Source organism: Methanomicrobiales archaeon HGW-Methanomicrobiales-1, assembly GCA_002839675.1.
Lineage (GTDB): Archaea > Halobacteriota > Methanomicrobia > Methanomicrobiales > Methanospirillaceae > Methanoregula.
In genome coordinates this window covers 391,843-449,357 of sequence record PGYM01000002.1, presented here as the reverse complement: position 1 = coordinate 449,357, position 57,515 = coordinate 391,843, and the positions used below count along the sequence as shown (strand labels likewise).

At 53.2% G+C, this 57,515-nt stretch carries 58 protein-coding genes and 1 tRNA gene (2 of these 59 only partly in view); 31 read left to right on the top strand and 28 right to left on the bottom strand.

Translation table 11 applies throughout. The features are described from left to right. The 5 genes from CVV30_08610 to CVV30_08590 form a co-directional block, all read left to right on the top strand. A protein-coding gene (locus tag CVV30_08610) for a hypothetical protein (protein PKL69603.1) crosses the window boundary here: on the top strand, nt 1-140 show its final stretch. 1,252 nt of this gene lie to the left of the window's left edge; the window shows 140 of its 1,392 coding nt (coding positions 1,253-1,392); its start codon lies off the left edge, out of view; the stop codon is at nt 138-140. A gap of 1,238 nt (nt 141-1,378) precedes the next feature. Continuing rightward, nucleotides 1,379-3,052: a hypothetical protein gene (locus CVV30_08605; GenBank protein PKL69602.1), complete on the top strand. Its 1,674-nt coding sequence runs from the start codon at nt 1,379-1,381 to the stop codon at nt 3,050-3,052. A gap of 371 nt (nt 3,053-3,423) precedes the next feature. Then, complete coding sequence (locus tag CVV30_08600) at nt 3,424-4,593, top strand: hypothetical protein (GenBank protein PKL69601.1); 1,170 nt, start codon at nt 3,424-3,426, stop codon at nt 4,591-4,593. A 282-nt stretch (nt 4,594-4,875) separates the two neighbouring features. Further along, nucleotides 4,876-5,427: a histidine kinase gene (locus CVV30_08595; GenBank protein ID PKL69784.1), complete on the top strand. Its 552-nt coding sequence runs from the start codon at nt 4,876-4,878 to the stop codon at nt 5,425-5,427. Between the two features lie 481 nt (nt 5,428-5,908). Then, nucleotides 5,909-6,340 carry a DUF4440 domain-containing protein gene (locus tag CVV30_08590; protein ID PKL69600.1) on the top strand — a complete coding sequence of 144 codons (432 nt, stop codon included), beginning with the start codon at nt 5,909-5,911 and terminating at the stop codon, nt 6,338-6,340. Nucleotides 6,341-6,443: 103 nt separating this feature from the next. Here the strand turns inward: CVV30_08590 and CVV30_08585 are convergent, their stop codons facing one another. The 3 genes from CVV30_08585 to CVV30_08575 form a co-directional block, all read right to left on the bottom strand. Beyond that, the gene (locus tag CVV30_08585) at nt 6,444-7,043 is read right to left on the bottom strand and encodes a hypothetical protein (GenBank protein ID PKL69599.1); all 600 of its coding nucleotides are present in this window, start codon (nt 7,041-7,043) and stop codon (nt 6,444-6,446) included. Between the two features lie 263 nt (nt 7,044-7,306). Next, nucleotides 7,307-8,023 carry a hypothetical protein gene (locus CVV30_08580; GenBank protein PKL69598.1) on the bottom strand — a complete coding sequence of 239 codons (717 nt, stop codon included), beginning with the start codon at nt 8,021-8,023 and terminating at the stop codon, nt 7,307-7,309. Between the two features lie 303 nt (nt 8,024-8,326). Then, the gene (locus tag CVV30_08575) at nt 8,327-9,133 is read right to left on the bottom strand and encodes a sulfite exporter TauE/SafE family protein (GenBank protein PKL69597.1); all 807 of its coding nucleotides are present in this window, start codon (nt 9,131-9,133) and stop codon (nt 8,327-8,329) included. A gap of 68 nt (nt 9,134-9,201) precedes the next feature. Between CVV30_08575 and CVV30_08570 the strand changes: the two genes are divergently transcribed. After that, nucleotides 9,202-9,774 carry a cysteine hydrolase gene (locus CVV30_08570; GenBank protein PKL69596.1) on the top strand — a complete coding sequence of 191 codons (573 nt, stop codon included), beginning with the start codon at nt 9,202-9,204 and terminating at the stop codon, nt 9,772-9,774. Nucleotides 9,775-9,907: 133 nt separating this feature from the next. On the opposite strand, the gene CVV30_08565 is transcribed toward CVV30_08570, so the two are convergent. Both CVV30_08565 and CVV30_08560 read right to left on the bottom strand, forming a co-directional pair. Continuing rightward, nucleotides 9,908-10,612, bottom strand: coding sequence for a hypothetical protein (locus CVV30_08565; GenBank protein ID PKL69595.1), 705 nt, complete (start codon nt 10,610-10,612; stop codon nt 9,908-9,910). Between the two features lie 221 nt (nt 10,613-10,833). Then, complete coding sequence (locus tag CVV30_08560) at nt 10,834-11,142, bottom strand: hypothetical protein (protein PKL69594.1); 309 nt, start codon at nt 11,140-11,142, stop codon at nt 10,834-10,836. A gap of 264 nt (nt 11,143-11,406) precedes the next feature. Between CVV30_08560 and CVV30_08555 the strand changes: the two genes are divergently transcribed. The 3 genes from CVV30_08555 (at nt 11,407) to CVV30_08545 (ending at nt 15,073) form a co-directional block, all read left to right on the top strand. Next, complete coding sequence (locus tag CVV30_08555; protein ID PKL69593.1) at nt 11,407-12,948, top strand: acyl-CoA synthetase; 1,542 nt, start codon at nt 11,407-11,409, stop codon at nt 12,946-12,948. A gap of 93 nt (nt 12,949-13,041) precedes the next feature. After that, entirely contained in the window at nt 13,042-13,665 is a 624-nt protein-coding gene (locus tag CVV30_08550; protein PKL69592.1) for a hypothetical protein, read from the top strand. A 172-nt stretch (nt 13,666-13,837) separates the two neighbouring features. Continuing rightward, nucleotides 13,838-15,073, top strand: coding sequence for a hypothetical protein (locus CVV30_08545; GenBank protein ID PKL69591.1), 1,236 nt, complete (start codon nt 13,838-13,840; stop codon nt 15,071-15,073). Nucleotides 15,074-15,115: 42 nt separating this feature from the next. Here the strand turns inward: CVV30_08545 and CVV30_08540 are convergent, their stop codons facing one another. From CVV30_08540 to CVV30_08520, 5 genes are all read right to left on the bottom strand, one after another. Further along, complete coding sequence (locus tag CVV30_08540; protein PKL69590.1) at nt 15,116-15,610, bottom strand: hypothetical protein; 495 nt, start codon at nt 15,608-15,610, stop codon at nt 15,116-15,118. A 109-nt stretch (nt 15,611-15,719) separates the two neighbouring features. Next, entirely contained in the window at nt 15,720-16,418 is a 699-nt protein-coding gene (locus tag CVV30_08535; protein PKL69589.1) for a GMP synthase, read from the bottom strand. Between the two features lie 226 nt (nt 16,419-16,644). Then, nucleotides 16,645-17,532 (bottom strand): alpha/beta hydrolase, encoded by an 888-nt coding sequence (locus tag CVV30_08530; protein PKL69588.1) that lies wholly within the window; start codon nt 17,530-17,532, stop codon nt 16,645-16,647. A gap of 126 nt (nt 17,533-17,658) precedes the next feature. Next, nucleotides 17,659-18,564, bottom strand: coding sequence for a methionine synthase (locus CVV30_08525; GenBank protein PKL69587.1), 906 nt, complete (start codon nt 18,562-18,564; stop codon nt 17,659-17,661). Between the two features lie 72 nt (nt 18,565-18,636). After that, entirely contained in the window at nt 18,637-19,929 is a 1,293-nt protein-coding gene (locus CVV30_08520) for an aspartate--tRNA(Asn) ligase (GenBank protein PKL69586.1), read from the bottom strand. A 118-nt stretch (nt 19,930-20,047) separates the two neighbouring features. Between CVV30_08520 and CVV30_08515 the strand changes: the two genes are divergently transcribed. Continuing rightward, entirely contained in the window at nt 20,048-20,554 is a 507-nt protein-coding gene (locus CVV30_08515; GenBank protein PKL69585.1) for a hypothetical protein, read from the top strand. Between the two features lie 55 nt (nt 20,555-20,609). Here CVV30_08515 and CVV30_08510 read toward each other — a convergent pair whose 3' ends face one another. The 5 genes from CVV30_08510 to CVV30_08490 form a co-directional block, all read right to left on the bottom strand. Then, nucleotides 20,610-22,523, bottom strand: coding sequence for a hypothetical protein (locus CVV30_08510; GenBank protein PKL69783.1), 1,914 nt, complete (start codon nt 22,521-22,523; stop codon nt 20,610-20,612). A gap of 367 nt (nt 22,524-22,890) precedes the next feature. Continuing rightward, a complete protein-coding gene (locus tag CVV30_08505; protein PKL69584.1) occupies nt 22,891-23,892 on the bottom strand; it encodes a Holliday junction branch migration DNA helicase RuvB in 1,002 nt (333 codons plus the stop codon). Between the two features lie 7 nt (nt 23,893-23,899). Next, on the bottom strand, nt 23,900-24,496 hold the full coding sequence (locus CVV30_08500) for a Holliday junction branch migration protein RuvA (protein PKL69583.1): 597 nt from the start codon (nt 24,494-24,496) through the stop codon (nt 23,900-23,902). A gap of 4 nt (nt 24,497-24,500) precedes the next feature. Further along, on the bottom strand, nt 24,501-24,971 hold the full coding sequence (locus CVV30_08495) for a crossover junction endodeoxyribonuclease RuvC (protein PKL69582.1): 471 nt from the start codon (nt 24,969-24,971) through the stop codon (nt 24,501-24,503). A 76-nt stretch (nt 24,972-25,047) separates the two neighbouring features. Continuing rightward, a complete protein-coding gene (locus tag CVV30_08490) occupies nt 25,048-26,154 on the bottom strand; it encodes a hypothetical protein (GenBank protein PKL69581.1) in 1,107 nt (368 codons plus the stop codon). A gap of 165 nt (nt 26,155-26,319) precedes the next feature. Here CVV30_08490 and CVV30_08485 point away from each other — a divergent pair, with 165 nt between their 5' ends. Beyond that, the gene (locus CVV30_08485; protein PKL69580.1) at nt 26,320-26,910 is read left to right on the top strand and encodes a hypothetical protein; all 591 of its coding nucleotides are present in this window, start codon (nt 26,320-26,322) and stop codon (nt 26,908-26,910) included. Between the two features lie 41 nt (nt 26,911-26,951). On the opposite strand, the gene CVV30_08480 is transcribed toward CVV30_08485, so the two are convergent. Beyond that, entirely contained in the window at nt 26,952-27,602 is a 651-nt protein-coding gene (locus CVV30_08480) for a hypothetical protein (protein PKL69579.1), read from the bottom strand. A 164-nt stretch (nt 27,603-27,766) separates the two neighbouring features. After that, nucleotides 27,767-28,138 carry a cupin domain-containing protein gene (locus CVV30_08475; GenBank protein ID PKL69578.1) on the bottom strand — a complete coding sequence of 124 codons (372 nt, stop codon included), beginning with the start codon at nt 28,136-28,138 and terminating at the stop codon, nt 27,767-27,769. A gap of 193 nt (nt 28,139-28,331) precedes the next feature. Here CVV30_08475 and CVV30_08470 point away from each other — a divergent pair, with 193 nt between their 5' ends. Continuing rightward, a complete protein-coding gene (locus CVV30_08470; protein ID PKL69577.1) occupies nt 28,332-29,000 on the top strand; it encodes an iron-sulfur protein in 669 nt (222 codons plus the stop codon). A gap of 69 nt (nt 29,001-29,069) precedes the next feature. Here the strand turns inward: CVV30_08470 and CVV30_08465 are convergent, their stop codons facing one another. The 5 genes from CVV30_08465 to CVV30_08445 form a co-directional block, all read right to left on the bottom strand. Then, nucleotides 29,070-29,504: a nucleoside deaminase gene (locus CVV30_08465; GenBank protein PKL69576.1), complete on the bottom strand. Its 435-nt coding sequence runs from the start codon at nt 29,502-29,504 to the stop codon at nt 29,070-29,072. A 55-nt stretch (nt 29,505-29,559) separates the two neighbouring features. Continuing rightward, nucleotides 29,560-29,997 (bottom strand): hypothetical protein, encoded by a 438-nt coding sequence (locus tag CVV30_08460; GenBank protein PKL69575.1) that lies wholly within the window; start codon nt 29,995-29,997, stop codon nt 29,560-29,562. 186 nt (nt 29,998-30,183) lie between these two features. After that, nucleotides 30,184-31,374 (bottom strand): PBS lyase, encoded by a 1,191-nt coding sequence (locus CVV30_08455; GenBank protein ID PKL69574.1) that lies wholly within the window; start codon nt 31,372-31,374, stop codon nt 30,184-30,186. A 227-nt stretch (nt 31,375-31,601) separates the two neighbouring features. Next, nucleotides 31,602-32,540 (bottom strand): hypothetical protein, encoded by a 939-nt coding sequence (locus CVV30_08450; protein ID PKL69573.1) that lies wholly within the window; start codon nt 32,538-32,540, stop codon nt 31,602-31,604. Between the two features lie 120 nt (nt 32,541-32,660). Continuing rightward, nucleotides 32,661-33,563 carry a 2-phospho-L-lactate transferase gene (locus CVV30_08445; protein ID PKL69572.1) on the bottom strand — a complete coding sequence of 301 codons (903 nt, stop codon included), beginning with the start codon at nt 33,561-33,563 and terminating at the stop codon, nt 32,661-32,663. A 39-nt stretch (nt 33,564-33,602) separates the two neighbouring features. Between CVV30_08445 and CVV30_08440 the strand changes: the two genes are divergently transcribed. The 6 genes from CVV30_08440 to CVV30_08415 all read left to right on the top strand — a co-directional run bounded on the left by CVV30_08440 (nt 33,603) and on the right by CVV30_08415 (nt 38,858). Further along, entirely contained in the window at nt 33,603-34,808 is a 1,206-nt protein-coding gene (locus CVV30_08440; GenBank protein PKL69571.1) for a phosphohydrolase, read from the top strand. 73 nt (nt 34,809-34,881) lie between these two features. Next, nucleotides 34,882-35,355 carry a hypothetical protein gene (locus CVV30_08435; protein ID PKL69570.1) on the top strand — a complete coding sequence of 158 codons (474 nt, stop codon included), beginning with the start codon at nt 34,882-34,884 and terminating at the stop codon, nt 35,353-35,355. A gap of 18 nt (nt 35,356-35,373) precedes the next feature. Further along, nucleotides 35,374-35,820: a hypothetical protein gene (locus CVV30_08430; GenBank protein PKL69569.1), complete on the top strand. Its 447-nt coding sequence runs from the start codon at nt 35,374-35,376 to the stop codon at nt 35,818-35,820. 86 nt (nt 35,821-35,906) lie between these two features. Continuing rightward, nucleotides 35,907-36,461, top strand: coding sequence for an aromatic acid decarboxylase (locus CVV30_08425; GenBank protein ID PKL69568.1), 555 nt, complete (start codon nt 35,907-35,909; stop codon nt 36,459-36,461). Next, complete coding sequence (locus CVV30_08420) at nt 36,454-37,689, top strand: UbiD family decarboxylase (protein PKL69782.1); 1,236 nt, start codon at nt 36,454-36,456, stop codon at nt 37,687-37,689. The genes CVV30_08425 and CVV30_08420 overlap by 8 nt, the downstream gene beginning before the upstream one ends. A 5-nt stretch (nt 37,690-37,694) precedes the next feature. Then, nucleotides 37,695-38,858, top strand: coding sequence for a hypothetical protein (locus tag CVV30_08415; GenBank protein ID PKL69567.1), 1,164 nt, complete (start codon nt 37,695-37,697; stop codon nt 38,856-38,858). Nucleotides 38,859-38,916: 58 nt separating this feature from the next. Here the strand turns inward: CVV30_08415 and CVV30_08410 are convergent, their stop codons facing one another. Beyond that, complete coding sequence (locus tag CVV30_08410; GenBank protein PKL69566.1) at nt 38,917-39,210, bottom strand: hypothetical protein; 294 nt, start codon at nt 39,208-39,210, stop codon at nt 38,917-38,919. 221 nt (nt 39,211-39,431) lie between these two features. On the opposite strand from CVV30_08410, the gene CVV30_08405 reads away from it, so the two are divergent. The 8 genes from CVV30_08405 to CVV30_08370 all read left to right on the top strand — a co-directional run bounded on the left by CVV30_08405 (nt 39,432) and on the right by CVV30_08370 (nt 45,993). After that, complete coding sequence (locus tag CVV30_08405; protein PKL69565.1) at nt 39,432-39,752, top strand: hypothetical protein; 321 nt, start codon at nt 39,432-39,434, stop codon at nt 39,750-39,752. Nucleotides 39,753-39,863: 111 nt separating this feature from the next. Next, nucleotides 39,864-40,082 carry an ATPase gene (locus CVV30_08400; GenBank protein ID PKL69564.1) on the top strand — a complete coding sequence of 73 codons (219 nt, stop codon included), beginning with the start codon at nt 39,864-39,866 and terminating at the stop codon, nt 40,080-40,082. A gap of 127 nt (nt 40,083-40,209) precedes the next feature. After that, nucleotides 40,210-40,809, top strand: a complete 600-nt coding sequence (locus tag CVV30_08395) for a hypothetical protein (GenBank protein ID PKL69563.1) — start codon at nt 40,210-40,212, stop codon at nt 40,807-40,809. Nucleotide 40,810: 1 nt separating this feature from the next. Then, nucleotides 40,811-41,860 carry an ATP synthase A1 subunit C gene (ahaC, locus tag CVV30_08390; protein PKL69562.1) on the top strand — a complete coding sequence of 350 codons (1,050 nt, stop codon included), beginning with the start codon at nt 40,811-40,813 and terminating at the stop codon, nt 41,858-41,860. Beyond that, entirely contained in the window at nt 41,853-42,173 is a 321-nt protein-coding gene (locus CVV30_08385) for a V-type ATP synthase subunit F (GenBank protein ID PKL69561.1), read from the top strand. Before ahaC ends, CVV30_08385 begins: the two co-directional genes overlap by 8 nt. Nucleotides 42,174-42,177: 4 nt before the next feature. Continuing rightward, nucleotides 42,178-43,917 carry a V-type ATP synthase subunit A gene (locus CVV30_08380; protein PKL69560.1) on the top strand — a complete coding sequence of 580 codons (1,740 nt, stop codon included), beginning with the start codon at nt 42,178-42,180 and terminating at the stop codon, nt 43,915-43,917. Then, nucleotides 43,914-45,320 (top strand): V-type ATP synthase subunit B, encoded by a 1,407-nt coding sequence (locus CVV30_08375; GenBank protein ID PKL69559.1) that lies wholly within the window; start codon nt 43,914-43,916, stop codon nt 45,318-45,320. Before CVV30_08380 ends, CVV30_08375 begins: the two co-directional genes overlap by 4 nt. A 1-nt stretch (nt 45,321) precedes the next feature. Further along, nucleotides 45,322-45,993 carry a V-type ATP synthase subunit D gene (locus CVV30_08370; protein PKL69558.1) on the top strand — a complete coding sequence of 224 codons (672 nt, stop codon included), beginning with the start codon at nt 45,322-45,324 and terminating at the stop codon, nt 45,991-45,993. Nucleotides 45,994-46,158: 165 nt separating this feature from the next. Here CVV30_08370 and CVV30_08365 read toward each other — a convergent pair whose 3' ends face one another. The 5 genes from CVV30_08365 to CVV30_08345 form a co-directional block, all read right to left on the bottom strand. Beyond that, on the bottom strand, nt 46,159-46,500 hold the full coding sequence (locus CVV30_08365) for an anti-sigma factor antagonist (protein PKL69557.1): 342 nt from the start codon (nt 46,498-46,500) through the stop codon (nt 46,159-46,161). 363 nt (nt 46,501-46,863) lie between these two features. Further along, nucleotides 46,864-48,792: an ATPase gene (locus CVV30_08360; protein ID PKL69556.1), complete on the bottom strand. Its 1,929-nt coding sequence runs from the start codon at nt 48,790-48,792 to the stop codon at nt 46,864-46,866. A gap of 23 nt (nt 48,793-48,815) precedes the next feature. Continuing rightward, nucleotides 48,816-49,130, bottom strand: coding sequence for a hypothetical protein (locus CVV30_08355; protein PKL69555.1), 315 nt, complete (start codon nt 49,128-49,130; stop codon nt 48,816-48,818). A gap of 13 nt (nt 49,131-49,143) precedes the next feature. Further along, nucleotides 49,144-49,344, bottom strand: a complete 201-nt coding sequence (locus tag CVV30_08350; protein PKL69554.1) for a hypothetical protein — start codon at nt 49,342-49,344, stop codon at nt 49,144-49,146. A gap of 191 nt (nt 49,345-49,535) precedes the next feature. Further along, a complete protein-coding gene (locus CVV30_08345) occupies nt 49,536-50,660 on the bottom strand; it encodes a cation transporter (GenBank protein ID PKL69553.1) in 1,125 nt (374 codons plus the stop codon). Nucleotides 50,661-50,889: 229 nt separating this feature from the next. Here CVV30_08345 and CVV30_08340 point away from each other — a divergent pair, with 229 nt between their 5' ends. The 5 genes from CVV30_08340 to CVV30_08320 all read left to right on the top strand — a co-directional run. Then, nucleotides 50,890-51,936, top strand: a complete 1,047-nt coding sequence (locus CVV30_08340) for a hypothetical protein (protein ID PKL69552.1) — start codon at nt 50,890-50,892, stop codon at nt 51,934-51,936. A gap of 7 nt (nt 51,937-51,943) precedes the next feature. Further along, nucleotides 51,944-52,498 (top strand): PBS lyase, encoded by a 555-nt coding sequence (locus CVV30_08335; GenBank protein PKL69551.1) that lies wholly within the window; start codon nt 51,944-51,946, stop codon nt 52,496-52,498. Between the two features lie 109 nt (nt 52,499-52,607). Then, nucleotides 52,608-56,525: a DNA polymerase II large subunit gene (polC, locus tag CVV30_08330; GenBank protein ID PKL69550.1), complete on the top strand. Its 3,918-nt coding sequence runs from the start codon at nt 52,608-52,610 to the stop codon at nt 56,523-56,525. Nucleotides 56,526-56,571: 46 nt separating this feature from the next. After that, nucleotides 56,572-56,656: transfer RNA gene (locus tag CVV30_08325), tRNA-Leu, on the top strand. A 217-nt stretch (nt 56,657-56,873) separates the two neighbouring features. After that, nucleotides 56,874-57,515 carry the 5' portion of a lysine transporter LysE gene (locus CVV30_08320; GenBank protein ID PKL69549.1) on the top strand. It continues 36 nt past the right edge of the window, so only the first 642 of its 678 coding nucleotides appear in the window; it begins with the start codon at nt 56,874-56,876; its stop codon lies beyond the right edge, outside the window.

Below are 57,515 nucleotides of genomic sequence, written 5' to 3'. Positions count from 1 at the left end.
CTCATATGGCTGGATGTGCCGAACGCACCGCCCGCCAGGACCTCAGCAAATTGGTTGAGTGGAATGCCGTCGAGACAAGAAAAGAGGGAAAGATTACCCGGTACCTGTTGCTTCCTGCGTTCCGTTATTTCCCTATTTAGTATTTGAGATGAATCTCGGTAAAAATCGTGAATCTTTGAGATTTGACCGAATAATCAGACATTCTCTTTTCTTTTTCTATTGGATTACCATCGCGGCATGATCGCGGCACATCGCGGCATAATAAGAAACAGCCTGTCCCTGGCTTGTGTGTGATAAATTTAGTTTTTTTGCAAACGGTGGCAGAATATTTGAGATCGTTCCGGTACAGTTCCGGCACATCGCGGCACGAGTCCGGTGTGCTTACTCTCTGTTACAACCAGACGATCGTATCTATGAAATACTTCGAGGAGACACAGAAAAAGGTTCACCTTACGTTGAACAGGAACCTGAGGCCGGGGACTCTCGTATTGAACGATTTTCAGAGATCCTGAGTAAACGTTAGTGGCTTAAATTCCCTTCACCTTACATCCCTCCGACGTGACCGCATTATCAGCCAACAGTGCCCCTTTCCATCGCCTTTTTCGCCCCCCATGACCTGAAATGGGGTGGCAGAAAATGCGATCAACCGGAGCCCGCTAAAGAGCACGGGGAAATCGCTTGCAAATCAGTTATTTTTGAGAAATAATCGGTTAAAACAGAGTTTTTCCGGGTGGTGGACACTTGGAGCACTTTATTGTGAAAAGTGGATCCGGAAATGGGCAAACGGAGCCCGTAACGGGCCCGGAATAGATCATCCCGGGATCGGGTAACCCCCGGGAGTCCAAGTGGATTTGGTCAGATGAGAACCTCCAAAATGGGGGTCTAGGGGTTGCTACCCTTGGGCTGCCTCCCCCTCTGGGGGAGAGAGGGGGTCACGCTCGCTACGTTATCAGAGCGGATTGATCCGGAAATTTTTTTCAAACACAATCATGATTGCGGCAAATTTTTTCTTGTAAGGTCCGGTTAAAATTTTTCTTTCAAAGCCCGCCCGGATTTTTTCAAACGCGATCCGGTAAAAAATAAAATCAAAGCCTGCTGAAAATTAAAAAAAACATTTTTCCCGGAAAAATTTTGCCGGCGGAGACCAGTGCGGTAAAAAAAATTTCAGCGAGACCAATATCGACCGGCAGAACCCGGCCCTGCTCACCGCGGATGGAATTGCCGGACGATTGGGCGGATGCAAAGCGATCCGGTTTGACAGCCCCTCAGAACCAGTCTTCCCGCCCCAAAAGAATAAGTGATTCCGCAGGATATTACACAATAACTCAGAACCTTCCTGGCAGTCGCACTTCCTGAGGAAGCGGAGCTGATCCCCTCAATGATTTTGCCAGCTGACAGAAAAAACCGGAACCTGCCGTATCTGAAGAGGGAACTCTGCATTCTGGCAATCCTGTTCCTGGTTGCCGCACTCTGCTGCCCTGCCGCTGCAACCCGTGACGTAAAAGTGGGCCTCACGGAGCTCAAGCCCAGCCTGTATACCGATGACCAGGGAAAGCCGGTCGGATTTTTTGTGGATCTTATCACCGATGTCGCTGCGCAGGAGGGCTGGAATGTCATCTGGGTCCCCGGAACGCTCTCCGAGAGCTGGAATCGCTTGTTGACAGGGGAGATCGATCTCCTGCCGGGAGTGGTCAGTACCCCAGAGCGGGTAACCCAGATCGATTTCAGCCGCGAGTCGGCACTTTCTGTATGGTCCCTGGTATATGCACGCCCCGGGTCTGGCATCAGTACGATCCTTGACCTTGAGGGAAAACGGATAGCAATGACCCGGGGAGCCCAGAGCGGGATTGCCTTTAAGGATTATGCGCAGAAGTTCGGCGTCAATGCCACGTACATTGAAAAGGATACCCCGGTAGAGATCTTTGCTGCAACAGCCTCGGGGCAAGCAGATGCCCTTGTTGTATACAATACAGCGGGTCATGATAATGCTGTGACCTACGGCCTTGCTGCAACTCCCGTGATGTTCAATCCAACCCCGTTTGGTTTTGCAGTAAAGAAAGGAACGAACAAAGACCTTCTTTCTGCCATTGACCCGTACATTGCAAAAGGAAAGGACGATCCCTCGTCAACATACAGCCGGGCAATGCAGACGTGGTTTGGGGTCAAGACCGGCTCGTTCATCCCCATCTGGCTGGTTCTGGGCCTCGCAGCGGTCGTAGTCGTCGCCCTCCTCTTTTTCGGGATAAATTTATTCCTGCGGCGGGAAGTCCGGTGCAAGACTGCGGAGTTGTCACGGCAGAACGAAGAACTCCGTGCTGCATACGGGCAGCTCTCCGCAACCGGCCAGGAGCTCAGGACAAAATACCAGGAGCTTGGCAGGAGCGATCAGGCGCTCATACAGGCAAGATCCAAACTCAGCCTGCTGAACACGGTTACGTTCCAGGATATCGAGAGCGGGATCTTCTCTCTCTCCGGCTTCATCGAGATTGCAAAAGAGCAAACAGAGCAAGATGCCATACAGGCCAGCCTGAAAAAGTGTCAAGGGATACTCCTGTCCCTATCAGAATCGCTTGCATTTGCAAAGAAATACCAGAATCTCGGGATTCAGCAGCACAAGTGGCAGAACGTGAATTATATCCTGCTCACCGCGATCTCCCATCTTGATTTTTCCCGGATCCGGCGGAATGTTGATTTATCGAATCTCGAGATCTATGCAGACCCCCTTCTTGAGGATGTCTTTGTAACGCTGATGGAAAATGTCCTCCAGTGGGGGGCCGGCGCCACGGAAGTAAACATCCGGTACCGGGAAAACCCGGACAGTGTCACCATCATCATCGAGAACAATGGCCCCGGTATCCCGGCCGATCAGAAAGAGAAGATCTTTTCCCGGCAAAACCGGCAGAAAGGGGAGGGCAACAGCCTCTTTCTTGCCCGGGAGATCCTTTCAGTCACCAACATCACCATTGTGGAAAATGGCGAGCCCGGAAAAGGCGCCCGATTCGAAATATCGGTACCAAAAGGGACATACCGGTTTGCAGATGCAGACGGGTAGATGATACGCGACAACGTGGTGCTCCTCTTGGGCCGCCTCCCCCACTGGGGGAGAGAGGGGGTCACGCTCGATTGTGCTGCAGAGTGGATCGATTGATCCGGAAATTTTTCAAAAACAATTATGATCGCGGCGAAATTTTTTCGTTCAGGATCTGGTAAATTTTTTTTCAATCAAAGTCCAGTGGCCTGTATCTCAAAAAACCGGCAGGGTTCCTGCCTGCGGGACGGATCGATTCACCCAAATATATTCAATTACTCAATACTTTTATCGGACAAAATCAGATCCGGGGGTGCAGAACGATTATTCAGGATATTTTCGTCATCAGGAATTCAGGGAGGATCCTGCTCGGGATTCTCATTCTCATCGTACTGGTGCAGGGTGTTTTTGCAGAAGAGTCCTGCACATTTATCCGGATGTGGGGATCCAATACAACAGCCAATGGTATTGCCGCTGATGCTTCCGACAATATCTACGTGACCGACACGGGCAACAACAGGATCCTGGAATACACCTCCGAAGGGTCATTGATAACCTTCTGGGATCTCAGGGAATCCGAATACAGACAGGCCAAGGTCCCCTATGGGATCGCCGTTGATTCAGCCCAAAATGTGTATATTACCGACCGTATGAACAACACGGTCATCAAGTTCACATACCGCGGGAGTGAGGTATGGGGTAGTGAGGGGACCGGTGACGGGCAATTTTCCCATCCCACCGGTATCGCCGTGGACTCTTCCGGCAATGTGTATGTTGCAGATACCGGCAATAACAGGATACAAAAATTCACTCCCACCGGAACATATGTCATGAAATGGGGATCGTATGGGTTCACCGACGGGGTGTTTAATGCACCGACGGGTATCGCCGTTGATTCATACGGCCTTGTGTATGTTGCTGATACGGGCAACAAACGGATACAAAAATTCCATCCCTCCGGTGCGTTTCTCGCAAAATGGGGTACTTCAGGAACCGGCGACGGACAAATCCTGACCCCGACCGGCATCACCGTTGATTCCTGGGGCAATGTCTACGTGGCCGATCTCACCTCCCGGATCCAGAAGTTCACCACGCTCGGGGAATATATGTCAACATGCAATACCGGCGGAAATACCAATGATGTCGCCGTCGATTCGTCCGGAAATATATACGCCCTCTGGCAGTCAGACCCTCTTTGGAAGATCGGGAAGTATGGGACCCCGTCTTCAATCCCCCCGCAAACCCCAAAACAATCCCACACATTTTCCATAACCGAAGAGACCCGGCAGACAAACATTGCAGCCACAACCACATCGCAGAATAGTGCAATACCGGCAAAATCCCCGACACCAATAACCAATTTTACGACAGCACCCACTACATCCCCTGCGACAATTATCTCTCCGGCCCTGACAATAAATTCCGATTACGATGCAAAGATCGCAGCACAAGGCTATCAGAATGGAGGTGAAGTCCGGGAGACCGATATACAAAAGATGATTCTTGACCGGATCTCCAAATTTTACCGGGATGTCTTTGGGATAGAGATCAATTTTTCCGCGTGAGTGGCTCTCCAGACCTTTTTTAAAACTTGTTAATTTTTAATTTTTCACGAAGAAAATTTTCCAGAAACGTTTTTCAAGGAAACCAGAATGTAAATTGCCCTGCACTTTTTTCCATCTTTTTTCCATTATAGTCCTGGATTTTTTTTACTGGCGTTAATCTGATAATTGTTGTATGTATGCCGTGAGCACATCCTGGTACTTTTTGAAAAAAATAATTATCCCCACGGCAAATACCTGTACGCGATCATTTTTGTTTTATGCAAAGAAAACCAAATCACTCTAATGAAAAAAATATTATTTTCATTCCTGTGTATCTTTTTTATCAGCCTGTTTTTGGTAACCGCAGGCTGTACACAGGATCAGGCCGGCGTTTCTTCCCCGGCACCGGCCAGTACAGGAATCGTCCCGCAGGTGACCTACACCTCCAATGAAACGCTCGTAGCCTTTGTCGACAGCGCAGTTGCCTATGAAAAAGCACAGGGCCGGGAGAAAGCCCTTGCAGAATTCAATAATAAAAATGGCTCGTTCATCCAGGGGGAACTCTACATCTATGCCTATGCCTTCAACGGCACGACCCTTGCCCACCCGGTCAACCCCGAGTCGGTGGGAAAACTCCGTGAGGGAGCCAATGGGGTTTTTGTCAGGGAAATGGGTGCCGTGATCCGGAATGGCAGTGGTTATTACCGGTTCGTGTACGTCAATCCCCTCCACAACAACACGCTCGAATCAAAACTCGGGTATGGTGTACCGATAGATGACGACTGGTGGCTTGGATCCGGCGTCTATGAAGGGCCGATGAATCCGGCACCAGCGGTCGTGGGAACCACTCAATAATTTTCATCTTTTATGGTTACCCGGGCCCGGCATTCCCGGACGAACGGAAAGTCAGGACGGCTTTCCGGAAGTTTTTCGGAGAATCACCGGTCAGCTTTTCGTTCATTCGAAGTTTTTACCGGCCGGTATATCGATACAGGAATATTTTAAGAAGGAAAAAAGCTAATTAAGGTGACTATATGCCAACAAGTAAGAAGCAATTGGTGAAGCTGAACCAGGCAAAGAAGGTCAAGGCAGAAGAGCTCTCGAAGGCAGCGGCCGGGGGCAGCGCGGAAGCCAAGAAGAAGCTCAAGAAACTCGAGAAAAAGCTCAAGTGAGCGGCCTTTAAGCTGCCTCGCTCTTTTTTTTGGGTTTCACCCAGATTCCGGTCATTTTTTCAATCCGATGAGATCCGGTTGAAAAATAACAATACAAATAGATCCGGCAGAGCACCGGAGGGTCTCTAAAAAAAAATATCTTCACATCATACCGTATCACTACTATGACATTCACCGAAGAGCAGAAGGCAGAGGTCAGCGAGACTCTTGGCAGGTATTGTGCGGCATACCAGAGAAAGGATCTCAAAGCCCTGCTGGCGTTATTCTCCCCGGATATCAGCGGGTATGGTGCCGGGCCGGATGAGCATTTCAGGAACCGGAAAGAGTACGCACCGCTGGTAAAACGTGACCTGATGCAGGCAACATCGATCTTCCTTGAATTTTCGGATCTGGAAATTACTGGCGATGGCCGGACCGCGTGGGTAATGAGCGGCTGCAATTGTACGTTCGGGACTGTGGGCAACGACAAGCAGACGATGAGGGTAAGGATGACACTGGGACTGAGAAATACCGGGAGTCGCTGGCTGATTACGCAGCTTCACCTCTCTGTGCCCAACACCGGACAGGCTCCGGGGCAATCGTTTTCCGGCGAATAACTGCCCGGTACCCGGCTGATGTCGGGGAAAACCGCTTCCTCCGGAAGATCCTGAGATATTCTGAATTTTAATTATTATTTTTTAAAAATTCCTGAAAAAAAAATTACTTGATTTTTGCTGCTGCAATACCCGCCAGTTGTTTGACGGTTTCATAATCTGTTGCAGTTCCATTGGTCATGAACTGCTGGTATACGTCCTTTTTGGTAAATGAAACTGAGTACATCTGTGACATATCACTTGTATTGGTAACTTTCATTGCAGCGCTGGAATCCCCGATGGCTGGCAGGGATAATTCTTCAAAGGATAGATTTGCATCGTTTTCTTCGACTGTCCAGTTTTTCCAGCCGCTTACCGTATCGGGAACAATGAGCGTGATATTTTCAGCGGTATACACAGAGATGTACTGTTCAATGACCGTTCCGGGAATTGCATTTGGATCATTGTTCAGGAAGACGGCATAATATCCTTTTTTCCAGCCGTGGTCGAGTGACCACTCACTCATGTCAGAAACATTTCTTTCACCTTTTTCCAGCAGGGTGAAATTCACCGGGATCTCTGAAGGCTGTAATATTATTTCCGAGGGCTCGATCGTTGATGTTTTTGATGCAGCCGGGGCCTGCGAGGTACATCCTGCAATACCCAGGGAGATAATGACGAAACAGGTCATTAAAAAGATCATGAAAGACAGGGACTGTTTTTTCATGTCTATGTGTACCCCCGTATAACGCGATTAATGTTTGTCAGGGATGTATGCCCGGAGATTTCCCTTTATTCCCTTCTTTGTGAAATAAAATTACCGTCTGCCCGGATTTTTTCAAGCAGGATCCGGTTGAAAATTCAAATTCAAAATGTCTTGGATGCGCTGGTACAGGCTCATCATCCATCGATGGATGTCAATAGGAAAGTGAAGAACGAGAAGTAAATCAAAAAATTGGAATTTATTATTATGGATTTCGCTATGTAGATCTAGTATAGTTTAGGATTAAAAATGTTCAAAGACACTTTTACTTTTATTTCTCTTGGATGTTCAGGATCTAATAAACGATAGTGAGAGTAATATTCTTGCCGAAAGTTTGAGAAATAATTAAAAAAGGCCTCTTTATGCATTTTTACGACATTATCGTAGTCTATTTTTCGGCTCTCATCTTGTAAAATCAAAGCATTTATCTGACCAAGTAACATCCTTTCAAAATCTTGTAATTTTGAATTGAAATCTTCAGATAATCGATATAGATGATTAATCTCATTAATTCTCGTGGATTTTTTCGGGTATACTGGTGCAACTTGTAAAATAAAATAGCGAATATTGTCAACCAACAAGTATTGATAATAATTTGATTCTGAAAAAGCAGCTTCCACCTTCGCAAATGCTGCCCATTCATTTAAATCTCGATTTTTTCTCTTCCTTTCAACAATTTCGCTGATGCGTTTTAATTGTTCATTAATTTCTTGATCGTTGAGTTTTTTAAAATTATTAGTAATTTCAAATAAGCATCTATCCATATTTTCATTCAATTGAATCGCAATTTGTTGTTTTGCAGTATATTTGTAGATTAAAAAACTTGATAAAAGACCTGCCAATACTCCTAGTATTAAACTCCCAAAAATATTGGTTAAAATGCTCCAAGGACATGTATTGAAAAACGATGGGACTGCATCACAAATCGCTGATGCATTAGGCATAATGAATTAAACCATCCATAGACTTTAAACATATTTGTATAATTTTTAATTTGTTTCCTTTCAATGGAGTCAATTTTTTTTAAAATCATAAAAAAATTCCCATCAAGACCCACTCAAAATTTTTGAATTAAGCTCCGGTTGAAAAAAATAAAATTAAAGTTTGATGCATTTTTTGAATCAAAGTCTGCTGAAAAATTTTGCGTCTGGATCCGGCTAAAAATAATGATTCAAATTCCGGTTGAAATGATCCTGCTCGAACGCTACCCGGGCAATTTACCGCAAAAGATCCTGAAAGGGTATCTCTCACCCTTCCACCAGCATCAGAATCCCGATAACGATCAGCAGACCCGCAAACACGATCTGCAAATGCCGGCCGGAGAACCTGTGGGCGCATCGCACTCCGAACCGGGCGAGCGGGATAGTGGTTGCAGCAAGGATCGCAAAGGTCACGAGATCCACGTAGCCAATCGAGTATGGCGAGAGCCCGGCAACTCCCCAGCCGTTGATGATATACGCAGTCACGGCACCGGCGGATGAAAAGATGAGGCAGGCCGATGAGGTGCCGACTGCCTTGTGCATCGGGTAACCGAGGAGTATCACGAGCACCGGCACCAGCAGGACGCCCCCGCCAATCCCGGCCAGGCCGGAGATGATGCCGATGAAAAACCCGATGGCGATATAGATCCCGGTTGATCCGCCGGGCTCGCAGGCCGGACAGCTGTGGATGTGCCAGACCATGCGGACAGCCATGAAGATGATCAGGAGGGCAAAGAATGTCCGGAGCACGATGCCCGGCAGGTGGGCAGCAAGCGTGCCCCCGGCAAGACCCCCGAAGATGGCAGCACAGCCCATGGTGACGGCGGCTTTCCAGTTCACTGCCCCGCGACTGTTGTGGGCGAGTGCCCCGCTGATCATGGTCGGGATCATCACCGCAAGCGAGGTGCCGAACGCAAGCCGGGTGGCAAGCGTGCTGTCCATGCCGCCCGAGAGGGAGAGCCAGTACTGGACCGGCGTCATTAAAAACCCGCCGCCGACCCCGAAGAGCCCGGAGGCAGTCCCGGCAGTGATACCGGTGACGATGAGAATGGCGAAATGCAGGATGGAGTCCATGAGCGCTTCTCTGAAATCTGCTACAGAGTTATTATGTTCCGGGTATCAATAGTCTAACGGGAACAATCATGGGACGACCAGCCCTGCTCATCATCGATATGCAGAACGATTTCGTTCTGGAGGATAAACCGCTCAAAGTTGCGGGTGCCTCTGCCGTAATACCAAAAATACAGTCTGTGCTCGCCGAGTTCCGGAACAAAAAGCTGCCGGTCTTTCATATCCTGCGGGTGCACCGGCCGGACGGCTCGGACGTGGAGATCACCCGGCAGGATCTCTTCCGGAAACAGCCGTTTGCCGTTGCCGGCACCCACGGGGCCGCAGTCATCGACGAACTCGCACCCCGGCCGGGAGAGCATGTCCTCACCAAGACCCGGATGAGTGCGTTCATCGGCACGGAACTCGACCTGATGCTCAGGAATCTCGGCGTTAGTTCGCTCGTGGTCTGCGGCATCCAGACCCCGAACTGCATCCGGACAACGGTCTTTGACGGCATTGCGCACAATTACCCGGTGGTGCTGGTCGGCGATGCAACCGGGGCGGCCTCCAACGAAGTACACCTGACCAATGTCCGGGACATGCAGAACATTGGTGTCCGGATTGTCAAGACGGTGGATGTGGCGGGACTGCTGGATAGCCGGTAATTGTTTTAAGTCCGGTACATCCGTCAGCCGCACGAACCGATGTTCAGGAAAAAATTTACGGTTTTAAAAAATTATCTGCGGGGTTAAGATACTCCAGCCGGTCCTGTCAGGAACCCGGCCTGGAAAAATCTTATTATTTTCTGCGTAACATTGCCATAACGCACACCAGCCCGGCTAACAATCCTGCGATAAGCAGCGGCTCCGGCCCGGGAGAATAGGTCACCTTTTTCGTGGGGGTCTCCTGGACCATTGGTACCATTGTAACCTCGATATTTTCCGCAGGGGTTGCATCGATGGTCGGCGTACTTGTGGTGACAGTAGGCTCCGGTGTCGGCACCAGGACCTGTATCTTTTTATTAATCAGTGTACCGGAAACCGGGGTGGCGCTTGAGGTGAGCTGTTGCAACTTTACGACACTGATGTCCCGGGACTGGTCCGTTGCCGGCGTTGTGCCGGTCAGCTCCACGTTGATATCGAACCGCTTGCTTGAGTAACTCAGCGTCCAGCTGTCCAGCCGTACCTGTGCAGACTGGCGGACCGGGATCTCTTCGATAACCGAGGGCTGATCCTCCAGGGTCTCGATCTTCTTCACTACCCAGTGCGGGTTTGTGAGATCCGTGTACATGGTAAGCGTGTTGCCCTGGTCGAAGGTCGAGCCGGTTGCCCACGAGTCAAAGTGAATACTGTAGGCCGCCGTCACGGGCGTGCCCGGGGGCAGTTCTGACCCGGACGGGGTCGTTGACCAGCTCTGGAGGGTCCAGCCGGATACACCCGGTACGGCAACGAGCAGGAGAGTTGTCAGGATTACGAACCAGAACAGCAGCGCGTGCGAGCTCATATCATTCCAACGTCAGGAACGCCGATAAAGGTAATCCTGTGAAATATTCTCGCAAACGATCCCGGTTCATCCTTGCAGGATTGAGAGTCGGGTATGATCTGTTCCCGATAGGGGGCTCTCACCGTTCTTAAGGAAAAACGATGCGGTGCATATATGCAGTGAATGAAAATGTCTGAAAAAAAAGATCCAGATTTTCGGATACGCCGGTATCCAAAGTCCCGTTATTCGCAATAGATATCGCTGGCCCATTCCTCGATGACCCGTTTCGGTGGCTTGCCCCGGCCGCCTCCCCGGGACTGCCGGGACGGGGCAGCGCTCCGGTCCTGCTCGGTCTCTTCATCCTCGAGACTGAGATCTTTTGATTCCTGTGGTTTTTCAGCCGGCTTCTCAGCCGGTCGCGGGGCCTGGTTCCGGTAGTTGTGGTGCCTGCGGCTGCCCTGGTGCCGGGGAGCATCCCGCCGCGGCTGCTGGGGATTTTGCGGATTTTGCGCGGGTTGGGATGGTTGAGTATTGGGGGTATCTTCAGCCATATGTGTCAGGACAAATAATACGGGGTTGGTTACAGAAATAGTTTGCCCCGATTTTTCCGGCAAGGCCGTGCACGAGAAATTTTTTCATCTTTTTGCAGCCGATAAACCGCCGGAGATAAAAAAACCGTGACGCCTCAAAACAAACTCAAGTGAGCAATTCGGGCGGGACTCGCGCTGGACAAACCGCAATGCAGATTGTTGAATAATGCACACCTAAATACATCAACGTCTAAAATTGTATCACCGGAATCCGTTCGTCCAGCCATGTCCAATATAACCACCCTGCTTGATTCAAAGAGCGTTCCCGAAGCCAAGGCTGCGCTCATCTGCCCCTCCCGCAACGAGACCTACAGCTATGGAAAACTCCGGCACGAGATGAACCGGATCGGTCTGGGTCTCCTGAACCTTGGGGTGAAAAAAGGCGACCGGGTCTGCCTCTACCTTGACAGCTCGCCCGAGTACCTGATCAGCTACTTTGCGATCTGGCGGATCGGGGCAGTTGCCGTTCCTACCAATATTGTGTACCGGGGCGAGGAACTGTTGCACACGATCAATAATGCCGGCGCCGTTGCGGTGATAACCGATGGCCAGGGTATTGGGGTTATTGCCGGGATACGGGCGCAGTCTCCCACTGTTGCGCATATCATCTGCACGTCGGGTTCCTGCACGGGATCGGTTGCATGGTCTTCCTTTCCCGATGCCCCGGCCAATATGCGTGCGATCAACAGCGTGCCTGAAGATCTCTGCCATATCCAGTACACTGCCGGCACCACCGGCAAACCCAAAGGCGCGATGCTCTCGCACGGCAACTGGATGATGGCACTCGATGCCGAGCGCGACGCACTTCGCATGCGCCCTGAGGATGTGTATCTCGGTATTTACCCGATGGGCCACGTCGGGTTCTCGTGGGGGCTTGCCATACTCCGCTCCGGTGGCACCTATGTGATGATGGAACGTTTCGATCTCGACCAGTACCTCACGCTCTCCGAGCAGTACCGGGTCACCGTGCTGGCGGGCATGCCCCCGGTCATTCACTCGCTCAATACCGCTCCGCCGGGCACGGAAGAACGTCTCGGGTCTGCCCGGGTGATCATATCCGGGGGCGGCCAGCTCCTCCCTTCAGTCTGGGAAGTTTTTGACAAACGGTATCACATCCCGGTTGCCAACTCGTACGGGCTCTCCGAGACGATCGTCATAGGATCGGGCACGACTACGCTTCCCGAGTACCCGCACCTGACCAAAAAATACCAGAGTGTTGGCGTTGCTGTCGGGTATGCGGAAGTTAAGATCGTTGATACGGAAAACCCGGAGACGGAGATGGCTCCTGCCGAAACCGGCGAGGTTGCGCTTCGCGGCCCGTCGGTCGCGCAGGGCTACTGGCAGATGCCGGAGGCAACGGCCGAAGTGTTCCGGCACGACGGCTGGTTCCTGACCGGGGATATCGGGTACATTGATGAAGACGGTATCCTGATCATCACGGACCGGAAAAAAGACATGATCATCATGTCGGGCTGGAAGATCTACCCGACCGAAGTCGAGAACGTGATCATCCGCCACCCGGCCGTTGCCGATGTGGCCGTGTTCGGTATTCCCGAGGAACGCAAAGGCGAAGTGCCGGTCGCTGCGATCGTCCTGAAACCCGGCATGGCACTCACGGAAGCCGATCTGGAAACCTATTGCCGGGAACACCTTGCCGGTTACAAGATTCCAAGAAAACTGGTCCTCGTTGATGCACTGCCCCGCGTCCATGGCTGGAAACTGCTGCGCAGGGACCTCCGGGAAAAGTTCCGCGAATCGGGCTCGTAATGCAATTTGGCGGGATATTCTGCGACAAAATCCCGCGCACCCCCACAAACCTTTTAATCTCGCTGTAAATAATATTAGAATTAAGTATTTTTTATGGACGTAAAAAGCCGCATCCAGGACATTCCCTTCAGCGGGAAGGTCAAGAAGCGGACCACCGGTATCGTGGGGCTCAACCTGCTCCTTGACGGTGGTTTTCCTGAGGGGACCCTCATCATGATCTACGGGACGCCGCTTGCCGGTGTCGATCTGGCATCCAAGCAGTTCTGGCAGGCAGAAGGCGGAGAAGAGGGAACGTACCTGATGAATGAAGGGGATATTGAGGTGGGGATGATCGACGCTACGGATCTCCACCCGGAGATGTACATCCCCCAGATGGCAGGAGGCAGGATCATTGTCGATTCGCTCTCGACCATCATCATCAAGTACGGGATTGAAGAAGCCCTCAAATTTTTGAAAAAGACCCGTGAAGAGATGAGGAAACGCGGCGCAAACATGTTGTTTGTAGTGTATACCGATATCCACCCGCAGATGGAAATGACGAGGATCATGCGGGCTGCCGATCTCGTCATCGAGTTCAAGACCGATATTCACCAGGCCGAGATCGAGCGAACGCTCGCGGTTCATAAAATAAAAGATGCGGCCGCTCCCCAGCGGCTCCTGCCGTTCATCATCACCGATAAGGGCATCGAAGCCTCGACCACCTCGCGGGTCGTGTAATTCCCTGCCGGCGGATCCGATCCCGCCGGATTTTTTCTTTTTCCAGCCCGGCACGTCAGGTATTATACTGGTTCCGGGTTGCTGATGATGCAGGTTCAGCCACCACGGGGAAATTTATTCAAAATAAAAACATATATTCGCGGTTAAGGACGATATTTATAGTCGACAAAAAATGCTCCACACTCCCATACCGACTTCAAATATCACGCAAATGGAGAGATATACCCCCGAGCAGTTGCTCAGCATATTCGAGGCCTGCTTAAAGACGGGATCCATGAAGCCCGAGCACGGTCTGTTGTATGAAGCCTGGGCAACCCTCTTTAACAAGTTGTACCTGACGCCGGAAGAGCTGATAGACTCGATGGAGAAGGGGGAACACCAGCTTGGCGATGACAATGAGCAGATGCTCAGCGAATTTATCAAAGCTGACTGCGCCAGCAGGGGCGTTTTCGTCCTGAACGTTATAAAAAAAGGCGGGATGATGGACCGGGCTGCGCTCGTTATGATCGCAGACCTTGCAGATATTGCCGGATTTGAGTATGAACGATCAACCGGGCTCCACATGCTCGTTACTGCCTGCGACAAGCGGGTCCGACCAGCGCTGATAAAAAAGGCCGGAAAAGTTCTGCTCTCCAGTGTCTATGATTACCGGGATATCCCTCCCCTGTTTGTTCTCCTCGGCCTGGGTGATCTGAGTGTGCCTGACCTTGACGCTATAGAAATGGTGTTCTCAAAAGAGGACCTCCGGCAGGTCATGACACGAAAACGAATGGGGAGAAACGCTCTCGAAGTATTCTCTGAGTTCTCCCCCGGGGTGCGGCAGTATGGCTCCAAGGACCGGAACGTGTTCAATTTCAACCCTGCCATAAAGACGACCAGTATGGATGAGGCTGACGGTGCACAGGGCGATGCTCCTGTTAAGTTAAAAAGCGTTTCAGCTCCGGCGGCAAAAGCAACCGCCGGTAAAAAAGCGAAGCCGGATACCGTGAGTACACCCGGCTCTCCGACCCGGAACACCTCATCAAAGCCCGTCTCTTACCCGGTCACCAAAAAAGAGAAAGTCATGATCGTTGATGATGACGAGATTATCCGGAATCTTATGCAGCTGCGGCTGAAAATGCTTGGCTATGAGACCTGTGCCATGGCAGAATCCGGCGAAGAGGCGGTGAAACTCTCGGAGCAGACAAACCCCGATCTCGTGTTCATGGACATCATGATGCCCGGAAAACTGGATGGGATTAGTGCGGCCCGGATAATTAAAGCCAATTCAAATGCCCAGATCATTTTTTTCTCGGGGAACAGCGACCAGGATATCCTTGACCGGGCAAAGGAAGTCGAGCCCGCGGGATTTATTGTCAAGCCCTTCACGGATACGGATCTCCGTGTCACCCTTAATTTTATAAAATAAAAAAACGGATTTTTTTATAAATTCTGAAACCCGGATCCCGGATTACATCGCCTTCGGGAACGGGTAATCGTTGTCAATGACCGTGTACTGGTCGCCAGAGGTCATGGTCACTACCACGATCACGCGATCGGTTTTGGTTGTGCCCATCAGGGTTACACTGGCCCCTATCCCCGGAGCGTCCTGCAGGCCCTGTTCGGTGACGCAGTCCGAGCGGATGACGGTAACTGCCATCCTCTGGATCATGCCAAGGCCCAGGCCGCCATTGAATCTCGTGGTGATGGTCGGGTTCTCGCTAATCGTGTTCCGGTTAACCGTGATGCTGACCGACTCGTCCTCCGGCACCTGCTGCGTGGGGCCGGGAGTGAGCGAGCAGGTTTGTGCGGTGGGTGAGACCGGTACTTGCAGGGTCGTGGCGACCGGCAGCGGCGTTGCAGGTACCGGGACGGGAGCGGGGGCAGGGGCCGGCTGTGTACATCCCATGGCAAGAACGCAGAGGATGAGGGTGAGCGGTATGAGGAGGCGGAGGATATTCTTCATGCAGAGAATGTCAGCGGTCACGGATTAAAACTTCTGCCCCCCCTCATCACTGCCAACCTTACACGCAGTCGAACCAGTCTGGATCAGGTGACGCATTTTTCTTTGAGGATCAGCGGGTTTTCCGCACATTCCCGTACAGGAATTCTCCTGCCACCTGCCGGCACAGCCGGTTGCTCTCAGCAAGGTACCGTTCCGTATCGTGCCCGATCTTTTGCCGGAGGAATGTTCTCTCATTTTTTATCCAGTCCCGGATCAGGTCTCCGGTCATCTCGAGATGGAACTGGAGCCCGAGTGCCGAACCGAGCCGGAAGCCCTGGTGGGGTACCTGGTCGCCCCGGCACTGGAGTCTTGCCCGTACTGGCAGGTGGAAGGTCTCGCCATGCATCTGGAAGACGCGGAATGTATCCGGGAACGATGAAAAAACGCTGGTGGCATCGGGGGTCGTGTGGACCGGGTACCAACCGGTCTCGTTCACGAACCGGTACACGGTGGCACCATGGGCCGACGCGATCAGCTGGGCGCCGAGGCAGAGGCCGAGCACCGGCACCCGCTTCTTTACCGCCCGCCGGATCAGCTCTTTTTCTGCTTTGAGCCACGGGAGTTCCTGCTCATCGTTCACGCTCATCGGGCCGCCCAGGAAGATGAGGTGCGTAGCGCCATCCATGCTGACGCGATCTCCTTCCCAGAGCCGGGTGTATTCGAACGGGACATTATGTTCCGTGAAGATCTGTTCAAAAAAGCCGAGCGGTTCTGAGGGGGTGTGCTGGAATGCCCTGACCCGGATTGGATGTTCCTGTTCTCCCGTCATAGCTTTATCTGGATAACTATTGTTTACCCGGGATATTTCGGGCTTGTGGTCTTGGATGTAATGACTCCCTTTTAAGGTGGTACGATTCGTTGTAAGTGACAGGGAATATGCGGTTACTGATGGGGACCGTACCTGAAATCAGAACGTCAGGTCGGATGGTAAAAACCCGGGTTCAGGATAAAACCCTGTGGGGGGTATACAGGTGAATAGTTAAAAAAAAAAGGATTTACTGGGTTCCAAGCGGCGACTCATTCATGCCGAGGAAATAGAGAGCGTTCTCCCCGTACTGGACAGGTGCGTAATGGGAGCCGACATGCGGGAGACCCTTGAACCGCACGAGCCAAGAGCCGTTGATCTGCCCGGCCATCCGGACTGAGACCGGGTCAGGAGTCAGCACATCACTAGTGCCTACCACGAGCATGACATCCTTGTGGATTCCGGAAAGGCCATCCCAGGTCCCGTTCCAGGCAAGATTTGCCTGAGCCTCGTTTCGGACGCCCGCAGTCTGGTTGGGATCGTAAGCATCAGCTTTAAGGACGGCAAGCAGGTTCTTGCATTCAGGAATCCGTGCATCGTAGGTGTTGGAGTCCAGGATCAGTTTTCGTACGCGTTCCGGGTGATCGATGACCAGCTGCTGGGCAGTTGAGGATCCCATGGATGCCCCGTAGACATGCATGCTGTCATAACCGAGGGCCTTGATCAGCCCGGCTGCATCGTCTGCATACAGGGGAATCGTGTGCGTTACGTTACTGTCACTGCTGTATCCCATCCCCCGGTGGTCATAGGCGTAGACATGGTATTTCGAGGAAAGGATGCCGAGGAAGGTCTCGTTCCACGAATCTTTCAGGGGTGTTGCATTAGCCGCTGTTCCGCCGAACCCCTCTATAAGCAGGATCGGTTCGCCGGATGATCCAAATTCCCAGTAAGCCAGCCTGATGCCGTTGACCTCTTTGTACTGGACAGGTGTTGCATTGATCGAAACAGGACTCGGTTGCAGTATTACCTGACCTGCTGCGGGTGCCGGGCAGGTACCGGAATTATTCGTACACCCTGCCACCGCGAGAAAGCAGATAGTAAAGACAATCGCCAGAATTGCTATGAATTTCTTGTTCATGGAAGATCCTCTTAAAACCGATCGATCAGGAAGAAAAACCGGCTTGTCAGTTATTTTGGCGAAGCCTGAAAATAATTCTTTGCAAACGATAGAGTAAATAAAAAAACGAAAAAAATTGAAAAAAATCTACAGCGCGATCCGCACTTCCTTTGCCGCATCGCACATATTCTTGAGTTTCCAGTAGGCCGACTCCCGGCTTCGCATCCGCATCCCGCAGTCGGGATCGATGAGCATCGTCTTGGGCCCGAAGATCTCTACGCCTTTTTCGATCCGTTTGCGGATCTCGGGAACGGTCTCGACCTGCTCGATGGATGAGTCCACACAGCCAAAGCCGATCATCCGCCCGCCAAGGTCCCGCCGGGAGAGGAGGTCGATGTTGGCCGCGTTGTTGGCAAACTCGAAGTCAAACACGTTCACGTTGAACTTGAGGATCTCGTCGATTACATTACCGAGACCCCCGCAGACATGCATGCAGGTCGGGATGCGGACCGCTTTTGTGATCGCCTCGATCGCCTGCTTACCCACGCTCAGGTCCGCGATGCCGGTCGAGAAGATCGGTTCATCGATCTGGAGCAGGGTGATGCCGGCCGCTTCAAGGCTGCGGGCTTCGACAATAAGGGCGGAAGCGAGATCGAGTGCAAGCTCTTCTTTGTTCCGGTACATCGGCGTGCTGATGTGCAGGCCGTGGGCGAGCGTGGACGGCCCGGTGATGATGCCCTTGACTTTCGGGGATTTTGACACGGCATATTTTGTGTCAGCAACCGTTATCGCCCCATCGGCAGGCTGCACCTTCCCGATCACCTGCTGTTCCCGGATGCCGGGCAATTTTGCGGTGAATGCCCCTATCATATCGCCCCGCACCTGCCCGTCCGAGATGATATCGATGCCGGCATTCATCTGGTCGGCAACCGCAGTCTCGACTGCGGAGTGGAGCGGATCAAAGAGGCTTTTCAAACCCCCGCCTTTGACCACCGGGTAGCTGCCAACTACGGTTGTCGCCAGCACTTTATTGATGAAATACTCCTTTGCCATAACTGGTCCGGTGCTCCTTTTTTGTTGTACTTACGGTTGACCCGGATGCAAAAATAGTAATTGGTCAGGGAATTATGGCACGAGCCGGTGCATATCGCGGGGGAAGAGAACGGCTTCCCGGACATTGGACAGCCCCAGCATCGTCATCACGAGCCGGTCTGCGCCCAGTCCCCAGCCTGCGTGGGGGGGCATGCCGTACCGGAACGGCTTGAGATAGAAGTCAAAGCTCTCAGGGTTGAGGCCCTTCTTTGCGATCTGCTGCACGAGCTGGTCGTGGTTGTGGACCCTCTGGGCACCGCTGGAGAGTTCCATCCTCGGGTGCATGAGATCGAACGCCTTGCAGATGGTGGGATCGTTCTCGTAGGGCATCGCATAGTACGGCCGGATCTCGGTGGGCCAGTCCACGATAAAGTAGTGACCACCCATCTCGGCACCGATCGCCCGCTCGGCAGCGCTGCCGATGTCGTCGCCATACTTGATCGGGTCTTCGATCTTTTTCTTTGCGATCTCGATCGCTTCGCTGTAGGGTAGGCGGGGGAACGGGCCCTTGGGCACCGCAAAGTCCGTGATATCCATGTTCGCGAGATGGTCGGAGCAGGTCTTGTCCACGTATTCGTAGGTTTTTATCAGGACATCTTCGAGGATGCGCATCACTTCGATGTGATCCGCGTACGAGACTTCGATATCGATGCTCGTTGCCTCGTTGAGGTGCTTGGTGGTGTTGTGCTCCTCGGCCCGGAAGATCGGCCCGATCTCGTACACCTTCTCAAGGCCGGCAGCCATCATCATCTGTTTGAAGAGCTGCGGGCTCTGGTTGAGGTAGGCTTCCTTATCGAAGTACGCGATCGGGAAGAGTTCGGTGCCACCTTCGGTTGCAGCGGCCACGATCTTGGGGGTCGTGATCGAGATGAACCCTTCTTTGTGGAAGTAATCATTGATCGCGTGCATGGCGGCGCTGCGGATCGCAAAGACGGCGGCAACGCGGGGTCGCCGCACGTCAAGGAAGCGGCCATCGAGCCGGGTGTCGAGTTCTGCCAGGACCTTCTCCGAGACATCGAGCGGCAGCGGGGACTCGGCAAGGCTGATGATCTCAAATGTCTCCGGCACGAGCTCGCGCCCGCCGGGTGCTTTGTCCACGGCCTTGACCTGACCGCTGATCCGTACTACGGATTCGCGGGAAACAGCTTTTGCCGCGGCAAGGACTGCTTCGCTCACTTTCTTCTTCGGAATGGTCACCTGCAGGATGCCGGTCCGGTCGCGGATCAAAAAGAAGGCAAGGCCGCCGAGGTCCCTGACCTCATGGACAAACCCGCAGACTTCCGCGTGCCCGGTTTCCGGTGTGACTGACTGTATGGGTATACGCATCAAAATCCTATAACAATGGGCCGGGAGGGATTATGGACTTTATGGGAATTTCCCCAACCCAAACGAAAAACCCGCCATCTTTATATTTCGTCCCCTCGTTTATACGATAGGAGATAAAATGACAAATAATGCTGAAAAATCCAACCCTTCAGATATTGGCGGTTGGAGCACCGGGACGAAGGTTCTCGTTGGAATCATTGCTGTTGTGGCTGTTGTTTCCATCCTCGCCGTAATCACCCTGACAGTCGCGGTCATCGATTCGCAGACCGGAACTTCATTCCCCTATAGCACCAGCTACCGGGTTTCTCTGCCCGACGGGCAGCCGGTCGCTATCGGGACCACCTCGATTCTTGTTCTCACGATGCCGGATGGTGTCGATGTCTCTGTTGACGGGACCAAAGAGACGCTGACGGTTGGCCAGGAACGCGTCATCAACCCGCGTTATGCCCGGATCACTGCGCTTGGCATACCGCTCATGGATACCGATTTCCAGATCACGCTCAAGTATCTCGGACCTTCGGGAAGTAATGCCCTCTTTGATATGACGGTCAGGACTTCGAAGCAGGTTCCTGAGATGGTCATCAGCAAGCTGATCCCACCCAGCATGGGTGCCCAGCCCATCTGATAAAAAAAATTTTAAAAAAACTAAAAAAAAATTCCTGATTTTTTTATATCTTCTATCAGACACCTTTCATCACGGGATAGAGAATTTCATCCTTCCCGTCCAGATGAATCGTTGCAACCGTTGTATTGATCTGGTTTAACGGGTTGGCGAGGATCTTTCCTGACGACAGCGTGTAGAGCGTATCGCCGATGTAGAGCGAGCGTTTCACTTCATCCCGGGAGCTGCCATAGTAATAGTATCCCCCGCCACCCGTTCCGTGTTCGACCGTGCCCCGCAGGGTAAAGCCGGTCTCGGGAGTAACCCCGAATACATACGCCCCGAACCAGACCTGTGCCTGGTCGCCGCGAAGTTTGTCGCTCTGACTGGTGTCTATCTTCACGACCCGGGCCGGGATCACGAGGAGGTTCTTTGCCTTGTCAAAGAGGAACGCCTTGTGGTCCGACAGGGCTGCGGAATCCGAACCGGCATCGCCAATCTCGACTTTACCCACCAGCTTCGGGTGCTCAACATCGCTCACGTCAAAGAGGGCGAGCTTGATTCCCTGTGCCGAGACACCGCCCCAGTCGTTCGTTGCCGTTTCTTTTCCAAGACCGATCACATAGTTCTTGTCATAGGGATGGAGGTAATCGGAGTAGCCGGGGATCTTGAGCTTGCCGAGGATCTTCGGGCTTGTTGGCGTGGAAAGGTCGATGACAAAGAACGGGTCAATGCGTTTGAACGTGACCATATAGAGCCGGTCACCCATGAACCGGGTTGAGTAGATTTTCTCCTGCTCGGCGATGTGAGTCAGTTCACCGATCGTCTTCATCGCACTGTCGAGCACAAAGACATTGTTGTACTCGTACTGGCCCCGGGTTGTCCAGACATCGGACGTGGTGGCGACCCGCAGGTTACCGCCATACTCATCCATGGCGAACTGGTTCTTGAGATATCCCGGCACCTCACCATTTGCAAGGTACGTGATCGCACCGTTATCGATCCCGATCTTGTGGATGACTGTTGTTGTCTGTTCGATCTCTTTGTTGCGGATCGCTTCCTGCTCTCCGCTCTTCAATTCTGCGATGGCTGCCTGTTTGTCTGCCTCGTTCATGGTGTTGAAATCCTCGACAATAGAGGACACTGATACCGGTGCTGCAACGCCCGTGGATGCCCTGGAACCCTGCACTACGCCGATTGCCGGTCCCACCATGCCCCGCACCGGGTAGATGTTATGGTACTTCTGGTAGCTCACGTACATTGCATCGGGCGAAACGTAGAGGATGTTGCCGCTGCCGACCAGGTACGTCTTTGCATCTTTTGTGGCGCCGGTGCCCGCGTCAAACGAGGTGACAGTAGTAAAATCGTACTGGCGTTCGGGATTGTCGAAATAGTAAACGTCCGGTGAAATGACAACCTTTGCATTTTCCCACACTGCTGGGACTATTATTCGATCATTGTACGGATATACCGATTCGCGGGAGAGCAGGTACACGGTGTCGCCGATCATCCGGGCGTCGGTGTAGTCGCCATCAATGGTATAGTCTTTGAGCAGCTGCGGGTCCTTACGGTCGCTGATATCGTAAAAGACCGCATGAGTGACCGGCGCCGAACGGTAGTACGGGTACCGCGATATCATGGCCATCTTCGCTGCGGTATCTGGTGCCTGCACCACATCGTTTTCTGTGATATCAGAAGTTCCGGTTGTTAAGAGCACGAGCCGGTCACCGGTTATGAAAATCTCGCGGGGGGTGTCTTCGAGTTCGGTTTTTGAAATGATGGAAGCCGATGATGCCGGGTATGCATCCACGATCGTCAGCGTGCTGCCCGAGATCACGTAGATGTACCGGGCATCGTTCTTGACAAAGTCCGGTTCATCGACACCGGCGACCTGCACATTGGTCTGCGAGTGATCGGCAGATCCAATTTCCCCGGCAGCCGGGACAGCCGCTGTGAGGGCTGCACCCTTTGCTGAAGACTCCTGTGCAGCCATTGCCGGGACAGTTCCCACGCGATCCATTGCCCATCCCCCTTCGGTTGCATAGTACGAATCCTGTGCGAGCTGGGTGTTGTTCTTAATGTACTCCTGGATCTCTTCTGCGGAGCTGAATTTTTTAATATCCCCGGCCGGTGCTGTTGCCGTTGAGCTCATGCACCCGCTTACGATGACTGCGGTGAGCACGAGGAGGAGAGCAGCGAGAGCGACCAGGGTGTATTTCTTCCACGCCATAGTTGATCAGGTTTCTTTTCACCGGAAAAGATGATGAATCTGGCGTTGACTTCGAAAAAATTCGAAGATATCGGTAACCGGTTGCAGAATTGTCTGAAAATGCCGGTATTTCCAGCGGGATCCTTTGCTATCAGAACAGCGTTTTCTGGGGATTTTTCAGGTGCCGTTGCGCAGCCGGCGTAGTCTGCCTGCCCTGCGATGTCCTTTTTAAAAAACCGATCTGGATGAGGTACGGTTCGTATACCTCTTCGATCGTCCGTGTCTCTTCTCCTACCGATATGGCAATGGTCTTTGCCCCGACCGGCCCTCCATTGAAATCCTCGGCAATGACTGACAGGATGCGCCGGTCGAGATCATCCAGCCCGAGATCGTCGATCTGCATGAGGGAGAGAGCGCTTGTTGCGATCTCTGCCGTGATGGTGCCATCTCCCTTTACCACGGCAAAGTCCCGCACTCTCCGTAACAGACGGTTGCCGATCCGCGGGGTGCCCCTGCTTCGCTGGGCGATTGCAGCAGCGCCGTCCGGGGTGATGGGAATTTTGAGGATGCCGGCGCTCCGGGTGATGATCTCGACAAGTTCTGCCGGGGAATACAGGTTTAAGCGGATGATAATGCCAAACCGGTCCCGGAAGGGCGAACTCAACAGGCCCTGCCGGGTGGTTGCGCCGATCAGCGTGAAATGTTCGAGCTCGAGTTTGATCGAGCGGGCGCTCGGACCCTCACCGATCATCACATCGATGAAAAAATCCTCCATCGCGGGGTAAAGAATCTCCTCAACCACCGGGTTCATGCGATGAATCTCATCGATGAAGAGCACGTCCCCGTTTTTGAGCGCCGTAGCCAGTGCTGCAACATCGCCGGGCTTTTCCAGCACCGGGCCGGTCGTTGTCCTGATCGCTGCGCCCATCTCGTGCGCAATGATATAGGCGAGCGTAGTCTTTCCCAGCCCCGGCGGTCCCGAGAACAGGATATGATCGATCGGTTCGCCCCGGCGCTGTGCCGCTTCGATTGCGATCTTCAGGGTCTCTTTGACCTGTGTCTGCCCGATGAACGCGTCGAGCGAGGCCGGGCGGAGCGTGAGCTCTTCGCCTTCATCCGGCAGGGGTTCGGGAGAAATGATCCGTTCGCTCATGGTCGTGTCAGTGTTCTTTGAGTTTTACCAGTGCCGCCTTGATCAGGGTCTGGATGGACGGTTCTTTCAATCCTGCGGCGGAAATCTTGACCGCATCGTACGAGTCTTTCTCGGCAAAGCCCAGCGAGATCAGCGCACTGGCTGCATCGTGGATAAGGTTCTCTCCTTTTCCGGTTCCCGCTTTTGGCAGGGAATCGCGTACTTTTTTGATCTTGTCCCGGAGTTCAAGGATGAGTCGCTTTGCGCCCTTGCTGCCGATTCCCGAGACCCGGGTCAGGCTCTTCTCGTCTTCCGAGAGGATGGCCATGGCAAAGTCTTCGATCGTTATCTGGGAGAGGATATTGAGCGCCGTCTGAGGGCCGATACCGGAGACCCCGATAAGGATGGAAAAAATCTCGCGCCCGCTCGGGTGAAGGAAACCGTAGAGAGTGATAGCATCTTCCCGCACGGCCATATGCGTGAAGAGTTTTACTTTCCCTTTGCGGCCCGCGATCTCCTGAACTTCGGGACCGGGAACATTCACGCGGTACCCGATACCGTTGACATCCAGTACCACCCACCGGTCCCCGGTCTCGGCCGGTTCACCGTACAGATACGCGATCATTGTACTATCTCATGATGTGGATATGACATAAGGCAATCGAAAGACCATCGGCCGCATCGTCCGGCTTGGGAATCTCATCGAGATGGAGCAGGCGTTTGATCATCTCCTGCACCTGTGCCTTGTCCGCCCGCCCGGATCCGGTCATCGCCTGTTTGATCTGGTTCGGGGTGTACTCTTCGACCGGGAGATTGTGCTGCTCTGCGGCAAGGAGTATCACTCCCCGCACCTCGCTCACGCTCATAGCTGACGTGACATTTTTGGAAAAAAAGAGTTTTTCCATGGCCAGGAAATCCGGCGGATACCGGGCAAAAAGTGCGTTAATCTCGGTGAAAATTTCGAGCAGCCGTTCCGCCTGTCGCCGGCCTGCCTTTGTTTCGATACACCCGTAGCAGATGGGGGTTATCACTCCTTTGTCAACCCGTATCACGCCATAACCGAGCCGCGCAACGCCGGGATCAATACCGATGACTATCATGGCAGGTGCTGAACCATACCGTTCAGTTCGTTTATCCGGGTTTTATCAATCATACAACACGCCATGGACTGCCGGCTCATTGTTTTGCCGTTGCTTCGGTCAGTTTCTCCACATTGCTCCGGGTAAAAAACCCGTCGAAATCCCCGTACCGGTGAATATATTCATTCACCAGCAGGGTGTGTGGTGAGGGTTCGGAGAAGATCTGTTTGAGTCCCTCCTCCTCTGAACCCACGAGCTCCAGCAGGAACTTCATACCCTCTCTTTTGAGCAGGGCAACCGTCTCTTCGATCTTTTCGGTCTGGAATGCCATGTGGTGAACTCTCGTCCCGTAATTCTGGATAAATTTCTCGGTCGGTCCGGATGTCTCGTCACTGCTGTACGGGGTGATTCCTGAAGTGAAGACCATGGCAAAGTCCTCCTTGTTGCGCCGGGCCACGCTCGTGATCGAATTGAGTGACTTGACGTGCACGCCGAAATCGTAATGGTAGTTGGTCAGCGAGACGAACTCTAAGATTGCATTGGTGCGATCCTGTGCCCTGACCCGGGTGGCAGCATGATCGAGTCTCCCGATATTTTTCAGGTGCTGGTATTCAGGCTTGGCAATGTCCGGGGATATGATAGTCGCCCCCGCCGGTGCATAGGCCTGCATCCCGTCCAGCCACTCAATAAACCCGATTGAATTCCCGGTATAGGGAGAAGGAACGGTCTGGATAAAGGAGAAGTAATCGGATACAATGGGCCCGGGTGTCTGGAACTGTACCCCGCGCTCCTTCTGGATGGCCACGCACTCATTAATGTCCGGCGTGGAAAAGACAAACGTTTCGAGCCGGGTGTTGGGAAGATGCCCGGAAAGTCGCCCCCGGTTCGCATCGGTAAACGGGTTGGAAGCATCACTCCGCGACCGGATGATGAGCGAAGCCGAGCCGGGAACGGAGAGGATGTAGCTCTGTGAATCCGCATCGAAGAAAGCTTCCGTGCACGCGAGTCCGGTATACCGGAGCATCTCATAGACCGCGGGCACGAGGTTGTCGGTCTCGGCAGCGATGATGACCGAATCAAGCCCTTCAACAAGCCCTTCGAGTCCGGCGTCCCTGCGCTCGTCCAGAGCCACAGCGGCCTGCTCAATAAGGATATTTTCCTGTTCCGAAGCAGAATCGAGTGAAGAATCCTGTGATGGGGTCATTTGTCCGCAAATACTCCTGTGTATAGATACGGTGTCACCATCATAAAAATTGCGAAGGATGCAGAGCAAAAGGATGAATAAAACCGTTGATTACGGATAATCAGGACTCCCCGGACGATAAATACTATTTATATCTGCACACAATATGAAATAAAGGTGGAAAATATGAAGAACGCCCATGAACCAACGTATTCCTTTGTCATTCTCACTCTCGTCCTTATCGTGGCCAATGCCATCCTCGCCCGGCTCTGTGTGATTGCCTTGCCTGGAAATGTCGGCGGAGTATCAGTCCTCTTTTTTGCGGTAGCGTTTATGATCCTCTTTACTCTCTGGTTTGGGGCCTATGGTGCGATTGCTGCCTATGCAGGTACCTTTATTGGTGCCGGACTGCTCTCCACCAGCCCGGTCATTCCAGCGGATGTTGCAATCTACTGGTCGATCGCCGGCCTGCTGCAGGTTCTCATCCCGCTGGTTGCCCTGCGAACCTTTGAAGTGGATCTCAATCTCGAGAACAGGCGCGACTGGACGCTGCTGCTGCTCTTTGGCGTACTTATCAACAATATTGTGGGTGCAGCCTGGGGTGCCTACACCCTCGCATTGGGAAATGTCATCACCTCCAGCCAGATCGGGAGTGTCTTTATGACGTGGCTTGTGGGCAATGTCATCGTGACTGCAATTATCGTACCGCTTGCACTCCGTCACTTCACGCCAAAAGTCAGCAAATCAAAACTCTTTGTTAAGTATTACTGGGAATAGGCAGATTTCATCCGGCCCAATCTTTTTTTTCAGTCTTAAAATTATTCTCCTGTGTTTTGCTCCTGATATTCTGCTGTCTTTTTCCTGCTGATGGCGATGATGACAGGGACAAGAAGATAGATTAAGAGGGAGTACGGGGGTGAAAAAAGCGCTATTACAATCCCGAGGCCGGCAACACCGGGAATGGCCGCGAGGATCCAGAACCGGTATCCCCCCTCACCTGCAACTGATTTCCTGTCACAGAGATTGTCGCACTGGCAGATATGCAACCAGTGGCCAAGAAACAGCCCCCCGATTACCAGGATATTTACATGGAAGAGGAGGACTGCGATCAGCACCCCGTCATAGGTTCCTGACACATCGGAGGTGAACGGGATCAGGACAATGAAGATGAGAATGGCAATATTGTAACGAAGGACTGATGGATCAACGATCCGCAGGTAGTGAAACTGGCGGTGGTGTTCGATCCAGAACAGGGCAAGTACCAAAAACGCGATGATGAAGAGCACAAACTGCGGTAATAATTTTTCAAGGTACGCGGGGAGTTCAGTTGGGGCCTGGCTTGCGGATAATTGTGGCATCGCGATCCCGAGTACAAGTAAAGTCATCGCGAATGCAAAGATCGTGTCCACCATGGTTTCGAGACGCCCTTTCGAGATCCGGTGGGGATTATCCTGTTCAGGTCCGCCCATATAGTATAGTATTCTTAGAATACGGGTAAATCTTTTACCTCTCTTTTGTATCTGTTTGGCATTCCGGGGAAGGAAAAATCAGGAGGACACGCTGGCAATCCCCCATAAAAAGTGAGTGTATAAAAAGGCGTACCCGGCGATCCTTTCAGGGAATCTGCACATTTTTATGCTACAAGTTTCTCATCTGCTGCCTGCCATTTGGGTGAGACTATGCAGAGAAATACAAGATTATCCCTGCCGGTATTCCGGATCCACTGGCGGGCGTGGGGTGGGATCAGGATGATCTGGCCCTGTCTCACTGCTGCGGTTTCAGGGCCGATGTGCATCTCACCTGTTCCCTCAAGAATGTAATAGAGTTCCGTTGATTTTTCCAATGTGTGAGGGAGCGTGGACTCCCCGGGCGGGATGATGGCATGGGCAACGCTGCATGCAAGACCATCTGCCCCGGTCACTTTGTCGGGATGCAGCAGTTCGCAGAGGAGTGAGCGGTCGATGACCTGTTCATGGGAGAAATCGGCTATATCGCGGATGATCATGGGAGCTCCGGAATGTTCATGTGATCAGTACTCTTCCCCCCGGAAGGAAAAAGGATTTTGCGGCTGCTGAAGGATCGACCAGCATCGCCGGGTGCACCAGACCCCTGTCCGTAATAATTACAGAATGATGATGGAAGGCTTATTGGCACACCTTTATCCTTCCGGAAAAACACCACTACCTTGTGAGAATATCATGAAGATTATCGGCATCAACGCGAGCCCGAAAGGGGAGAAGAGCCAGACCCGCAGGCTGGTTATGGCAGTCCTTGAGGGAGCACGGCAGAGTGGGGCAGATGTCACGTTTGTGGATATCTGTGGCCTTGAGATCAAGTACTGCACGGCATGCGGTACCTGTTACGCGAAAGGCGAGTGCATTCATGACGACGATTTCCCGGCGCTGCTTGAAAAGTTACAGGATGCCGATGGCATCGTACTTGGCTCGCCGAATTACATCAACCAGGTCACTGCTCAGCTCAAGACGATGCTCGACCGTATGGCAGATGTGGTTCATTGCCAGTCTCTCTCCGGCAAGTACGGTTGTTCGGTCTGCACAGCGGGCGGTTCGTATGCGGATGAGGTAGCGGATTACATGAACATGGCCCTTCTCCATTTCGGAGCAACGACCATAGGAAAAGTCAGCGTCCTTGTGGGGGCTGATCCGAATGCGATCGTGGGCGGGGAGAAACAGGCAAAGGAACTGGGACGGAAACTGGCCGATGCGATCAAAACGAAGTTAAATGATCCGGCACAGGAGAAGATCCATCTTGAGCGTAAGGAATATTTCAAACGGATGGTATCGTTCAACAAGGATCTCTGGAAGCATGAGTACGATTACTGGAAAGGGTTAGGGGAACTGAAATAATTTTTTTACACCCCGATAAAAAAGTAAAACCGTTAAAAAATCTCAATAGCCTTTTTTGTAAAAATGAGTTTATAGTTCGCCGATATCCTCGTTCCAGAGCAGGGGGTTCTGCGCAATGAACTCCTGCATCATTGTGGCACATTCGTCAAGATCCAGATCGATCACTTCGATATTATGCTCTTCCATAAAGGCACGGGCGCCGGCAAAATTCCGCGATTCGCCCACAATGACTTTTTTTATGCCGAACTGGACGGCGGCACCCGCACAGAGATAGCAGGGCATGAGCGTGGAATAAAGCACGGAATCCCGGTACGTCCCGATCCGCCCGGCTTTACGCAGGCAGTCGATCTCTGCATGGATGATCGGATCTCCTTCCTGCACCCGTCGGTTATGCCCCCTGCCGATAATCGTATTTTCCCGCACCAGGACCGAACCGATGGGAATGCCCCCTTCTGCAAGCCCTTTCTTTGCTTCTTCAATCGCTTCCTGCATGAACTGATCCATATCGTACCGATCCTTCCGGATTGCATGATTTTTTCCGGTTTTTGTTATTGCGCTGTTACCAGGTATCAGGGATGCCATCGATTAATGGCGCCAGAAAGACATATGCCACAAGGAGCAGCCCGGCAACAATCGCATGGTAAAATGGCAGGGATACAATGGGGATTACCCCGAGGGCATACGCCCATATAAGAAATCCGATTGCAGAGATGCCCAGCTGTACTATATCGGTAATATGCTCTGCTTTCCAGAGATACAGCACGGTACCCAGGAAACAGAGGAGCAGGATCCAGCGGGCCACTACCGGAAACCAGGACTCGGTACCGGACAGGTAATACATTATTCCATACACGGCAATGAAAAGCGCGATCGTCTCTACAGGGACATATTTGATTAACCGTTCCCGGTAGGAATCATTGGGCATGTCCCGGCAGGCATCTCCCTTTGCCATTGAGAGTGTCTCATCCCGGTTTCTTCTGGTCACCACAAGCCGCATGATCGTTTTCCTCTTTTTTCTTTACTTGCATGCTCTGGCAGGCTTATCATATCAATCCATCGCAGCAGTATTGTATCTGAAATACTGGTGCCCTGCAGTTCTCTCATAAGGTTCCTGATGCTACGAGCATACTGCACATGAAAACGGCAGAACCATTCTCACAAAAAAAAGATGAACTGCTGGTGTTTATTGTGCAGTTCGTTTCTTGATCATTTCGAGCGCTTCGAACGCTTCCCGGCGCACCGACACATTTTCATCGGACAGGAGGCCGGTGATGTGATCTACTGCCTTCTGGTCGCCAATCTCGCCAAGAAGGAGTACCGCACGCCTGCGGACATCGCTCTGGCCGTCTTTTAAGACCATGATGAGGGGAGTGGTTGCCGGCTGGCCGAGCATCCAGAGTGCCTCCATGGCACCGGTCCGCATCCGGATATCACTCTCGCGGAAGATCTGCATGAGCGGTGCGATAGCAGGCACGCCGAGTGCTGCCAGCGACTTGACAACTTCTATGCGAACCGGCCGCTCCGGATCATCAAGAGCCCCGATGATGGGAGAGATCGCCCGGGTATTGCCGATCTGGCCGAGCACTTCTGCAGCGCCCTTGCGGATACCGGGGTTCTGGTCGCCAAGCGCCTTGATCAGTGGATCTACGGAGGGTTCCCCGATGGTAACCAGCGCGAGTCCCGCCCGGCGCTGAACATCATCATTGGGATCAATGAGTGCCCGTATGAGCGGTTCAATGGCAGGCTCTCCCAGTGAGCAGAGTGTTGCCATCGCTGCCATCCTGACATGCTCCCTTGCATCGTTGAGGCTGTCGATCAAAGGACCGACTGCCCGGGGATCGCCTATGCGGCCGAGTGCTACTGCACCCTCGTGACGGACATAAGGATCTGCATCTTTTAATGATTCAATAAGGTGGCCGACAGCCCGCGTCTCACCCATGACACCCAGTGCCTGCACGGCACCCCGGCGGATGAGCGGGTGGGTGTGCTTTGCTGCCTGCATCAGGGGGCCAACGGATGGCTCGCCGATTAACTGGAGTGCCCGGATAGTCTCCTGGCGTACATCGTCCGAAGTTTCATCGAGTGCATTGATGAGGGGCGCTACCGCAGGAGCACCGATCTTGCCGAGTGTATCTGCCGATCCGCGCCTGATGATCCAGTACTCGTCTTTCAGGCCGCGGATGAGCGGTTCGATAAATGGCTCACCGAGATCCCCGACGGATCGAACGGCACTCCAGCGTGTATCAAGGTCACCATCCGTAAGAGCATTGAGGAAATTATCGTAGCGCTCCTTTTGTGCAAGGCGACGCGCCTGCTCTTCCTCCTCACTCTTTCCTGATTTGAACATATTGAGGAATTTCTTTATAATACTCATGGGAATTCTCCGAACGAATATTAGTATAAAATCCTTCAAATAGGTATCGGATAGACAATCCGTCGAATTTTGCTACTCCCTCCATAATTTTCAAGAAAAAATGCTGATTGGAAAAAGAGATTTACCAACCCTGTCACACTGATTCGGGTTTTATGAATCCATTATTCCGGTGAATCAGTCCCTCATAAAAAAACCAGGGAATAGCAGGAATATGTGATGTAAAAAAATTATGATGAAGATGCCGATGCATATCCTACGGAAAACTGGACATTGCCTGAGGCGGTTTTCGGGACATCATACACATACATGGTGTAGTAGCCGGTTGGCATGGTTCCATCGAGGGTAACCGGAAAACTCCAGGTTTTATCTGCTGAAACAGATATGGGACCGAATTCCCTCCCCCCGGAAAATTGCCCGGGCCCGTAGAGTCCCAGCATTACATTCTGGGCGCCAGTTGTACACTGACCCGAAAAAGTAACGGTATTCCCAGGAGCCGCGGCGTAACTGCTCGGTGAAATGGAGACAAGGCCTCCCCCGATAACGGTAAATTCAGTCCGCTCTGAGGTGGTTTTCCATGAATCAGATACGATCATGGTGTACGAACCCGACTGGACAGAAGTGCCCGGGTTCCACGTGTAACTCCATCTGCCGAGCCCGTCAACATTTTGCTGGACTAAGGATACTCCGTTTGAATATTTTCCCGGCCCGTATAATGTCAGTAACAGACTGTTCGTTCCGGTTGCAGTCCCCGAAAAAAGATTCGAGTCCCCGATGACCATCGTCTTTTTCCCTGCCACGATCGTTACTGCGGCCTGTCCCGGCACGGGTGTTAATGTCTGAGTTACTATCTGGGGTATCTGGGTAACTGCCTTTAGGACTAATGCTGCATAATAGTTGGACGGACCCGGTGTAACGGTGATAGCCGTTGACCATGTCTGGTATCCTGCATGACGGTATTCAAGCGTGTGCGGCCCTGCAACAACATCAGGGATCGTAACCGGGGTGCTTCCCTGATACTGGTTGTCGAGATAGACCTCAGCGCCTGAAGGTGAAGAAGTAAGACTGATCGTACCTTTCTCCGAACCAGGAGTTGATACGCACCCTGAAAGGAATATCAATAAAACCACGATGATTATGCCCGTCTTACCGTTTATTATTCTCTTCATGCCTCTCACGATAACCGTTATTCCGCAGCGTTAAATAGGTTTGCCACTCTAGCGTGCCGTGGCTTCAGGGATCGAGAACAAAAACAAAAAAAATAAGGGGGTTGGTGAAAATTATGGCATTCAACCTTTTTTCACCATGCCAAGGATCTCACGTGCCAGGGCAACGCTCTTATCCTCGTCAGTCATCAGGGTGTCAAACCTGACCGCGTTGTTTACTTCGACCGGATCGCGGATATCCTGTATGAAAAGATCGGTCAGCCCCCCGTAACAGTTGAACGTGCCGATTGAGCTCGGTTCGTATCCCGCTGCTTTCATGAGGGCACCCGCCGGGCCGCTGATCGGTTCGTTTCCGATGAACGGACTCACCGCGATCACGAATTTATCCTTGAGGGCGTTTCTCATTCCTTCACAGGCAAGGATGGGCAGGATGCTCGTGATTGGATTGGAAGGGCCGATCACGACCGCTTCGCTCGCTTCGATTGCCGCCAGTCCTTCTTCAGTAGCCACCGGGGGCTCATTAAAATTCCGCACAACTTTCTGGATCTCGATCTTACCCTTTGCCCGGATCCAGTACTCCTGGAAATGAATGAGACCGAGATCGGTCTGGACCTGGGTCGTCACTTCGGTATCGGTCATGGGCAACACATTTTCCCGGACCCCGAAACGGTCGCAGAGGATTTTTGTTGCATTGGTCAGGCGCATCCCGTTTCGCATCATCTCGCCCCGGGCAACATGCACTGCCCGGTCCCGGTCGCCGATCGCGATAAACTCATCGACACCCAGCCGTGTGATCTCATCGTGGGTGATGAACGTGTCATTCCTGACCCCCCACCACGTATCGGTGTTGAGGATGCCGGCAAAGAGATACATGACGGTGTCAACATCCGGTGAGATGTGGTTTCCCGAGATCCAGATGTCTTCTGCCGTATTGACAATAACCGAAATCTCGTGCCGGTCCATCACTTTCTGCATGCCCCGCAGGAGTTTCGGGGTGCCAGTCCCGCCCGAAAGGAAGGTAATCATTACTCAATACTTTTATGCGATGTATATGAAGATTCTTTAGTGAGTTTGAAGATCATCAAAGACCCGATCCATGGCTATGTGGAAGTGGAAGAGTTTGCGCTTGCCCTGCTGGATTCCCCGGCCCTGCAGCGCCTCCGCTACATCAAGCAACTCGGGTTTTCATTTCTGGTGTATCCGGGTGCAAACCACACGCGGTTCGAGCACTCGCTGGGCACTATGTTTCTTGCCGATGTTGCCTGCCGGCGGTTCGAACTATCCGATCCCGAGCGCACGCTGGTTGTCGCCGCTGCACTTCTCCATGATATCGGGCACGGTCCGTTCTCCCATGCAAGCGAACCCCTGATGGAAGAGTTTCTGCACCGTACCCATGATGATATCGAGCTGGTTGTCGAGGACCAGGTGGGAGATCTGCTCCGCGCCTCGGATATTGATCCCGATGAACTCTGTTCGGTGGTGAAAGGAAAACACCCGCTGTCCGGTATTATCCATGGCGATCTCGATGTTGACCGGATGGATTACCTGCTCCGGGATGCGTATTACACCGGTGCCCCGTATGGTACGGTTGATGCCCAGCGTCTTATCCGGTACCTGATCCGGACACCTGAGGGGACGGTGCTCGATGAGAACGGTGTGAATGCGGCCGAGTCCCTGCTCATTGCCCGCACGCTGATGCGACCGTCCGTTTATTACCACCACGTGAGCCGGATCGGGGAATGTATGTTCCAGCTTGCCGTTCTCGAACATCTCACCGGTGCAACAGCTGCCGATGCACAAAAAATACTGAGTATGGATGATCCGGAGTGCATGCATACGTTACAAACCTCAGAAAAACCCGTGGCACGGGATCTTGCGGCACGATTGTACCAACGCCGGCTCTACAAGCGAGCCCTTTCCGTCGGGAGTGACCAGGTCAATATAGTTACATTCCAAGAAGGGGTGCCGATCGAAAAATGCAGGGATTTTGCCACCCGGATAGCTGAACTGGCCGGTGTCCAGCCCCAAGAAGTGCTGGTAGACATCCCCTCGATCCCGAGCGAGATGTCACTGGGTGTCCGGGTGAAGAACCGGCATGCAATCGTGGATTTCGAAGAGTTTTCTCCCCGTGTACGGACGCTTAATGCCACCCGGCGCGAACAGTGGCGTCTCGGTGTTTACACGCTTCCGGGGCAGCAGGAACGTGTTGCCGATGCTGCCTGCGAAGTCCTGCACATCAAAAAACCAACCCGGCAGGACACGTTGTTTTAGGTATGCCGTGACCATTCCGGCTCCGGAATCATAAATAAGCATAATATATTCCGGTATCCAAACATTCACCATCATGAAACACAGTGTCTTAGTCATCCTTGCACTTCTCATAGCAGGAGTTATGGTTGCCGGCTGCACCCAGAGCCCGGCGGCTCCTGCTGCAACCCCGGTGCCAACGTCCGTTGCGACTCCCGTTGTTACCGCAACCGATGCCAAACCATCGTTTACCATGGGAGACCACTACCTGCAGGAGTCGTACTCGTTCCAGAGCGAGAACGATGTGATTGTAAAGCAGTTCCGTGTGGATAATCCTGCATGGGGAATCGAGTTCGATGTCCTCCCGCTCAATGATAACACCATCTACTGCTGGTTTGAGATGAAAGTGACCAACATGGATACCGGTCATACTGAAACCTATGGCTACGGCAGGAACAATGGGTTTGATCTCAAAAACCAGATCCCCATGTATACAACCGGGCCGTACAAACTTGAGATGAAAGGCAACCGGGTAAAAGTGGATGTTACTGCGGCCAAACGAAATCCATAGTTCAGGATGTGAACTGGGATGAACGAAGACTGGATAGTAGTGGCGTGTGGCGTTTTAGCAATCGTGTTGATCCTTGCTATCACCCTCTATAAACTCCGCTCTGCTGATCGCAGGATGCATGAGAACAGCCACAAGCTCCGGGTCTATACGGATCTCCTCAACGCGATCACGGAACTGGATCTCGCCGGTGGCGATCCCTACAAAAAGGACATTGCAAAAAAGAGCCTTGCCCTGACCCTCAACCGTCTCAACCTTATTGGCAGCACCGGGGTGCTAAAGAGCACCAATGAGCTGCTGGATTTCTTAAACGAGCACAAGGACAAGGAGTATGATACCCTGCGGCTCCATAACATCCTCAACACGCTCGTTATCGAGGCGCGCCGTGATTTAAACCCGCCCCATGCCCGCAGGGTCGAAGAAGCGCAGGTCAGGTACCGCTTCTTCGCCCCACCCAAAAACAAGTAAATTTCAGCCCGCCCGGTCAAATTCCGGCATAAACTCTTTTTGTCATCACTCCGACATTGCTATCACAAAGAAGGGGCAGGGTTCGTATGAAAAAAGAGTATGTTGTCGGAGTGACGGGGGCAAGCGGGGCCTGCTATGCCCGCCGCCTGCTTGAGGTGCTGTGCCGGGATGCGCATGTCCATCTCATTGTCTCGGATATTGCGCAGCAGATCGCCACCCACGAGGGTATCTCTTTTGAAGGGCTCAATGCAACCGTCCATCACATCGATAAGATGGGGGCATCGATTGCAAGCGGCTCCCACAAAATTGATGGGATGGTAGTAATCCCCTGCAGTGCCAAGACGCTTTCGGCGATCGCGACCGGGTATGCCGACAACCTGATCACCCGGACTGCGGATGTCTGCTTAAAAGAGGGCCGGAAATGCATTCTGGTCACCCGGGAAACCCCGCTTTCTAAAATTCACTTAAAGAATATGCTTGCTGCCGAGGATGCCGGGGCACTGATCATGCCCGCCTGCCCTGCCTTCTACCACCACCCGAAGACGATCGATGACCTGGTGGATATGGTCGTAGCCCGTGTACTCGATCACCTTGAGGTGGAACATACGCTTGCACAACGCTGGAGTGGTTATGATGCGTGAATTTATAGAAAAGATGCGAAACAAGGGGCTTGTTATCGATGTAAAGGAGCCCGTATCTACCGATCTGCAGGCTGCAAAGATGGCGAGTACTACGGACAAACTCCTTTTCTTCCATAATATCGAGGGCAAACGTGCGGTGATGAACCTCACCGCCAGCCGGACCTCACTCTCTCTTGCTCTTGGCATTGACGAAAAACTGATTGTCAGAACACTTGCTGATGCAAAATTCGATGGCAGGGTTGTCGAGGCCTCACCGCTGAAGATGGAAAAGCCCGACCTCACCCGCATCCCCATCATGCACCATTTCCCGAAAGATGCGGGAAAATATTTCACGTCTGCGATCGTCTTCTCCCGCTGGGACGGCGTGGAGAATGCATCGATCCACCGGATGCAGGTGCTTGACGATCACCGGGTAGCGGCCCGGCTCGTGGAAGGCCGGCACACGCACGTGATGCTCAAAAAGGCGCTGGCAAAGGGAGAGAAACTCCCCATTGCTATCACGATTGGGACGCACCCGGCCGTTACGTTTGCAAGCTGCACGAGAGTGCCAACAGCGATGGAACTCCCGTTTGCCGCAGAACTGATGGGAGGAGAATTGAAGGTGCACCGGTGCAGTAATGGGGTACTGGTCCCTGACGCAGAGATTGTGCTGGAAGGGTTTATCACGGGAGATCTCACCGAGGAAGGGCCGTTTGTCGATATCACCGGGACCTATGACCCGATCCGGATGCAGCATATCATAGAGTTCACCGGCATGTACACAAAGCCGGACTGCATCTACCACGGCATCCTTCCCGGTGGCGACGAGCACAAAATCCTGATGGGCTGCCCGTATGAGCCGAAGATTTACAAGGCAGTAGCGGGAGTGACTGAGGTGCGGGACGTTGTCCTCACGAAAGGGGGGTGCGGGTACCTCCACGCGGTGATACAGATAAAGAAGAGCACGCAGGGTGATGCGAAAAACGCGATCATGGCCGCGTTTGCTGCCCACACTTCGCTCAAGCACGTGGTGGTCGTGGACGAGGATATCAATCCCAATGATCCTCTCGATGTGGAATATGCGATTGCGACCCGGGTCCGGGGCGACCTCGATGTGATGGTCATTACCGGTGTCCGGGGCTCGTCGCTCGATCCCTGCCAGCTCGAAGATGGCACCAACGTGAAAATCGGTGTGGATGCAACAATGGTGCTCGGGCGCGAGGCGGACTTCTCGCGTGCCACCTGGTGACCCTGATGCATCTCGATCCTGAAGACGAACGGATCCTTGCCGGAGAGCAGGGCGAGACTAAGGCAAAGATGCTCGAGCTTCTCGTGGCGCTGGGAAAGGTGTTTGGCGCCGAGCGGCTCGTGCCGATCCGGAGCGCACAGGTCAGCGGCGCATCGTACAAGACGATCGGGGAGTACGGCCTCCAGTGGCTCTCCTCGCTTAACGCAAAAGCGGTTGTCCCGGCGGTCCTGAATCCCATAGGCATGCCCCGGGAACGCTGGCTGGAGATGGGAATCCGCGAGGACTTTGCCCGGAAGCAACAGGCCGTCGTAGCAGCCTATGAACGACTCGGCATCGGCCTTGAATGCACGTGCACTCCGTATTACCTGCGGGAAACCTCATACGGTGATCACCTCGCTTGGTCGGAGTCGTCAGCGGTCAGCTATGCAAACTCGGTGATTGGCGCTCGGACGAACCGGGAAGGAGGGCCCGGTGCCCTTGCCGCAGCCCTTATAGGCAAGACCCCCTGCTATGGTTTTCATCTCGCTGAAAAGAGGAAGCCACAGGTAGTCATAAGGGTGCAGGCCGACACCCGTGACTGGAGTATCGCTCACTTTGGGGCGCTCGGATATCATACCGGCAAACTGGTGGGCAACCGTATCCCGTTCTTCAGCGGCATCGGGCCGGATAACGATCAGCTCAAGGCACTCGGTGCGGCGATGGCGGCAACCGGTGCAGTGGCACTCTATCACGTGGAAGGGGTGACGCCGGAAGCCGTGAAGATCCCTTACGATCTCAGCGGGCTTGAGACAATTCCTGTGGAGTCTGATGAGATCCTGCAGCTGTTTAAGGATCTGCCGGTAGAGGCAGTTGCAGTGGGGTGCCCGCACTGTTCCCCGGCCGAACTCACCACGATTGCCGGTCTTCTGATGGGAAAACTCGTCACAAAACCCCTGTATGTGTTTGCAGCGCAGGGAGTGATCGAGAAGAACCAGCGCACCGCAGACTCCATAGAGAAGAGTGGTGCCCGGGTCTTTGCCGACACCTGCATGGTGGTTTCACCGGTGATGGAACAATACTCCTCGATCATGGTGAACAGCGGAAAGGCACTCGCGTACGTACCGGATATGTGCGGGGCGAAGGCACGCATAGGGACGATTGAAGAGTGTATCACCGTGGCAACGGAATAATTCACGATTTAAAAAATTCCCAACCATAAACCTGCGGGCTTTCTTAAAAAAAATGGAATCAGGCGATCGCAAGCAGAATCTTTTTGATCCCTGCAACTGCAGCCTGATCCGGGTTCTTTCCCGGTCCAACATCTTTGCCATAGGAAAGGATCTTCTTAACATCACCCTTTGTGATTTTGGCAAACACTATCTTATCCCAGATCTTCTGTTCGATCGTATTCCACGTACACTGCAAAAGGTGCCCGAGGAGGAGAATATCCTCTTCTGAAAATGACTTCCACTCCGTTCCCAGACTCTGCTGGATCAGCTTGATCGCCTGTTCCACAAGTTTCTCACGGTGAACGTGATACATTCGCCGTCCTATCTCAGCCTGCGTTACATCTGGCATTCGCGTCCCTCATCCCCCCACACATGTGGGAATGTTGAATGAATTCAATTATCCCAGCATATACTTTGCGGAGAAGGAACATTCCCTGCAAAAAACCAATTTCACGGGAGAACACAGTGCTGACTACAGGAACGTGCAAAAACAATATAACCCGGCATGGGCATAATTCCCACCAGTAGCATACCATGTCCCGCACCACTACAGAAGATCTTGGCCGAAGGCGGTTCCAGATCCAGAAAGAAAAAGCCGTTGAAGAAGCCTATGAAAAGATCCGTCGCAGCTTCGGTGAGGACTGGGAGAGTTTTTCTGCGGAGGATTGTAAAATTCTCCGTAATGTGTTAGGAGAGATCTGGATCAATGTTGACCGGGAATGCTGGAAGGATTACTGTTTTTCCACGCTTTCCTATAACGAGGTCCTTTCCCTCATCGCCGTAGCAAAAGAGGTCGTTTCCCAGAAGAGTATGACGAAAGACGCCCTCGCCCGCCTGGATGAAATCCTTGAGTAGTGCCGTGGTGGAAGCTAGCTACCGACGATATCCCATTTTTATCGGCCACTTTTATTCCCATACATTAATATGGGTATAACATTTTAGGTTGTATCATTGGGAGGTACTAAAATGGTTGGCTGGGAAGTTCCCATTGGAGCAGCAATTGCCTTTGCCGGAGGTGCAATTGCAACAGGTATGGCACAGTCACGGATTGGTTCTGCCGGGGCCGGTGCGATTGCCGAACGCCCGGAAACCGCCGGGACGATCATTATTTTAGAAGCGATTCCCGAGACCCTGGTGATCCTGGGGTTTGTCGTCGCCTCCATGATCATCCTGATGGTCAAGTAGAAGTGAAAATTCCGGAATGACTTAAAGTGGATTTGCGTTCTCTCACCGGAACAATAACCCCCTTGGTCATTTAAAGGACAGGATTTATGTCCAGGCATAAACTCCGGTTTTTTTAAGTCAGAAATAACTGCGGGTGATTCTGGTGGCGTATGAAAACCTGTTGAAATCGGTTGACGAAAGTGCAGAGGAGCGGGAGCGGGAACTTAAGGAAACTGCACGTATAACTATCGAAAGCCTCGGAAAAAAAGCACGCGAGCAGGCTGAACAGATACGGCAATCACACATTTCTGATGCAGAGAAAACCGCTGCCATTGAGAAGAACAAACTCATGTACCTTGCAGGTGCAGAGAATAAAGCGCGCCTGATCACCATCAAAGAACAACTTTTTCTGGCGGCATTTAACGAGGCGAAGCTTCGATTGTCCCGGTTACGAGACGACCCGGAATACCCGGATATTTTTAAAAAACTCACCGTGGATGCAGCAGCGTCTCTTAAGGTGGGCGGATTCCATGTTCACGTGGACAAACGGGATGAAGAACTCTGCAGGAAAACGCTCGCCTCCTTAAACCTCCACGCAGAGATTATCCCGGACCTTGTATCGGCAGGTGGACTGGTAGCCTGTCTGCCCGACCGGTCGGTCATCATTTCAAATACTGTGGAATCCCGGATGGAACGGGCAGGGGACTTAAAAAAACTGGAGATTTATTCGATCCTGACAGGTGACTGAGATGGACTGGGGGTATATCAACGCACGGATGCGGGGGATGAAAAGCCGCCTGCTGGACCAGCGTGCGCTTGATAACCTGGTACTGCAGCCGGATCTCGAGTCCCTCATAGCCGACCTGGAAAACACGCCTTACAAATCTGATATCATCGAAGCAAAAGTCCAGTATTCCGGCGTGCTCTGCATCGAATACGCCCTGCGAAAAAATTTTGTCCGGACGTTCCAGAAGATCCTGAGATTTGTCAAAACGGAAGAAGCGGAACAGTACATCACCATCTTCCTGCACCGCTGGGATATCCAGAACATCAAAACGATCCTCCGCGGGAAGAACATCCATATCACCAATGAAGAGATCCTTGAATGCCTCGTACCCGCCGGGGAACTTGACGAAGCAACGATAATCGAACTTGTCCGGCAGCCGGATGTCAGGGCTGTTGTCGATATGCTTGCCACGTGGAAGATCAGGTATGCCAAACCCTTGACCGAAGAGTACCCGGCGTTTTTAAAGGCCGGTGACCTTGCCCTGCTCGAATGTGCCCTCGACGAATACTATTATGCAGATGCACTCGAACAGGTCAAAAATCCCACGTATAATAACGGCCTTATCAGGAATATCATCTCGTTAGAGATCGATGTGGTGAACCTCAGGACAATCCTGCGGATGATCCGGGACCACATCGATCCCCTTGAAGCAAAAAAATACCTCCTCAGCGGCGGGAAGGAGTTCGATTCCCGGAAGCTCGATCATCTCCTCTCCCTGCACTCGATTGAAGAGGTGGTAGAGGAACTCAAAACCACCCCCTACCGGTTCCTTGCAGACCTGCCTCCTTCCGCCATGAGGACCCAGAAAATCTCGGTGATAGAAAAACAACTGGAAAAGTACCTGGTACAAAAAGGCGTGAACGCCTTTTTAGGTGATCCCCTGAGCGTGGCCTCGGTGATCGGGTATTTCTGGGCAAAATATAACGAGATTACCAATATCCGGATCATCTCCCGGTGCAAGACGGCAGATTTCCCGATAGAGCAACTTAAAGAGGAGCTCGTCTATGTATAAATTTGTCGTCGTTACCGACCGGGACCGGGCATCCGGGTTCCGGCTTGCCGGTGTGGAAGTTCTTGAAGCGGGAACCCTGGAAGAGGCGAGAAAAGTGATCCCCCCGCTGTTGTACAAGGACGATATCGGTATTGTTGCGGTAAATGAGGAGTTCATGCTCTCTCTGGATGAGAAACTGATGGATCGGATCGAGAAGATGCACCGCCCGCTCATCATCCCGATCCCCTCGAAGTCCAAAGAGGTTGACCGGAGGACATACATCGAACGGCTCCTGAGAAAAGCGATCGGGTACAATATCGTTTTGAAGAGGTGATGGTATGATAAAAGGAACGATTTCACGAATTTCCGGACCCGTCATCATTGCCCGGAGTATGAAAGGGTCAAAAATGTATGATGTGGTAACGGTGGGAGAAGAGGCGCTCCGGGGAGAGATCATTCGCCTTGAGGGAGATGATGCGGTCATCCAGGTCTATGAAGACACCACAGGCCTGACGATCGGCGAGCCGGTGGAAAATACGGAAAACCCCCTGTCAGTCGAGCTCGGTCCCGGGCTCCTTGCTTCAATCTACGACGGGGTGCAGCGCCCCCTGCCGGTGCTCCTGGAACTCTGCGGGGATTTTATTGCCCGGGGGATATCGGCCCCGGGGCTCAACCGCCAGAAGAAATGGGAGTTTGTCCCTTCTGTCAAGTCCGGTGATAAGGTAGCTGCCGGAGATATTTTAGGAACGGTACGGGAATTTCACTTCGAGCACCGGATCCTTGTACCTCACCATGTTTCCGGTACCGTCACCGATATCCGGAGCGGCCAGTTTACGGTGGAAGAAACGATCTGCACGCTTGATTCTTCTGTCCATCTGCCGATGATGCAGGTCTGGCCGGTCAGGATTCCCCGGCCGCACCAGAAGAAACTTGACCCGATCCTGCCCCTGATCACCGGCCAGCGGGTTTTTGACTGCATCTTTCCGGTAACAAAAGGCGGGACGGCGATGATCCCTGGCGGGTTCGGGACCGGAAAGACCGTCTCCGAGCAGACGCTGGCCAAATGGTCCGATACACAGGTGGTTGTGTATATCGGGTGCGGGGAACGGGGCAACGAGATGACCGACGTGCTCGAAGAGTTCCCCGAACTGGTGGATCCGCGAACCAATCTCCCCCTGATCCAGCGCACAATCCTGATTGCAAACACCTCGAACATGCCGGTTGCTGCCCGTGAAGCCTCGATCTATACCGGGATCACCATTGCAGAATATTTCCGGGACATGGGGTACGATGTCGCCCTGATGGCAGACTCGACCTCCCGGTGGGGCGAGGCACTGCGGGAAGTATCCGGACGACTCGAGGAGATGCCCGGCGAAGAGGGCTACCCTGCCTATCTTGCCACACGGCTGTCTGCGTTTTACGAGCGGGCGGGCAGAGTCGTCTGCATGGGTTCGGGGGAGCGAAACGGCTCTATCACGGTGGTTGGGGCTGTGTCTCCGCCGGGCGGGGACTTCTCCGAACCGATCACGCAGAACACGCTGAGGGTGGTCGGGACCTTCTGGGCGCTGGATACGAACCTTGCGTACCGCCGGCATTTCCCCTCGGTGAACTGGATCAAGAGCTACTCGCTGTATCTCGACAGCATCGGTGACTGGTACACGAAAAATGTAGCCCCCGACTGGCGCGAACTGCGGGAGAAATCCATGTACCTGCTGCAGAAGGAAGTCGAGCTGCAGGAGATTGTGCAGCTGGTGGGGCCTGATGCCCTGCCGGAGAGTGAGAAGGCGATCCTTGATGTGACACGAATGATCCGCGAGGACTTCCTCCAGCAGAGCGCGTACAGTGATTCGGACTCATTCTGTCCCATTGAAAAACAGTACCTGATGCTCAAGGTGATCCTGACGTACTATGACCGCGTGATCGAAGGGATGAACCGGGGCATCACGCTCCGGCAGGTGCAGGGACTCCCCCTCAAAGCCGATATCGGGCGGATGAAGGAGATCCAGGAAGTCAACCGTATCCGGGACATGATCGGCGAGATCGATACACAGCTGCTGTCTTTGGAGGTGGAGCGATGAAACCCGTCTCGCTGGTGACAAAAGAGTACAAAACAATCGATTATGTATCGGGCCCCTTAATCTTTGTCAACGGTGTCAAAGGCGCCTCATTCGGGGAGATCGTCCGGATCACCCTGCGGGATGGGGAGGTCCGGACCGGACAGGTACTTGACATATCAGAAGATCACGCTGTCGTGCAGGTGTACGAAGGCACCCGGGGTATCGATACAACGGATACCACGGTCAGGTTCACCGGCGAACCCGCCCGGATCAATGTGTCACTGGATATGCTGGGTCGGGTCTTCAGTGGCGTGGGAAAAGCCCGTGACGGGGGCCCGGAGATCATACCGGAGGCGATCCTCGATATTGCCGGCACGCCCATTAACCCCACGGCACGGGACAAGCCGGCGGATTTTATCCAGACCGGCATGTCGGCAATCGACGGGCTCAACACGCTGGTGCGGGGCCAGAAACTGCCGATCTTCTCCGGCTCGGGTCTTCCCGCCAGCAAGCTTGCAGCCCAGATTGCCCGGCAGGCAAAAGTGCGGGGTGAGGGGGAGAAGTTTGCCGTGGTCTTTGTTGCGATGGGTATCACCCACAAGGAAGCGTCCTTCTTCACGAGGGATTTCGAGCGGACCGGGGCGCTCGAACGGGTGGTCTTTTTTATGAACCTCGCCGACGATCCCACGGTGGAACGGCTCGCCGCCCCCCGGTGCGGGCTGACGGTCGCAGAGTTCCTCGCGTTCACCCACCACCTGCACGTGCTCGTAATCCTGACCGACATGATCAATTACTGCGAAGCCCTCCGGGAGATCTCGACTGCCCGGGAAGAAGTGCCCGGCCGGCGGGGCTATCCCGGCTATATGTACACGGACCTCTCCACGATTTATGAGCGGGCCGGCAGGTTGAAAGGAAAGAAAGGTTCGATCACCCAGCTCCCGATCCTGACCATGCCGGACGATGACATCACCCACCCGGTGCCCGATCTCACGGGATACATCACCGAAGGGCAGATTGTCCTGTCCCGGGACCTCTTCCGCAGGGGAGCATATCCACCGGTTGATGCCCTTCCCTGTCTCTCCCGGCTCATGAACTTGGGGATCGGGACCGGCAAGACCCGGGAAGATCACCGGGGAGTTGCCGATCAGTTGTACGCATCGTATGCCTATGGCCGGGATCTGCGCCGGCTGGTGGCGATTGTCGGGGAGGAAGCCCTGACGGAACTGGATAAAAAATACCTGAAGTTAGCGGATGGGTTTGAGAAGCAGTTCATCTCGCAGGGCGATGAAGACCGGTCGATAGAGGATACATTCAGAATCGCATGGGAACTGTTTGCCATGCTTCCCGAAGAAGAACTCAAGCGGATTAAACGGGAACACATCCAGAAATACCATCCCCTGCATAAGGAAGCGGGCGGAGGCTGATATGGAGCAGGTCAAGCCCACCCGGATGGAGCTGATGCGGAAGAAATCCCAGATCAAGCTTGCAGAGCAGGGCCGGGATCTCTTACGGGAGAAGATGGATGCGCTCATCCAGGAATTTTTCAAGATCTTAAACACCGTCTCGAACTCCCGCGATGAGCTGGAACTGGTCTCCAAGGAAGCCGATCTCGCCCTCATGATTGCCCAGGCAGTCGATGATCCGGTCACGCTCAAATCCGCATCTTTTGCCACGCGGAGATCGATCACGGTCGATATCACCGGCAAGAACATTATGGGTGTCCCGGTCCCAGTGATCGAGAAGAAACGGATCTCGAAAAGTATGATGGAACGGGGCTACGGGATCATCTCCACGAGCGGGAGGATTGATGAGACCGCCGAGCGGTTCGAAGCCGAGCTGGACCTGCTCATCCAGCTCGCCGAGACCGAGACTGCCATGCGGCGGCTGGGGTCGGAGATCCAGATGAACCGCCGGCGGGTCAATGCACTGGAGCAGATCCTGATCCCCGAACTGAAAAGCCAGGCGAAGTACATCAAGAACGCTATCGAGGAGCGGGAACGCGAGGACCTGTTCCGGTTAAAGAAGGTCAAGAGCATTCTTGAGAAGAAGAAAAAGAAGGCGAAGGAGAAGAAAGAAGCTGCGATGCGAGGTCCTTAATCTGTACTATGGCTGGATCCAGAATCTGTTTTTCCTGTTGGATTTTAGTTGAATATTTTGATCTGTTTTTCGCGGGATTTCAGGGAACGGCTTTTGGCTGGTGATCGCAATCCGGCTCTTTTTTGTTGTTGCCGGATACCTCTGGTTATTTTAGAAAAGTAGGACCTAGTGGGTAACCGCCCGGATGGCCCCTTCTTCGGTATCGTAGATGGAGACAACCTGAGCGAACCCGGACAGGGAGAATATATGGTCGACAAAATGCGTAAGGGAGAAGACCCCGAAGTGGCCTCCCGCTGCTTTTACGGTCTTTGCAGTCTTGAGAATGATTCGGAGCCCGGAACTGGAGATGTATTTTGTGGATGAAAAATCGCAGAACAGTCCCTTTGGTTCCCGGAGGGCGAGTTCATGGAGCTCGTGGTCCAGTGTCAATGCCGCGACATGGTCAATCTGGAGGGGCATTACAACAATGGTAATATCCCCGCTGGTTCGTACTTCGCACAGTGTCATGGCCTGTTGTTCCTGGTACTCTCTTTTTCCGGTCAGTATAATAAATTAGTGAGGGGCTCTTTGCAGAAAACCGGGGTGGGGGTGCTGGACTTTGATTTTATTTTTTCAACCAGACTCTGCTTAAAATTTTCAAATCGGATCTTGCTCAAAAAATTCCAGCCAGACTTCGAATTTTATTTTTCAATCGGACCTTGCTTAAAAAAAAATATCAGACTTTGATTAAAAATTTTTAACCGGACTTTGATTGAAAAAAAAGTTAACCAAACCCCACTAAAAAAAGCCCGGCACCCATTGGTCCAAATGATTAACCAATACGGGAAATTCCCGTTCCCCGGCCCCGCTCCAACACCAGCCCCCCGAACTCTACTTACCCTCCTCCACCACCGCCTTCCGGAACGGCTTATACACCACACCGCCCCCGGAATAGAACTTCGAGAAGAACTCCACGATATGCAGACGCATCGAATGGATCGAGGGACTGAACATCGCAAGCATAATATTCAGTGCATGCAGCAGCAACGCCACAATGATCCCAATGGCAGCGATCTCGAAGGACTCACCCAGCCGGTTCGCCACCATCGCGAGAATCACGGACGCCATACCGATCGCCATCAGACGGGCATAGGAAAGGATGTTTCCCACCGTACTCATGACCTCGATCGTCCCAAAGACTCCCGCACCAAAAAGGATCAGGGGCAGCGCGATGATCACGAGAACACCGGCGGGATAAATCCCGGTCTCCGGAGCGATTTCTGCCAGCGTTACCAGGGCAACGATGAGCCCGATCAGCATGAGCAGCATGCCGGCTTTTTCAGCAAGGTGCTTTTTGCTTTTTGTTATGATCGCGTTGCGCATGCCGATGATGAGACCCAAAAAGACATGGATGACGCCAATCATGATCGCGAGGATCAGCATCGGGATCATTGCCTCGACCCGGTTCCACGTGATACCGAGGAACTGCACCGGGTGCAGCCAGCCCATCATCTCACCGAAATCCCCGAAAAACTCGCCGAACAGGTACCCGAAGATGATGGTCGGGATCGACGAGATGATGAGGATATCGGCAAGACTGACGGCAAATGTCATGTCCTTTAATCTCTTTTTGATGAGCAGGGCGATCAGGAGAATAACGATCCCGTACCCGATATCGCCTACCATGAGCCCGAAGAAGAGCGGGAAAAAGATGGCAAGGATCGGCGATGGATCGATCTCCCGGTACCGGGGAGGGGCGACCAGCTGCATGATGATCTCAAAGGGTTTTACCCAGCGCGGGTTATCGTAAAAGACCGGCGCTGCCTCCATATCCTTTTCTGTCGTGTCCAGTTCTTTAACCACCACCCGGTTGGCGAACCGGTCCGCCAGGGATTTTCTTACTGTCTGCATCTTCTTTTTGGGAATCCAGCCCATGATGACGAACGTATATTCCGACAGGGCAAAATTCGAAAAAGCACCCAGTTCATCGTTCATATCCTCAAGGATCTTTTTTAAGACCGAGAGTTCCTGGTACCAGGCAGAGGAAAGCGTAAACAGTTCCTCCTCGATCTTCTTAATTTCAGTACCGGCGTGGAGCTTGTTCTCCTCGATCAGGGCATACATCTCGTAAAACGGCTTTCCCATATATTCCCGGGGCAGGCGCACTTCGTTCACGTTGACCGAGTAGATGAAGGAGTGGACCTGTTCGGAATGCCGTTTGTTAAAGATCATGATCGCGGCAAGCGTCTCAGCATCAACCGTTGTCGATGTCATCTCGAACTCGTTATTGGTGATGCTCTCCAGTTCCTTTTTTATCAGGTCGACAACTTCGCTGTGTTCCTTCTGGATCAAAAGAATCGTGACTTCAAATCCCTCCAGCATGGGCAGTTCGCGTTCGAGCGGCTGGAGTATTTCAAGGACTTTTGAGTAACGGTTCAGGGCCGTGATGGTTAAGGAGAGTTCACTCTTCCGGGATGCAAGATTGCGGGTAGTGGATTCCAGTTTCCCGATGATATCCTGTGCCCGTTCCAGAACCTGTTCATGGCTCTCCTTCCGGATTGTGTGTAAGAGTTCCCGCTGGCGTGCCGGATCATCGGTTATCGTGGGAAGTGTTGAAAAGATACCGTTGATCTTTCCCAATACATCCGCAACGGAGGTTGCGGTATCCAGTACCACTTTCTGTAACGGGATCTCATCCGGGGAGACTGCCAGGGAAACGTCTTCGAGATGAAGCGTTCCTTCCTGGTACAACAGGTCAACTACCTGATTGAATGCCGGTTTTGGTCCTATCACCTGGATTCGTTTCATCTGCTGGAGCACAGGAAACCTCTCCGAATAGCGGACTATTCCATGGTCACATAGCGCACGATGGCATCTGTTGCTGCGGGAATATTTTTCCTGCCTTTTTCTGCGATTGTCTCCGCATCGCGTGTCGCGTCCCGTCTTAACTGTTCAACCCGGGCCTCGGCCAGACCTTTCTCCCGCCAGTATATCTCTTCAGACGCTTTTTTTCCTTCGGCGTCTGCGGTGCAGAGCAGGTTTTCGGCATCAGTTTTTGCTGCAGCAATGGATGCTTCCGTCCCGGCTTTCACATCCTCGATCTTTTTTGCCACATCCTGTTCTTTTTCCCGGATCTGTTGCAGCAGCGTCTTTTCCATTCCTTAACCCCCGTTACAGCCCGTGCCTGCGTTTCAGGATTGAGGTAACCCCGCATTGCGGTTCGCAGGATCCGGATTGTTTCCTCTCTTCTTCGGTCCGCCCGCTTCCCCGCAATTCACGTGCTTTCCGGGCTGCCTCTTCGATTCGCTGGCGGCATCTCCCGACGGTCGTGGTTTTCAGAGCATCAATTGCTTTGAGAATGTCCTGGACCATTGCGCTGAGATACCCCCGGATATATTAATTGGTTTATACCATCTGGTGTGAATAAATAGTTTCTTATATTTTATTGGGGGAAAAACGTGATTCGGTCGGGGCTTCCTGCGATTCTCACAGGAAATCATGCGGGCAGATCCTTTCCGGAACCACTGAAACTAAAAATCCCGTGCAGTCGGGAAAAAGGATAATTATGCAATGCCGAGATATGCCGGCACGAAAAGAATTACAAAGAAGACCAACATCAGGGCAAAACCAAGGGGTAAACCGTATCTCGCCCATTCTTTGCTGGTAATGCCCATTTTGCCTGCTGCAATAATATTGGGGATGTTACCGGGGATCAACATGCCTCCTGCGATAAGTAATCCCATTAACGCGCTTTTAATCTGGATCAGGGTGAGTTGCGGTCCGATCTCTGCGGCTGCAAGGGTTGCATTGTCGAGCACCGCAGACACGATGTTCACCCAGTAAAGGCCCTCTGACGGGATCTGGATGATATACTCAAGGATGAGCGGCTTGAATCCCTCGCCTAAAAAGACGAGGGCCATGATGAACAGGTAGACTTTTCCTGCGCGGATTACAACGTCGCGGATACTCTCGCGGACAAGGTTACACTCAAGTCCTTCATCGCCGGCTCCCTGTCGCCGTAAGTAAACCACCCCGAGAACCCCAAGTGCAAGGATACCGGGGATGATATAGATCCCCAGCAGATTGAAAAGGAACGTAAAACCCGCATGGTACGGATCACCGATCAGTTTTGAGACTGCGATCGTGGAGAGCGGCTCTCCGAGCGGGGTAAGGGCGGCTCCCAGGCCAATGGAAAAACAGGAGATCACGGTAACGCCGATCTTTTCCTGCCGCCCGAGCGGGAGTGCGCAGACAATTTCAACAAGAATGATGGCAGCAAGAATTGCCGAGATCACACTGGAAATGATCCCAAGACCGCAGATCAGGAAGAAGACGATGACAGAAAGGGGGATCCGGTCTACTATCGCCTGGATTGCGATCTTGATCTGCGTGTGGGCAAAATAAATGATCAATCCCATGATGAGCACGATCTGGACAATGCCGACAGGGATACCGGCAACTGTCGTGATCATGATCGGAGCGGAAAGTGCCTCGAGAACGATTGTCGTTGTCCACCCGAAGGTTTCCCCGTTCACTGCGGCAAAACTGGCCGCAGTCAGGGCCGCAGTTCCGCAGATGAACAGGAAGACCTCAAGATTTTCCTCTATTTTTCTGACTTTGAACGGCAGCACCAGTACGACGATGAAAATACAAACAAGCAGGATATTGACGATTAAGAGCTGTTCCATGGTAGTCTGTTCCTGTGCAGAGCGCCGTACAGAGCGCTGTTGATAGTAAGTATTCACCTGCCTATCACAAAACAGTGATCCTGCTCATTCCTGTGATCAGTCGAATATTGCCGGAAAAATTCCTTTTGGTATCTTACCGGGATTCTTACATCCCGGATTGAGAAACAATCCCCCGAACCCGGTTTTCCGAAACAGAGAATTTCGTTTCGGTAAATGTTCACTGATATTATTGAACCTCATCGGAATGTTCATCCATCTCTCTTCGAGAGATCCCCTCACCCTGCGAACAACACACAATCCATTTATCTCTTTCTTGCCAAAGTATCATCAGATGGAATTTATCCCGTCGGTTTTCAGGTACAAACGTCTTCTTTACCTGATGGTGCCAATTGTCGTGGAAATGGCTTTTTTTGAACGGTTCACTCGCGCCGGACTCTTCGGACCGGATGTAAAAAATCTTCAGGGACGATGGGATATTGCAAGTCTTGCCCGCCTTCTGGAACACAAGGACCCGGTTGTGCAGTACGAGGCGGCGGAAGCGCTGGGAAACCTCGGGGATGAAAAGGCGGTCGCGCCACTCATTAATGCATTAAAACGGGACGAGTTCAGCGGGGTGCGGTGGAAAGCGGCAGAAGCACTCTCGAAGATAGGAAATCCCGCAGTCGAGCCGCTCATTGCAGTCCTTCAGTACCCGGATGACGATGTCCGCTGGAAAGCGGCAATCGCCCTCGGTGAGATCGGGAACCCGGATGCCGTTGAACCCCTCATCCGGCTTCTTTCCGATGAAGACCGGTTTGTGAGAAGCCGGGCTGCCCACGCACTTAGTATGATCGGCGAACCGGCAATTCCCTCTCTCATGCATGCCCTCAAAAACGATGAACCAGGTGTGCGGTGGGGGGCCGCGCTGGCACTGGGGAAGATAAAAAATCCCCTTGCCGTTGAACCCCTGATCCTGGCACTTGCTGATGAGCAGGTGATGGTCAGGGCAGAAGCTGCGGCTGCGCTTGCTGCAATCGGTACTCCTGCGCTCGGCCCCCTGCTGGGTTTTTTAAAGAGTGCAAAGGGGGAGACCCGTATCGAAGTCATGACTGCGCTCGGGGAGCTTAAGAACGCAGATGCGATTGAGCCCCTTATCCAGCTTCTCGAAAATGCGGATGATAATGAGAGGAAGGCGATAGCCGATGCCATCGATGCAATCCTGATTCCGGCGGTCGGACCGCTGGTATGCAGGATACGGGAAGGAACCATAAAAAAGAAGGATAATACCATAAACTGAGGTTATCATGACACTGCAGAATTCCCAAGATGTCCCCGGCAAATCCGATGACCAGAAGATCGGGGATCTTATCGCTGCACTGGGAAACGCGTCTATCGATATCCGGCACGAGGCGGTACAGGCACTCGGGGAGTATGGTGCATGTGCGGTACCGTTCCTGGTAAAGGCACTTGCCGATGCTACGGACAATGATCACCGCTGGTACGCGGCAGTTGCCCTCTCCCGGATCGGCGGGCTGGCAATTGCATCCCTGATTGCTGCGATGAAGGTGAATAAGGAACCGGATTTCCGGCGCTATGCCGCAGCGGCTCTCGGGAATATGGGTGCACCTGCCGTTGAACCAATCATTGATGCAATGGCGAGCGATGATGCAGACCTGAGGGGCAATCTCTCGCGTGCGCTCTGCCGGATAGGAAAACCTGCGGTTGAGCCGCTCACCCGGCGGCTGGATGATGCCGATGCACTCCTCCGCACCTGTGCGTCGCTGACCCTTTGGCAGATGGGCGAGACGGGTATTCCTTCGATGGTGGAGAAGATTCAGGGTGAGAACGATAAGGCTTGAGCAGGGAACGATTTACTCACTCCTCTCGCCCCCATGAAATGAGAATAAGCCTTTTTTAAAACGCGATAAACCGAAGGGATAAATCTCCTCCCGGACCATCGTACCGGTAATGTTAGTGCTCTCGCCCGCGATGGAGGCGTATGAAAAGTCCCTCCTGGATGGTCTGCATCACGCGATAGCGATTGCAAAGGAAGCCCGTTCCCGGGGCCTCGACCCCTCTCTCGATGTCGAGATCCCCATTGCAAGCGATCTTGCCGACCGGGTGGAAGCCCTGCTCGGGATCAAGGGCGTTGCGGTGCGGATCCGTGAACTCGAAGCCCAGATGTCGCGTGAAGAGATTGCACTCCGTATCGGTGACGATTTTGTTGCCCGAAAGTTTGGCGAGACTTCGGTGAATGAAATCCTTGACCACTCCATCCGCGTGGCGATGGCCCTGCTCACGGAAGGTGTCGTGGCAGCACCGACAGAAGGTATTGCAAAGATCGAGCTCGGCAAGAACGACGACGGCAGCCAGTACCTGATGATCTTCTATGCCGGACCCATCCGGAGTGCCGGGGGGACGGCACAGGCACTTTCGGTGCTTGTCGGTGATTACGTGCGCCAGAAACTGGGCATCAACCGGTACATCCCAAGGGAGGTGGAGGTGGAACGATATATCGAGGAGATCCGGCAGTACAACTCGATCATGAACCTCCAGTATCTCCCGAGCGAGGCGGAGATCCGGCTGATTATCGAGAACTGCCCGGTTTGCATCGATGGCGAAGCCACCGAGCAGGAGGAAGTGTCGGGGCACCGTAATCTCGAACGTGTTGAGACCAACACGGTAAGGGGCGGGATGGCGCTTGTTATCGGGGAAGGTATCGCCGGCAAGGCCCGCAAGCTCAAGAGCCGGGTTGAGAAGATGCAGATGCAGGGCTGGGACTGGCTCGACAAACTCATCGCCGGTGCCTCGAAGTCCGGTGACGAGGAGAAATTTGTGGGTGTCAAGCCCCTCGACAAGTACCTCCGCGACCTGATTGGTGGGAGGCCGGTCTTTGCCTACCCGATGCGAAAAGGCGGATTCCGGCTCCGGTACGGCCGTTCGCGCAACACCGGGTTTGCCACAGCCGGCTTTCACCCGTCCACCCTGTATGTGCTGGGCGAGTTCCTTGCAACCGGCACCCAGATGAAGACCGAGCGGCCGGGCAAGGCCTGCGGGGTCGTGCCGGTGGATTCGATCGAAGGTCCGACCGTGCGCCTGACCAGTGGCGACGTGCTCAGGATCGATGACGAAGCCACGGCAAAGCGGCTCCAGCCCGTGATCGAGCGGATCCTTGACGTGGGAGAGATTCTTATCTCGTACGGGGAATTTTTAGAAAACAACCACCCGCTGGTACCTTCCGGCTACTGCGACGAGTGGTGGCTTCTCGACAGCGAACCGGGCACAAAATCCCCAAAAGACGAGGGGGAGGCGCTGGCATTTGCCCGGGCCGGGGGGTATCTCCATCCCGCTTACACGTGGTTCTGGGACGATATCACCATGGACCAGATCCGCACGCTTGCCGATGCGGTTGCGGGTACCGGGAAGATTGTCGATGACAATCTCCAGCTCCCGCTTGAACCGGTGACCAAGGATATTCTCGAAACCCTGCTCATCCCCCACATCGTGCGGGACGGGTACGTGAAGATCCAGCTGTACCCTGCATTCATCGCCTGCCTTGGGCTGGATGAATCGCTGAAGAAACGCGGTGTTGTCTGGGACAATGCCACGGATACCAACCAGCTTGACCTTGTCAAGCACCTTTCCGGGTTTAAGATGCGTTCGCGTTCGGGAACGCGGATTGGCGGGCGTATGGGTAGGCCGGGGAAATCCAAGCCCCGGAAGATGAATCCTCCCCCGCATGTCCTCTTCCCCCTCGGAGACACCGGGGGTGCCCGGCGGTCGTTCCAGTCCGCTTCGACTCATATCGAGCAGATGGACCAGAACGATACCGAGATCGGCATCCAGAAGGAGAGCGGGATCATCGAGATCGAAGTCGGCCGCCGGCGCTGCTCCCAGTGTGGGGAGATCACGTATCTCAACCGGTGCGACAAGTGCGGGGGGCATACTGTCGCAGTTTTCACCTGTACCAAGTGCGGGAGGGAAACTGATCTGCCCCGGTGTCCCGCATGTGACGGACAGGCCACCTGCTCCCAGCGGATCAAGCTGGATGTGAAAGGGGAATATGCCAAGGTGATGGCCCGTCTCGGGATGAAAACCGATGCGGTCGCGCTCGTCAAGGGAGTCAAGGGCATGATCTCGAAGGAGAAGTCCGTCGAGGCTATGGAGAAGGGGGTTCTGCGAGGGATCCAGAACATCTGGGTCTTTAAGGATGGGACTACGCGGTTTGACATGATCGACCTGCCCCTCACCCACATCCGTCCCGATGAAGTGCGGGTGCCGGTCGAGAAACTCCGATCGCTGGGCTACACCAAAGACACGCACGGATATGATCTCCAGAATGGCAAACAAGTGGTCGAGCTCCATGCACAGGATCTCCTTGTCTCGGATTCCTGCGCCGAGTACATGGTGAGCGTGGCAAAGTTCATGGACGACCTGCTGGTGAAAGTCTACGGCCTTCCCCCGTTCTACAACATCGAGAAACCCGATGATCTCGTGGGGCATCTCGTTATTGGCCTTGCCCCCCACACGAGTGCCGGGGTGCTTGCTCGGATCATCGGGTTCACCCGGGCAGATGTAGGCTATGCCCACCCATTCTTCCACGCGGCCAAGCGGCGAAACTGTTTCTTTGGCGATACGATGATCGAGGTGTATGATGGGAAGTTATGGGCCCGGCACCCTATCCGGAAGTTCGTGCTGGAAAATTTCGATGTGAGCCGCCCGGGTCTCGACCAGCTCGGAACCTATTACTCGGACCCGGCCCGCCCGTATTTCACCCGCGCCATCGATACGAATGGCGTGATGCATATCCGGAAGGTCACGACGGTCTCCATTCATCGCTCCCCGGCTACCCTGCTCCGGATCACGACTGCGCTTGGAAAGGATATCGCTGTCACCCCCGATCACGCGATGCTTGTCTGGGATACTGCGTATCTCAGGAAGATACGGGCGCTCGAACTTAAGGTCGGGGACGCGTTGCCGGTGCTGGAGGGCATGAATGTTATTTCGGATCGCATCCGTGCCATCGATATCGTGCCGGCCCCAGAGGAACGGGTTTACTGCCTGACCGTTGCCGACGACCATACCCTAGTGGCAAACGGGATCTTCACCGGCCAGTGCGATGGCGATGAGGACTGCATCATGCTCCTGTTGGACGGGCTGATCAACTTCTCGCGCTCGTTCCTTCCCCAGAACCGGGGCGGGTCGATGGATGCCCCGCTCGTGCTGACGAGCCGAATCGATCCTGCCCAGATCGACAAGGAAGCCCTGAACGTCGATGTTTGCGATCACTACCCGATCGAAGTCTACACCGGGGCCCTCAACTATATCGAGCCCAAGACGATTGTAAAACTCATTGACCGGGTCGAGAACCGTATCGGCACTCCTGCCCAGCTCGAAGGGTTCCAGTTCACCCACGACACCTCGGATATCTCATCCGGTCCTATCGAATCGATGTACACCCAGCTCAAGTCGATGACCGACAAGCTCGAGGCCGAACTGGTGCTGGCAGAGAAGATCCGGGCGGTTGATGCTGACGATGTTGCGGAGCGTGTGCTCAACACGCACTTCATCCGGGACCTGATGGGTAACCTGTCGGCGTTCTCGAAGCAGAAGTGCCGGTGCACGAAGTGCAACACGAGCTACCGCAGGATGCCGCTTTCGGGCAAGTGCGTCAAGTTCAAGGGCAAGCACCCGTGCAATGGCAACATCATCGCCACGGTGCACGAAGGCTCGGTAAAGAAGTATCTCGAGATGTCCCGCGAGATCTGCCGGAAGTACAAGGTCTCGGAGTACACCAAGCAGCGGGTCGAAGTTATCGATCTTGCGATCCAGTCCACGTTCGGCGAGGAGAAGGAGCAGCAGCTGGGCTTGGCGGATTTTATGTGATCAGGTGAGCTTATTTATTCCCCTCGCCAACATTATTCCACACCAAGCGGGGATAGCCAAGCCTGGCCAACGGCGATAGACTCAAGATCTATTCTCGAAGGAGTTCGTCGGTTCGAATCCGGCTCCCCGCATTTTCTGTTCTCATAATTTTTTTCGGAAGTTCACTTGTCCGTAAACGTAATCGCGACGTCAGGACAGATACATTCTGGCAGCCCCTGATTCGTTAGATGTTTAGCGCGTACCGAAATCCTCAACATCGGCAAAAGGGAATGTATGGTAGGAATATATCGCCAGCAGCTTTGCCACACCTTGAAGCAACCATCCCGTAACTATGTTGTGGCATGACGAATGTTCTTCCGGTCAGACGAGTGGAAAAGCCGAACAGGTACGTACATGGATCCTAGTCTATTCATCCAGGGAATGATCATCGGCCTCACGCTTGCTGTACCCGTGGGTCCGATTGCTCTCATGTGTATCCAGCGGGCAGTTACTGATGGCAGGTTTCACGGGATCGTATCGGGTATCGGGGTGGCAACGGCTGATTCGTTTTATGCCGGCGTCACTTTTTTCGGCCTGACTGCCATATCCGGGCTGATCATTGCTCACCAGTTCTCCCTCCGGCTCGCTGCCGGCGTGGTATTGATACTTGTCGGGATACGCATCATCCTCATAATACCTGCACCCCTCACGGTGAAAACCGAACATGAAACATACGTCAAGGATTACCTTTCTATGGTTGCCATCGCGATCGCCAACCCTTTAACGCTCATTTTCTTTGTTGCAATCCTGCCCGGCTTTGGCGTGGTATTTTATGAAAATTCTCTTCTGTCCGCATCGGAGTTTGTCGGGGGTGTTTTTTTTGGCTCAACACTCTGGTGGATCATTCTCTGCGGATCGATAGGTTCGGTCCGTTCCCGCATCAGTGCTGAGAAACTGAGGTTTATCAACCGGATATCCGGGGTGATGATTGTCTGCTTTGGTGTGGGGATG

Excerpts from the sequence above, each read along its gene's own strand:
- CVV30_08605 (PKL69602.1), top strand. The coding sequence starts at position 1,379 with ATGATTTTGCCAGCTGACAGAAAAAACCGGAACCTGCCGTATCTGAAG.
- CVV30_08595 (PKL69784.1), top strand. The coding sequence starts at position 4,876 with ATGAAAAAAATATTATTTTCATTCCTGTGTATCTTTTTTATCAGCCTG.
- CVV30_08590 (PKL69600.1), top strand. The coding sequence starts at position 5,909 with ATGACATTCACCGAAGAGCAGAAGGCAGAGGTCAGCGAGACTCTTGGC.
- CVV30_08585 (PKL69599.1), bottom strand. The coding sequence starts at position 7,043 with ATGAAAAAACAGTCCCTGTCTTTCATGATCTTTTTAATGACCTGTTTC.
- CVV30_08580 (PKL69598.1), bottom strand. The coding sequence starts at position 8,023 with ATGCCTAATGCATCAGCGATTTGTGATGCAGTCCCATCGTTTTTCAAT.
- CVV30_08575 (PKL69597.1), bottom strand. The coding sequence starts at position 9,133 with ATGGACTCCATCCTGCATTTCGCCATTCTCATCGTCACCGGTATCACT.
- CVV30_08570 (PKL69596.1), top strand. The coding sequence starts at position 9,202 with ATGGGACGACCAGCCCTGCTCATCATCGATATGCAGAACGATTTCGTT.
- CVV30_08565 (PKL69595.1), bottom strand. The coding sequence starts at position 10,612 with ATGAGCTCGCACGCGCTGCTGTTCTGGTTCGTAATCCTGACAACTCTC.
- CVV30_08560 (PKL69594.1), bottom strand. The coding sequence starts at position 11,142 with ATGGCTGAAGATACCCCCAATACTCAACCATCCCAACCCGCGCAAAAT.
- CVV30_08555 (PKL69593.1), top strand. The coding sequence starts at position 11,407 with ATGTCCAATATAACCACCCTGCTTGATTCAAAGAGCGTTCCCGAAGCC.
- CVV30_08550 (PKL69592.1), top strand. The coding sequence starts at position 13,042 with ATGGACGTAAAAAGCCGCATCCAGGACATTCCCTTCAGCGGGAAGGTC.
- CVV30_08545 (PKL69591.1), top strand. The coding sequence starts at position 13,838 with ATGCTCCACACTCCCATACCGACTTCAAATATCACGCAAATGGAGAGA.
- CVV30_08540 (PKL69590.1), bottom strand. The coding sequence starts at position 15,610 with ATGAAGAATATCCTCCGCCTCCTCATACCGCTCACCCTCATCCTCTGC.
- CVV30_08535 (PKL69589.1), bottom strand. The coding sequence starts at position 16,418 with ATGACGGGAGAACAGGAACATCCAATCCGGGTCAGGGCATTCCAGCAC.
- CVV30_08530 (PKL69588.1), bottom strand. The coding sequence starts at position 17,532 with ATGAACAAGAAATTCATAGCAATTCTGGCGATTGTCTTTACTATCTGC.
- CVV30_08525 (PKL69587.1), bottom strand. The coding sequence starts at position 18,564 with ATGGCAAAGGAGTATTTCATCAATAAAGTGCTGGCGACAACCGTAGTT.
- CVV30_08520 (PKL69586.1), bottom strand. The coding sequence starts at position 19,929 with ATGCGTATACCCATACAGTCAGTCACACCGGAAACCGGGCACGCGGAA.
- CVV30_08515 (PKL69585.1), top strand. The coding sequence starts at position 20,048 with ATGACAAATAATGCTGAAAAATCCAACCCTTCAGATATTGGCGGTTGG.
- CVV30_08510 (PKL69783.1), bottom strand. The coding sequence starts at position 22,523 with ATGGCTGCACAGGAGTCTTCAGCAAAGGGTGCAGCCCTCACAGCGGCT.
- CVV30_08505 (PKL69584.1), bottom strand. The coding sequence starts at position 23,892 with ATGAGCGAACGGATCATTTCTCCCGAACCCCTGCCGGATGAAGGCGAA.
- CVV30_08500 (PKL69583.1), bottom strand. The coding sequence starts at position 24,496 with ATGATCGCGTATCTGTACGGTGAACCGGCCGAGACCGGGGACCGGTGG.
- CVV30_08495 (PKL69582.1), bottom strand. The coding sequence starts at position 24,971 with ATGATAGTCATCGGTATTGATCCCGGCGTTGCGCGGCTCGGTTATGGC.
- CVV30_08490 (PKL69581.1), bottom strand. The coding sequence starts at position 26,154 with ATGACCCCATCACAGGATTCTTCACTCGATTCTGCTTCGGAACAGGAA.
- CVV30_08485 (PKL69580.1), top strand. The coding sequence starts at position 26,320 with ATGAAGAACGCCCATGAACCAACGTATTCCTTTGTCATTCTCACTCTC.
- CVV30_08480 (PKL69579.1), bottom strand. The coding sequence starts at position 27,602 with ATGGGCGGACCTGAACAGGATAATCCCCACCGGATCTCGAAAGGGCGT.
- CVV30_08475 (PKL69578.1), bottom strand. The coding sequence starts at position 28,138 with ATGATCATCCGCGATATAGCCGATTTCTCCCATGAACAGGTCATCGAC.
- CVV30_08470 (PKL69577.1), top strand. The coding sequence starts at position 28,332 with ATGAAGATTATCGGCATCAACGCGAGCCCGAAAGGGGAGAAGAGCCAG.
- CVV30_08465 (PKL69576.1), bottom strand. The coding sequence starts at position 29,504 with ATGGATCAGTTCATGCAGGAAGCGATTGAAGAAGCAAAGAAAGGGCTT.
- CVV30_08460 (PKL69575.1), bottom strand. The coding sequence starts at position 29,997 with ATGCGGCTTGTGGTGACCAGAAGAAACCGGGATGAGACACTCTCAATG.
- CVV30_08455 (PKL69574.1), bottom strand. The coding sequence starts at position 31,374 with ATGAGTATTATAAAGAAATTCCTCAATATGTTCAAATCAGGAAAGAGT.
- CVV30_08450 (PKL69573.1), bottom strand. The coding sequence starts at position 32,540 with ATGAAGAGAATAATAAACGGTAAGACGGGCATAATCATCGTGGTTTTA.
- CVV30_08445 (PKL69572.1), bottom strand. The coding sequence starts at position 33,563 with ATGATTACCTTCCTTTCGGGCGGGACTGGCACCCCGAAACTCCTGCGG.
- CVV30_08435 (PKL69570.1), top strand. The coding sequence starts at position 34,882 with ATGAAACACAGTGTCTTAGTCATCCTTGCACTTCTCATAGCAGGAGTT.
- CVV30_08430 (PKL69569.1), top strand. The coding sequence starts at position 35,374 with ATGAACGAAGACTGGATAGTAGTGGCGTGTGGCGTTTTAGCAATCGTG.
- CVV30_08425 (PKL69568.1), top strand. The coding sequence starts at position 35,907 with ATGAAAAAAGAGTATGTTGTCGGAGTGACGGGGGCAAGCGGGGCCTGC.
- CVV30_08420 (PKL69782.1), top strand. The coding sequence starts at position 36,454 with ATGCGTGAATTTATAGAAAAGATGCGAAACAAGGGGCTTGTTATCGAT.
- CVV30_08415 (PKL69567.1), top strand. The coding sequence starts at position 37,695 with ATGCATCTCGATCCTGAAGACGAACGGATCCTTGCCGGAGAGCAGGGC.
- CVV30_08410 (PKL69566.1), bottom strand. The coding sequence starts at position 39,210 with ATGTATCACGTTCACCGTGAGAAACTTGTGGAACAGGCGATCAAGCTG.
- CVV30_08405 (PKL69565.1), top strand. The coding sequence starts at position 39,432 with ATGTCCCGCACCACTACAGAAGATCTTGGCCGAAGGCGGTTCCAGATC.
- CVV30_08400 (PKL69564.1), top strand. The coding sequence starts at position 39,864 with ATGGTTGGCTGGGAAGTTCCCATTGGAGCAGCAATTGCCTTTGCCGGA.
- ahaC (PKL69562.1), top strand. The coding sequence starts at position 40,811 with ATGGACTGGGGGTATATCAACGCACGGATGCGGGGGATGAAAAGCCGC.
- CVV30_08385 (PKL69561.1), top strand. The coding sequence starts at position 41,853 with ATGTATAAATTTGTCGTCGTTACCGACCGGGACCGGGCATCCGGGTTC.
- CVV30_08380 (PKL69560.1), top strand. The coding sequence starts at position 42,178 with ATGATAAAAGGAACGATTTCACGAATTTCCGGACCCGTCATCATTGCC.
- CVV30_08375 (PKL69559.1), top strand. The coding sequence starts at position 43,914 with ATGAAACCCGTCTCGCTGGTGACAAAAGAGTACAAAACAATCGATTAT.
- CVV30_08370 (PKL69558.1), top strand. The coding sequence starts at position 45,322 with ATGGAGCAGGTCAAGCCCACCCGGATGGAGCTGATGCGGAAGAAATCC.
- CVV30_08365 (PKL69557.1), bottom strand. The coding sequence starts at position 46,500 with ATGACACTGTGCGAAGTACGAACCAGCGGGGATATTACCATTGTTGTA.
- CVV30_08355 (PKL69555.1), bottom strand. The coding sequence starts at position 49,130 with ATGGAAAAGACGCTGCTGCAACAGATCCGGGAAAAAGAACAGGATGTG.
- CVV30_08350 (PKL69554.1), bottom strand. The coding sequence starts at position 49,344 with ATGGTCCAGGACATTCTCAAAGCAATTGATGCTCTGAAAACCACGACC.
- CVV30_08345 (PKL69553.1), bottom strand. The coding sequence starts at position 50,660 with ATGGAACAGCTCTTAATCGTCAATATCCTGCTTGTTTGTATTTTCATC.
- CVV30_08335 (PKL69551.1), top strand. The coding sequence starts at position 51,944 with ATGACACTGCAGAATTCCCAAGATGTCCCCGGCAAATCCGATGACCAG.
- polC (PKL69550.1), top strand. The coding sequence starts at position 52,608 with ATGTTAGTGCTCTCGCCCGCGATGGAGGCGTATGAAAAGTCCCTCCTG.